General features: G+C 60.5%; 41 protein-coding genes (1 of these 41 only partly in view). 8 read left to right on the top strand and 33 right to left on the bottom strand.

Annotated features, from left to right (window positions below):
- The 7 genes from G1C94_RS01050 to dnaK form a co-directional block, all read right to left on the bottom strand.
- Positions 1-501 carry the 5' portion of a TatD family hydrolase gene (locus G1C94_RS01050; protein ID WP_172143845.1) on the bottom strand. Its footprint begins 453 nt before the window's first position, so the window shows 501 of its 954 coding nt (coding positions 1-501); the start codon lies at positions 499-501; the stop codon falls past the left edge of the window.
- Between the two features lie 108 nt (positions 502-609).
- Positions 610-1,284 carry a DedA family protein gene (locus G1C94_RS01055; protein WP_172143847.1) on the bottom strand — a complete coding sequence of 225 codons (675 nt, stop codon included), beginning with the start codon at positions 1,282-1,284 and terminating at the stop codon, positions 610-612.
- A 166-nt stretch (positions 1,285-1,450) separates the two neighbouring features.
- Entirely contained in the window at positions 1,451-2,125 is a 675-nt protein-coding gene (locus G1C94_RS01060) for an HAD family hydrolase (protein ID WP_172143849.1), read from the bottom strand.
- A 70-nt stretch (positions 2,126-2,195) separates the two neighbouring features.
- Positions 2,196-2,756 (bottom strand): heat shock protein transcriptional repressor HspR, encoded by a 561-nt coding sequence (locus tag G1C94_RS01065; protein WP_172143851.1) that lies wholly within the window; start codon positions 2,754-2,756, stop codon positions 2,196-2,198.
- A gap of 26 nt (positions 2,757-2,782) precedes the next feature.
- Entirely contained in the window at positions 2,783-3,784 is a 1,002-nt protein-coding gene (locus G1C94_RS01070; protein ID WP_172143853.1) for a DnaJ C-terminal domain-containing protein, read from the bottom strand.
- 94 nt (positions 3,785-3,878) lie between these two features.
- Positions 3,879-4,502: a nucleotide exchange factor GrpE gene (gene grpE / locus G1C94_RS01075; protein WP_172143855.1), complete on the bottom strand. Its 624-nt coding sequence runs from the start codon at positions 4,500-4,502 to the stop codon at positions 3,879-3,881.
- Between the two features lie 11 nt (positions 4,503-4,513).
- The gene (gene dnaK, locus G1C94_RS01080) at positions 4,514-6,391 is read right to left on the bottom strand and encodes a molecular chaperone DnaK (RefSeq protein WP_172143857.1); all 1,878 of its coding nucleotides are present in this window, start codon (positions 6,389-6,391) and stop codon (positions 4,514-4,516) included.
- A gap of 404 nt (positions 6,392-6,795) precedes the next feature.
- Between dnaK and G1C94_RS01085 the strand changes: the two genes are divergently transcribed.
- The 3 genes from G1C94_RS01085 (at position 6,796) to G1C94_RS01095 (ending at position 11,687) form a co-directional block, all read left to right on the top strand.
- Positions 6,796-8,169, top strand: coding sequence for an ATP-binding protein (locus G1C94_RS01085; protein WP_172143859.1), 1,374 nt, complete (start codon positions 6,796-6,798; stop codon positions 8,167-8,169).
- Between the two features lie 163 nt (positions 8,170-8,332).
- Positions 8,333-10,504 (top strand): 4-alpha-glucanotransferase, encoded by a 2,172-nt coding sequence (malQ, locus tag G1C94_RS01090; RefSeq protein WP_172143861.1) that lies wholly within the window; start codon positions 8,333-8,335, stop codon positions 10,502-10,504.
- 145 nt (positions 10,505-10,649) lie between these two features.
- A complete protein-coding gene (locus tag G1C94_RS01095; protein WP_172143862.1) occupies positions 10,650-11,687 on the top strand; it encodes a LacI family DNA-binding transcriptional regulator in 1,038 nt (345 codons plus the stop codon).
- A gap of 37 nt (positions 11,688-11,724) precedes the next feature.
- On the opposite strand, the gene G1C94_RS01100 is transcribed toward G1C94_RS01095, so the two are convergent.
- The 18 genes from G1C94_RS01100 to G1C94_RS01215 all read right to left on the bottom strand — a co-directional run bounded on the left by G1C94_RS01100 (position 11,725) and on the right by G1C94_RS01215 (position 39,886).
- Entirely contained in the window at positions 11,725-12,918 is a 1,194-nt protein-coding gene (locus tag G1C94_RS01100) for an ATP-binding protein (protein WP_172143864.1), read from the bottom strand.
- 357 nt (positions 12,919-13,275) lie between these two features.
- A complete protein-coding gene (locus tag G1C94_RS07865; RefSeq protein WP_216656741.1) occupies positions 13,276-19,233 on the bottom strand; it encodes an InlB B-repeat-containing protein in 5,958 nt (1,985 codons plus the stop codon).
- Positions 19,234-19,940: 707 nt separating this feature from the next.
- The gene (locus G1C94_RS01140) at positions 19,941-20,093 is read right to left on the bottom strand and encodes a BAG family molecular chaperone regulator 5 (protein ID WP_172143933.1); all 153 of its coding nucleotides are present in this window, start codon (positions 20,091-20,093) and stop codon (positions 19,941-19,943) included.
- A 146-nt stretch (positions 20,094-20,239) separates the two neighbouring features.
- Positions 20,240-23,851, bottom strand: coding sequence for a helicase (locus G1C94_RS01145; protein WP_172143866.1), 3,612 nt, complete (start codon positions 23,849-23,851; stop codon positions 20,240-20,242).
- Positions 23,848-25,023: a variant leucine-rich repeat-containing protein gene (locus G1C94_RS01150; protein ID WP_172143868.1), complete on the bottom strand. Its 1,176-nt coding sequence runs from the start codon at positions 25,021-25,023 to the stop codon at positions 23,848-23,850. Before G1C94_RS01150 ends, G1C94_RS01145 begins: the two co-directional genes overlap by 4 nt.
- Positions 25,024-25,196: 173 nt before the next feature.
- A complete protein-coding gene (gene rplL, locus G1C94_RS01155) occupies positions 25,197-25,583 on the bottom strand; it encodes a 50S ribosomal protein L7/L12 (RefSeq protein WP_172143870.1) in 387 nt (128 codons plus the stop codon).
- Between the two features lie 112 nt (positions 25,584-25,695).
- Complete coding sequence (gene rplJ / locus G1C94_RS01160; protein WP_172143872.1) at positions 25,696-26,217, bottom strand: 50S ribosomal protein L10; 522 nt, start codon at positions 26,215-26,217, stop codon at positions 25,696-25,698.
- Positions 26,218-26,505: 288 nt separating this feature from the next.
- On the bottom strand, positions 26,506-27,858 hold the full coding sequence (locus G1C94_RS01165; RefSeq protein ID WP_335341193.1) for an ATP-binding protein: 1,353 nt from the start codon (positions 27,856-27,858) through the stop codon (positions 26,506-26,508).
- Between the two features lie 295 nt (positions 27,859-28,153).
- A complete protein-coding gene (locus G1C94_RS01170; protein WP_253902246.1) occupies positions 28,154-29,818 on the bottom strand; it encodes an MFS transporter in 1,665 nt (554 codons plus the stop codon).
- 182 nt (positions 29,819-30,000) lie between these two features.
- A complete protein-coding gene (locus G1C94_RS01175; RefSeq protein WP_172143874.1) occupies positions 30,001-31,332 on the bottom strand; it encodes an ATP-binding protein in 1,332 nt (443 codons plus the stop codon).
- A gap of 173 nt (positions 31,333-31,505) precedes the next feature.
- On the bottom strand, positions 31,506-31,883 hold the full coding sequence (locus tag G1C94_RS01180) for a hypothetical protein (RefSeq protein WP_172143875.1): 378 nt from the start codon (positions 31,881-31,883) through the stop codon (positions 31,506-31,508).
- On the bottom strand, positions 31,883-32,245 hold the full coding sequence (locus G1C94_RS01185) for a hypothetical protein (RefSeq protein ID WP_172143876.1): 363 nt from the start codon (positions 32,243-32,245) through the stop codon (positions 31,883-31,885). The genes G1C94_RS01180 and G1C94_RS01185 overlap by 1 nt, the downstream gene beginning before the upstream one ends.
- A gap of 301 nt (positions 32,246-32,546) precedes the next feature.
- Positions 32,547-33,935, bottom strand: coding sequence for an NCS2 family permease (locus tag G1C94_RS01190; RefSeq protein WP_172143877.1), 1,389 nt, complete (start codon positions 33,933-33,935; stop codon positions 32,547-32,549).
- Between the two features lie 279 nt (positions 33,936-34,214).
- The gene (locus G1C94_RS01195; RefSeq protein ID WP_172143878.1) at positions 34,215-36,572 is read right to left on the bottom strand and encodes a S9 family peptidase; all 2,358 of its coding nucleotides are present in this window, start codon (positions 36,570-36,572) and stop codon (positions 34,215-34,217) included.
- A gap of 15 nt (positions 36,573-36,587) precedes the next feature.
- Positions 36,588-37,832, bottom strand: a complete 1,245-nt coding sequence (locus G1C94_RS01200) for an App1 family protein (protein WP_417852138.1) — start codon at positions 37,830-37,832, stop codon at positions 36,588-36,590.
- Positions 37,829-38,233, bottom strand: coding sequence for a glycine cleavage system protein GcvH (gcvH, locus tag G1C94_RS01205; RefSeq protein WP_172143879.1), 405 nt, complete (start codon positions 38,231-38,233; stop codon positions 37,829-37,831). Before gcvH ends, G1C94_RS01200 begins: the two co-directional genes overlap by 4 nt.
- Positions 38,234-38,345: 112 nt before the next feature.
- Entirely contained in the window at positions 38,346-39,185 is an 840-nt protein-coding gene (locus tag G1C94_RS01210; protein ID WP_172143939.1) for an alpha/beta fold hydrolase, read from the bottom strand.
- Positions 39,186-39,253: 68 nt separating this feature from the next.
- Positions 39,254-39,886, bottom strand: a complete 633-nt coding sequence (locus G1C94_RS01215; protein ID WP_253902247.1) for an NUDIX hydrolase family protein — start codon at positions 39,884-39,886, stop codon at positions 39,254-39,256.
- Between the two features lie 136 nt (positions 39,887-40,022).
- On the opposite strand from G1C94_RS01215, the gene trxA reads away from it, so the two are divergent.
- From trxA to G1C94_RS01235, 4 genes are all read left to right on the top strand, one after another.
- Complete coding sequence (trxA, locus tag G1C94_RS01220) at positions 40,023-40,379, top strand: thioredoxin (RefSeq protein ID WP_172143880.1); 357 nt, start codon at positions 40,023-40,025, stop codon at positions 40,377-40,379.
- 125 nt (positions 40,380-40,504) lie between these two features.
- On the top strand, positions 40,505-41,503 hold the full coding sequence (locus tag G1C94_RS01225; RefSeq protein ID WP_172143882.1) for an aggregation-promoting factor C-terminal-like domain-containing protein: 999 nt from the start codon (positions 40,505-40,507) through the stop codon (positions 41,501-41,503).
- Positions 41,504-41,697: 194 nt separating this feature from the next.
- Positions 41,698-43,242 carry an MDR family MFS transporter gene (locus G1C94_RS01230; protein WP_172143884.1) on the top strand — a complete coding sequence of 515 codons (1,545 nt, stop codon included), beginning with the start codon at positions 41,698-41,700 and terminating at the stop codon, positions 43,240-43,242.
- A 314-nt stretch (positions 43,243-43,556) separates the two neighbouring features.
- On the top strand, positions 43,557-43,856 hold the full coding sequence (locus G1C94_RS01235) for a hypothetical protein (RefSeq protein WP_172143886.1): 300 nt from the start codon (positions 43,557-43,559) through the stop codon (positions 43,854-43,856).
- Between the two features lie 12 nt (positions 43,857-43,868).
- On the opposite strand, the gene G1C94_RS01240 is transcribed toward G1C94_RS01235, so the two are convergent.
- Positions 43,869-44,999: a 3-deoxy-7-phosphoheptulonate synthase gene (locus G1C94_RS01240; RefSeq protein ID WP_253902248.1), complete on the bottom strand. Its 1,131-nt coding sequence runs from the start codon at positions 44,997-44,999 to the stop codon at positions 43,869-43,871.
- Between the two features lie 165 nt (positions 45,000-45,164).
- Between G1C94_RS01240 and fucO the strand changes: the two genes are divergently transcribed.
- The gene (gene fucO, locus G1C94_RS01245) at positions 45,165-46,316 is read left to right on the top strand and encodes a lactaldehyde reductase (protein ID WP_172143888.1); all 1,152 of its coding nucleotides are present in this window, start codon (positions 45,165-45,167) and stop codon (positions 46,314-46,316) included.
- Positions 46,317-46,687: 371 nt separating this feature from the next.
- On the opposite strand, the gene G1C94_RS01250 is transcribed toward fucO, so the two are convergent.
- The 7 genes from G1C94_RS01250 to G1C94_RS01280 form a co-directional block, all read right to left on the bottom strand.
- Entirely contained in the window at positions 46,688-48,022 is a 1,335-nt protein-coding gene (locus G1C94_RS01250; protein ID WP_172143890.1) for a C1 family peptidase, read from the bottom strand.
- Positions 48,023-48,180: 158 nt separating this feature from the next.
- Positions 48,181-49,512 (bottom strand): cell division protein, encoded by a 1,332-nt coding sequence (locus tag G1C94_RS01255; protein ID WP_253902249.1) that lies wholly within the window; start codon positions 49,510-49,512, stop codon positions 48,181-48,183.
- 174 nt (positions 49,513-49,686) lie between these two features.
- Positions 49,687-50,343: a pyroglutamyl-peptidase I gene (locus tag G1C94_RS01260; RefSeq protein WP_172143892.1), complete on the bottom strand. Its 657-nt coding sequence runs from the start codon at positions 50,341-50,343 to the stop codon at positions 49,687-49,689.
- 98 nt (positions 50,344-50,441) lie between these two features.
- Entirely contained in the window at positions 50,442-51,218 is a 777-nt protein-coding gene (locus G1C94_RS01265; protein WP_172143893.1) for an IspD/TarI family cytidylyltransferase, read from the bottom strand.
- Between the two features lie 106 nt (positions 51,219-51,324).
- A complete protein-coding gene (locus G1C94_RS01270) occupies positions 51,325-52,320 on the bottom strand; it encodes a purine nucleoside phosphorylase YfiH/LACC1 family protein (protein WP_172143894.1) in 996 nt (331 codons plus the stop codon).
- 2 nt (positions 52,321-52,322) lie between these two features.
- Entirely contained in the window at positions 52,323-53,849 is a 1,527-nt protein-coding gene (locus tag G1C94_RS01275) for a peptidase U32 family protein (protein WP_172143895.1), read from the bottom strand.
- Between the two features lie 176 nt (positions 53,850-54,025).
- The coding region (locus G1C94_RS01280) for an InlB B-repeat-containing protein (RefSeq protein ID WP_172143896.1) at positions 54,026-57,489 on the bottom strand (3,464 nt) is incomplete at its 5' end.

Raw genomic sequence — 57,489 nt, forward strand, 5'->3', positions numbered from 1 at the left:
TGCCTCCTCGCCGGTGCGGAACAGATCCATGCCGGTTTCGCCAATGGCCACCACTTGGCTTGGGTAGGTGACGGCGAGACGGCGCACTTCGGCGAGCGCGTCCTCGAAACCGGTGTCGTGCCAAGGCTGGTATTTGATGGGCAAGCCGTCGGGGCCGGGCACGGCGCGGTGCCCGTGACGCACGGCTTCGTTCGGATGGATGGCGAGCGCCGCATGCACGTTGTCGTGTTCGCGGGCCATATCGATGGCGGTCATCAGGTTCGGCAGTTCACAGCCGCAATCGATGACGCCGCTCACGCCCACGGCCAGCGCCTGTTGCAACAACTCATCAACGCTGTAGACGGGCACTTCGTCTTGGCCTTTCGCCACGGCCTCGTGGCTCATGGCGCGCGAAAATGGCACGACGGAGGCGACATGCGTGTGGTTGTCGACAACTTGCGCGTCTTCGGGCAACGGCTCGGGTGCCGGTGCCCAGCTGCGGTCGCGGTGTTTTTTGCTCATACGCCCACCATACCGCCGGCGAGCCACCAACGACATGGTTTATCTTAAGTGCCTTAAGTGCCGACGACTTCCTGTGGGCGCGCAGGGCAAGCAACTCACCGCTTGAGTTTACGCGGCCTCTTGCTTTTTCTTGCCGAACTTGGCTTTGCACAGGCCGACGATGGTGGGGGCGAGCGAGACCAGCAGGATGAGCACAATGACCAGCTCGAAATGCTGTTGCACAGCCGGAATGTTGCCGAAGAAATAGCCCAGCAGAGTGAACAGCGTCGACCAGACCAAACCGCCCAGCACCGAGAACGGGGTGAAGCGGCTCCAGCGCATGCCGGAAATGCCGGAGATGAACGGCATGAACGTGCGGATGAAGGGGAAGAAGCGGCCCAGAAACACGGCCAGCGGCCCCCACTTTTCGATCATGGCCTCGGTTTTCGCCACGCGCTCTGGGGTCATGGCCTTAACCTTGCCGGACTGGATGATGCGGCGGCCGAAGAAGTGGCCGATGAAATAATTGCATTGGTCGCCGATGATCGGCGCGCACCACACCACGGGCAGCAATGCCATCAGCGGCAGGGGTGCTTCGCCCGTGGCCGCGTCGGGGGCAGCGAACACGCCGGCCGCGAACAACAGCGAATCACCGGGAAGGAAGGGGAAGAACACCACGCCGGTCTCGATGAAGATAATCAGGAAGATGAAGCCCAGGGTGGGTGTCACCCCCATGGCGATCCAGCCGGCGATGGCGCCACGCGGGTCTTTCAGCAGGTTTACGATGAAATCAATAAAGCCCATGCGATTCTCAAATGTTTCTCATTCAACCGGCTTGACCGGTGCTCCAATTATTCGGTTGGTCGTTTGAAACCGTCAACCACCCTACCAGCGGGGGCACGACGGACTAGTCAAACTGGTTACTGTTGTCCAAATCTGCACAATTTGATGCCGCTGTGAGTTTGCGCGCTCAAGCCGTTTCAAGACGCTGGCGCACGAAGCCATCCAGCGCGGCGGCATCAATGCCTTCATATGAGTCGATGGAGGCGAATTGCGGGCCGACGGAAGTGTCGGAGCGAATCCAGCCGGTCTGCGCAATGGTGGTGGCACCGGAGGCGGCTCCCGCGCGCAAGCCGGACATGGAATCCTCCATCACCACGCAACGGGACATGTGCTCGGGGGCAATGCCCAGCTTCGCCGCGGCGGCCAGGTACGGCGCGGCATTCGGCTTGTGCTCGTAAGGGTCGTCGCCGCACACGTAGCCGGCGAACAGCCCTGACGCATGTTTCATAACGTTCTCGGCCATGCGGCGCTGCGATGTGGTGACCAACATGCATGGCACATCGGCATCCTTAAGCGAGTGCAACACGTCGCGCACACCGTCGATCCACGGCAAGTGCGCCACTTCGGCGCGATACACATAATCCTTGACCTGCACGTCGATCTGCTCGACGCTCAGCGTGCAGCCGCGCTCGATCATGCGGAGGGCGATGTCGGGCACCGGCGTGCCGGAGTACTGCCAGCCGAGATCCTCATCCCAATAGCCGCCGTTGGCGAGAGCCAGTTTGAGTTCGCCCTCATGCCACAGCGGTTCCGAATCGATCAGTGTGCCATCCAGATCCCAGAACACGGCTTCAAGCAGCATGATTCCTCCAACAGTAGCGGCTATAGATGCGTACCTCCATCACACCAAATCAACGTGACAAATCGGGCAGTCAGTAGCGCCAGACGATCACCGATTTGGAATCGGCACCATCGGTTGTCTCATAATCATCGGAGGACGAGGGCAGCTCGCGCATGCGGGTGCGGATGGTGCGTCGCCACATGCGGGCGCTGTTGGAGCGGCGCATCTCCACGATGTCGCCGTCGCGACCGGCCGCGAACACACTGCCGTCTGCCGAGGTTTGCAGCCGCCTGTTCTGGCGGCGCAACTGGCGGTTCTCTTCCTGCAACTGCAGGATTCGGGTGACGCCCGCAAGGTTGATGCCCTCGTCCTGGCTCAGATGCTGGGCCTGAATCAGGCGGTCGACGTCGCGCAGGCAATACCGCCTCGCGCCGCCTTCGGTGCGCTGCGGCACCACCAGCCCGAGACGGTCGTATTGGCGCAGGGTTTGGGGGTGGATACGCGCCAATTCGGCTGCTTGGCCGACTGTGAACACAGGCAGTTCGATGTCGAAACCGGCGTTGTCGGCACCGTCCAAGTCGGCGCGCCCCAGCACCAGTGCGGTTGCACACATCGCGTACAGTTGGCGCATCTGCGGTGTCACCCGTGCCATTGTTCACCTCCCCGGCCTAAAGTCACTTACGCTCGTTGCAGAAACGCGCCCGCCGCCTTGTCGAACTCCTTGGCGGCATGCTTGGTCGCCATATTTGGCTTGGCAGGCACCTGAATCTCAACGAGCCCGATGAGATCGCCCGACTGGCCGCCCGACTGCACGCCCTTGCCGCTCACCTTCACTTGCGTGCCGCTGGACGAACCGGCGGGCACCTTGAAGGTCACCGGCTTGCCGTCGAAATCAGTGACTTCGATCTTCGCACCGGCCACAGCCTCGCCCACGGTGACGGGCAACGGCATCACGATGTCAGACCCACGCAACGTGAATTTCGGGTCGGCGGCGACGCTGACCTGCAGATACAGATCGCCCGCCTTGCCGCCGTTGCGCCCCGGCTTGCCCTTGCCGGCGAGACGAATCTTCTGCCCGTCCTTGACTCCGGCGGGAATATGCGTCTTGAACTTCTTGCCACCCGCAGACAGCGACACCGTCGCGCCCTTGACAGCCTGGCGGAAGGTCAGGTTGATCTTCGAGGTGCGGTCCTCGCCGCGCTCGGGACGCGCCGGCTCCTCATAGCCCGCATGCCCGCCACCGTATGGCGCACCCGCCTGACCGGCACCAGCCGCGCCGCCGAACATCGAGAAGATGTCGCTGATATTCGGCTGCCCGCTGCCGGATGTCGAAAAACGAATGCGCGAGCCGCCCGGGCCGGCGCCGAACATCGAACCGAACATGTCGGAGAAGCTGGAGGCGTCGAAGCCGCCTTGACCGGAGCCTCCCGCGAATCGCGCGCCACCCATGCCGAACTGTCGGATGGCGTCGTATTTGCGGCGCTCTTCCTTGTTGCTCAGCACGTCGTAGGCTTCGGAGATGTCCTTGAACTTCTCCTCGGCTTCCTTGGTTTTGTTCACGTCGGGGTGATATTTGCGCGCCAGCTTGCGATAGGCCTTCTTGATGTCGTCGGCTGTGGCGTCCTTGGAGACACCGAGGACCTTGTAGAAATCCTTGTTCAGCCATTCATTCTCAGCCATCACTGCCTCCTTTCATGGTGATATGTGCTTATGGTTACGCGGGTTACGCGCCCGCCTCTGGTCAATGGACACTTGACTTCGGTCAGCACTTTGGTCAGCTCTTGGGCGAGGCGACCACCACGCGAGCGGCGCGAATCACACGATCGCCGATGCGATAGCCTGCCTCCACCACGGTGTCGACGGTTTCCTTTTCGGCCGTTTCGTCCGGCTTGTGCAGAATCGCGTCGTGCTTGGTGGGATCGAAGTCCTCCCCCGCCTCACCGAACTTCTCGACGCCGAACTTCTCGAAGGTCTTGTCGATTTTCGCGGCGACGGCCTTGAATGAGTCGTCCATCTCGGAGTTCGCGCGAATGCGGTCGATGTCGTCCAAGGCGGGCAGCAGCGCGGTCAGCACGTCGATGATGCCGTGCTGGCGGAATCGCTCCTGCTCCTTGGCCGTGCGGTTGCGGAAGTTGACAAACTCCGCACGCTCACGTTGCAACGCCTCCAAGTAGTCCGCGGCTTCCTTCTTCGCCTTGCCCAGCGGGGTCAGCGAATCGTCGGCTTGCGCCTCGTCGTTCTGAGCGGCCGTCTCTTCCAACGGCTCAGCCTGTTCACCGGCATCTGCATCACAAGTGGCATCCGGCGCGGCGGCGGCATCCTGATCACTCAGGCCAGCCGCCGCGTCGTCCGCGTCGGGCAAATCCTTCAGGTAATCGTCCTTATTGAACTCAGCCATGGGGTGCGCCCTTACTTGTCGCCCTTGTCGTCATCGTCCACGACTTCGGCATCCACCACGTCGTCGTCGGAGGCGGAACCGCCCTCGCCAGCCACACCGGCACCCGCCTCCCCGGCGGCAGCGCCCTCGGCACCCTGCTGTGCGTACAGCGCCTGGCCGACCTTCTGCGCGGAGGTCATCAGCTCGCTTTGCGCGGTCTTGATCTTCTCGATGTCCTCGCCCTTCAGCGCCTCCTTCAGCTCGTTGACCTTGTCGGTGACCTCCTTGGCCACGTCGTCGGAGAGCTTGTCCTTGTTGTCGTTGACGAGCTTCTCGGTGGAATAGGCGAATGCCTCGGCCTGGTTGCGGGTCTCGGCCTCCTCCTTGCGTTTCTTGTCTTCGGCCTCGTGCGCCTCGGCCTCCTTGACCATGCGGTCGATCTCGTCCTTGGGCAGGCCCGAACCGCCGGTGATGGTCATGGACTGCTCCTTGCCGGTGCCCTTGTCCTTGGCGGAAACGTGCACGATGCCGTTGGCGTCGATATCGAACGTGACCTCGATCTGCGGCACGCCACGCGGAGCCGGCGCGATGCCGGTCAGCTCGAAAGTGCCCAGCGGCTTGTTGTCGCGCGCGAACTCACGCTCGCCCTGATAGACCTGAATCAGCACGCTCGGCTGGTTGTCCTCAGCGGTGGAGAACACCTCGGAGCGCTTGGTCGGGATGGCGGTGTTGCGGTCGATGAGCTTGGTCATGATGCCGCCCTTGGTCTCGATGCCGAGCGACAGCGGCGTGACGTCGATCAACAGCACGTCCTTACGATCGCCCTTGATGACACCCGACTGCACGGCCGCACCCACGGCCACGACCTCATCCGGGTTGACGGACTGGTTCGCTTCCTTGCCGCCGGTGAGCTCCTTGACGAGCTCCTTGACGGCGGGCATACGGGTGGAACCGCCCACCAACACCACATGGTCGATGTCGGAAACGGAGATGCCCGCGTCCGAAAGCACGTTGTTGAACGGCGTGCGGCAACGGCCCAGCAAATCGGAGGTCATCTCCTCGAAGTGGGCGCGCGTGAGCGTTTCGTCCAGATGCACCGGCGTGCCGTCGGGCGTCATGGCCAGGTACTGCATGGAGATGGAGGTGCTGGTCGAGCTCGACAGCTCCTTCTTGGCCTGTTCGGAGGCTTCCTTCAGACGCTGCAGGGCGATCTTATCCTTGCTCAGGTCCACGCCGTACTTGTTCTTGACTTCGCCGACGAGCCAATCGATGATCTTCTGATCCCAGTCGTCGCCGCCCAAGCGGTTGTCGCCGTTGGTGGCCTGCACCTGGATGGTGGAGAAGCCGTCGTCGTCCTTGCCGATTTCCAGCAGGGAGACGTCGAAGGTGCCGCCGCCCAGGTCGAAGACCAGAATGCGCTCGTCTTCCTTGCCTTTCTCCAGGCCGTAGGCCAGCGCGGCCGCGGTCGGCTCGTTGATGATGCGCAGCACGTTCAGGCCCGCGATCTTGCCGGCGTCTTTGGTGGCCTGGCGCTGGGCGTCATTGAAGTAGGCCGGGCAGGTGATCACCGCGTCGGTGACCGGCTCGCCCAGATAGGCTTCAGCATCGCGCTTGAGCTTCATCAGGATCTGCGCGGAGATTTCCTGCGGCGTCCACTTCTTGTCGTCGATTTCCACTGTCCAGTCGGTGCCCATGTGGCGCTTGACGGAGCTGATGGTGCGGTCGACGTTGGTGACGGCCTGACGCTTGGCGACTTCGCCGACGAGGATTTCGCCGGACTTGGAGAAGGCGACCACGGACGGCGTGGTGCGCGCGCCTTCGGCGTTGACGATGACGGTGGGTTCGCCGCCTTCCAGCGTTGCGATGCAGGAATTCGTGGTGCCCAGATCGATACCAACTGCACGTGCCATAATTGATGACTCCTTTTTATCTGTGCGCCCCGCCTCGCTGGCGGCACGCGGTTCGTGTTTCACGGTGTTCCGCTCACGTCTTGCCCGAGCCTCACAACCCGTTTTCAAAACTTGAGCCTACACCACTCAACTTTCGTTCGTCAACTTTTATTCCCACATTTTTCACAACACAGCACCATCGAGCAACTGGCAAAGTAAAGTTGCCAGTTTTGTCGCAAATTGGCAAAGTAAAGTTGCCAGTTTTCATGCATATTGGCAAAGTAGAACTGCCAGTTCCGGCACATATTGGCAAAGTAAAGTTGCCAGTTCTGGCATATATTGGTAAAGTAAAGTTACCAGTTTTGGTACATAGTGGTAAAGTAAAGTTGCCAGTTCCAGCCGGCATGCCATAGGGAGAAACCGCCATGAATCCAATAATCGCAAGCATCCTGCAGGATTTCTCACTTGACGACTATCTGCCGATCACCCCCCGCGACCTTGATCTCGGCGAGCCGCTCCAGCCCAAAAAAGGCAATCTCGTCAAGGTCATTATCGGCATGCGCCGAAGCGGCAAAAGCTACCGTCTGTTTCAGGAGATGAATTCGCTGATGGCCAGTGGCGTCAGCCCCGAGCGCATCTGTTATTTCAATTTCGAAGACGACCGCCTCTCCCCCGTCACTGCCGAGACCGGAGACGAAGTTCTGGAAACGTTCCGCGCGCTCCATCCCGAAGCTGCGGAGCAGGGAATCTATCTGTTCTTTGACGAGTTGCAGGAAATGCAGAATTGGGGTTCATGGTTGCGGCGCATCGTAGATACGAACAAGGCGACCATTTATATAAGCGGGTCGTCTTCGAAGATGCTGTCAACACAGATTGCCACCGAATTTCGCGGCAGAGCCATCGATTTCGAGCTGTTGCCGTACTCGTTCCGCGAGATTGCGCGCAACCGAGGGCTGCTCGACGCCCGTAGCGGCGCGAGCACGGCCGTTTTTTCGACCGCCCAGCGAGCCAAGCTGCGCAACGCATTCGGCGAGTACCTGCAACGAGGCGGCTTTCCGGCAGCCCAGGAATTGCCGGAACAGCTGGCCATTCCACTGCTGCAATCGTATGCACAGCGTGTCGTTTCGCGTGATGTGGTGGAGCGCCACAACATCTCCCGCCCGCGCGTGGCGACGGCGTTCGCACGACGCGTTCTGAACTCGAACGGCAAGCAACTGTCAATTCGCAAAACGGAAAACACGCTGCGCTCTATGGGTCTGCCGACCAGCCGCGAACTGTTGTCCGACATGCTGTCGTATCTGGAAGAGGCTTATCTGATATTCCAGATCCGCGATTTTTCATTCGCCTTGAGCGAGAGCACGACCAGCACACCGAAGATTTACGCCATCGACCCGGGGCTGGCCGCCGCCAACGCGAACGCGAACATCAACGACGAAGGTCAGCGCTTGGAAGACGCGGTGTATCTGGAGCTGCGCAGACGAACCATCGGCACCCGGCGCGGCACGATTTCGTCGTATCACACAACAACACATGGTTACGAAATCGACTTTGTGGTCGGCGACGAGCTGGACGGACGCCCTTACGAGCTGTATCAAGTCACTGACTCGGTTAGCGATCCGCACACTCGCGAGCGCGAGTTGCGCGCGCTGTGGGAAGCAATGGACGATTCGGGCCTGACCTGCGGCACACTCATCGTGGGCGAAGGCGAAGACGCCACATACGAGAACCAGTCCGAGGGTGGCACGAAGCATACTGTTACGCAGATTCCCGCGTGGAAATGGATGTTGCAGAGCGACTGAGGCAACCAGATATAACGGGTTTGAAAGCGCATCAAACTCGTTTTGCAATCGTTGTCAGTATGAGGTATCTTGGATAGCAATTGAGAAAGCACAAACGCGTTGAAATTCAGTGTTGAGTTTCATAGAAGACGTTTGCAAAACATTCAGGAAGGGCAGGGGCATTATGACCGATAGCACACCATGCACGGAAAGCGCCGAACGTCTCGCGCGCCCGCTGATTCGTCTCGCCAAGGCGAACGGATTGTCCACTTCATACATCGACCAGCTTGGCACTTACACCGAAATCAGCGACGAGGCGCTGGTGGCCGTGCTCGCGGCGCTCGGGGTCGATGCTTCCAGCAGCGAAGCCATCACCGCTTCCACGGCCGCACTCGAAGAGCGTCAGCGTAAGCAGCTGATGCCTCCCACCATTGTCGTCACCACCAACGAAGCGGCGGCCATCGAGCTGAACTGCGCGCCGGACGTGGATATCACCGCCGCCATCACGCTTGAGGACGGCACCACGTTCGCCGGCGACATCACCACCCTGCCAAATCCGAACTCCAGCCATGCCACGCTCGCCATCAGCCCCGACCTGCCGATGGGATACCACACCCTGCACGTCAAGGCCGGCGGGCGTGAAGCCAGCGCCACCATCATCTGCGCTCCCGCGCGCATCGAGCTGCCGCAAGCCGTCGCCGAACACCAGCGCTGGGGTTGGATGACGCAGATGTACTCCGTCCGCTCGTACGAATCGTGGGGTGTGGGCGATTACGGTGATCTCAAGCGACTGCTGACGGACGCGGCCACCAAGTCCGGCGCCGATTTCATGCTCATCAACCCGATTCACGCCGGCGCGCCACAGCCCCCGCTGGAGCCGTCGCCTTATCTGCCCGAATCGCGACGATTCCTCAACGTCACGTACATCCGCCCGCAGGATATCCCCGAATACGCCGAACTGCCCGCCGCCGCGCTGAGCCAAGTGAGCGCATTGCACGCTTCGGTGGCGAGCCGCAACGAGGATGCGGATCCGATGGATATCAACGCGGCTTGGGAAGCCAAACGCCCCGCCCTGCGCATCATCTTCGACGCGGGCCGCTCGCCCGAGCGCCAAGCCGCGTTCGAGGCGTTCGCAACAGCCGCCGGCCCGGATCTGGACTCATTCGCGGCATGGTGCGTCTGCTTCGAGGTGTGGGGCGCGCCGTGGGCAGACAACCCGTGGTTCAGCGAAACGACCGTCACCGACGAATCGGTGCGGCGTCTGATCGCCGAGCACCGCGATCTGTTCGAGTTCAACCGTTGGCTGCAGTGGATCGCCGCCGAGCAGGTGACCGCCGCCCAGCGCGCCGCCCTCGATTCGGGCATGGCCGTCGGCCTCATGCAGGACATGGCCGTGGGTGTGCATGGCTTGGGCGCCGACGCCTGGGCCAACCCGGAGCGCTTCGCCGCCAGCGGGGTCACCGTGGGCTGCCCGCCTGATTTCTACAACCAGCAAGGCCAGGATTGGGGTCAACCGCCGTTCAACCCGCGCTATCTTGAAGCCACCGGCTATCAGGTGTACCGCGAGATGGTGCACTCGATGTACGAGCATGCGGGTGCGGTGCGCATCGACCATGTGCTCGGTTTGTTCCGCCTGTGGTGGATTCCGCAGGGTCTCGGCGCGCGCAACGGCGCCTATGTGAACTACGACCACGAGGCCATGCTGGGTGTGCTCGCCATCGAGGCGACGCGCGTGGGCGGCATGGTCATCGGCGAAGACCTGGGCACTGTGCCCGATTACGCGCGGCGCATTCTCGCCGATCACGGCGTGCTCGGCACCGAAGTCGAATGGTTCGCGCGCGTGGACAACTCGCCCAACGCGGGCGATCCGTACGCTCCGCCGTCCGATTATCGCCGTCAGGCGCTGGCTTCCGTGGTCACGCACGACCTGCCGCCCACCGCCGGCTATCTCAATTTCGAACACGTCGCATTGCGCGAGCAGCTGCATCTGGTGGACGACCCCGCGGCCTTCCGCAAGTCCGCCGAAGCCGAGCAGCACGCCATGATGGAGCGCTTGGTGGAAAGCAGCTACATCACGCCCGAGGTCGCCGCCGACGTGCCCGCGCACGAACAGCAGATCGTCGAGGCAATGCACACCATGCTGTGCGACACCCCCTCGCTGCTGTTGCAAGCCGCCCTGGTGGACGGCGTGGGCGAGCATCGTGCGCAGAACCAGCCGGGCACCTCCAGCGAATACTCGAACTGGCGCGTGCCGCTGGCCGACGCAAACGGCCACGTCGTGCTCACAGGCGATGTATTCGATTCGCCCCGCCTTAAGTCCCTATCCCAAGTCATGCGCGCCGGCGTCGGCCAATAACGGAGGCTTCTCCAAACCACCTACCACCTCCACAGGCACAAATAAGCTTGAGGGAGGCAAGGAAGAGGGCGTGGGCGGAGCTATGATACGGTCATAAGCGTTGTCAGCACCATTGTCATAGCACCGTCGCCACGAAGGAGGTCTCATGGCGCAGGCGAGCATTCAGGCGGTCGCCCGCGAGGCCGGCGTGTCCGTTTCCACAGTGTCGCGCGCTTTCGCCAAGCCTGATCTGGTGTTGCCGGAAACCCGCGAGCGCGTGCTGGCCGCGGCCGAGAAGTTGGATTATCGCATTTCACGTTCCGCCGCTGCGCTCAAATCCGGACAGTCGTTGCGCATCGCGGTGCTGATGAGTGCCTCCATTGCCACTTGGTTCAACGCGAACGTTTACGCCGGCCTCGATTCGGTATTCCACCCGGCGGGCTACGACCTGTCCGTGTTCCCCATGTCCACCGCCGCCGAGCGCAGCGAGTTTTTCGGCAACCTGCCCGTGCGGCGCAATGCCGACGCCGTGGTGGTGTGTTCGTTCGACATCGAACCGAGCGAAGTGAGCAAGCTCAAGGCCATGAATGTGCCGATTGTGGGCGTCAATATCCCCTCCAACGACGGCTTCGACGCAGGTGTGAGTATTGACGACAGCACCGCCGAGCGCATTGCCGTGGATCATCTGGTGGCGTTGGGGCATCGTGACATTGCGTTTGTGGGTTATGGCGACGATATACATTCCACGTTGCGTTTCTCCGCAAGCGCGCGTTTGGAAGGGTTCTTGGATGCCTGCGCCAGATACGCCGACGTGACACCGATTCCGCTGTTGCTGGGCTCCTCCGACGATCCGGCGAACGAGGCGTTGCAGCTCATCATCGCCGCACCTCACGCGCCTTCCGCCGTGTGCTTGGCCGACGACGAGCTGGCCATTCCCGTGCTGTTCCGTTTGCGTCAGTACGGCACGCATGTCCCGCAGGATATATCGCTTATCGGTTTCGACGACAATCGCTATGCCGCCGGCCTAGGGCTGACCACCGTGCATCAGGATCCTTTTGCCATGGGTGCGCAGGCCGCCCGCAAGACCTTGGAGCTGATGTCCCCCGCCTCCAACCAGGAAGGCGAGCTCTCGTCACGGTTCATCACCCCGCAAGCCCAGCTCATCCTGCGCGAAACCACCGCCCCGAAGCTCCCTCTTTCGTGAGCCATCGCGATTCGGCCCGCCGCGCCGTTCGCCAGCATCATTCGCTCAACCAATCGAGGGCATACACCTGCCGGATGCCCTCATGATTGGCTTCACGCACGTCGTCAAGGGTAATCAGCGTCTTGGGATAGGAATCACGAACCGAGCGGAACGAAGACAGCTCCCGTTCCAGCGTTTCGGAGCGTTCCGCCGACTCGCACACCTGCCAATACTTACGCCCCTCAACCCCGTTGGTCACGAAGTCGATTTCGCCGGACGAGCCACTGCCCACATACACCTGACCCTCCCGCCGCAACAGCTCAAGATACACCACGTTCTCCAGAATCCGCCCGGTATCGCGCACGTCGTTGGAGCACAGCACGCGCCTCAAGCCCATGTCCACGGCGTAATACTTCTTCTCCTGCTTGAGGATGCGCTTGCCTCTGATGTCATAACGGCTCACCGGGTACAGCACGAACGCCGCGCACAGCGCATCCAGATACGCGGCGACCGTCGGCTGGGAGGTCTTCGTCCCCAGTGAAGTCAAGGCGTTCGCGATCTTCGCCGAAGTGGAGAGATTGCCGATGTTGTCGTACATATATGTGGCGAGTGTGCGCAGCAAATCGACGTTGGCATTGGCGCGGCTGGCCACATCCTTGACGAGAATGGTGTTCAGTATTCCGTCCAGATAATCATGGATGAGCATGTCGTTGCCTCCGAGCCCGCCCACTGCGGGAAAGCCGCCGTCATGCAGATATTGGGACCACAGGCGCCGTTTGGAAGAGGACTGGTCGGCCGCGCGGGCGTATTCCGCGAACGACAGCGGCAACATGGGGATTTCCACATATCTGCCGGAAAGCAGCGTGGCCAACGTGCCGCTAAGCAGGTTCGCGTTCGATCCGGTGATATACAGGTCGATGTTGGGACGAACGTACAGACTGTCCACGGCCTTTTGGAAGTCGGGAACGTTCTGGATCTCGTCTATGAGCACGTAATGTTTGTCTTCATCTGCGCAACGATGCAACACTTCATCATGCAACGCGCGATATTCCAGCAGATGCTCGTTTTCCAACAGCTCGAGGTTGAGATGAATGATATGATCCGCGGGAACGCCCTGCCGGCGCAGTCGCTGCTTGAACATGTCCATAAGCGTGGACTTGCCGCAACGGCGCACACCGGTGATGACCTTGATGACATCCTTGTCTTTCCATGCAGCCAAGGTGTTCAGGCAGTCGGGACGCTCAATCATCATTCACCCCCAAATCAAAATCAATTTTAATCTTACGACAAAAACCCATGAAATCAAAATAGATTTTGAATTCACGATGAACAGTCCAGTGGACTGTGCGTACCGATATCAAAGGGCAACGCCATATAACGAAAACAGAACATCCGTGGCTTCCGCAGCATTCCGCCAACCAAGACAACGGGAAAGCACGTTTGCTAGGCAAAGCCCGTGTCTTGGGGGCGAATGTTGCCGTGTTCGACACCCTCCGGGCCGGTAGGCCAAGTCTTACGTCTCACACAGCAACATTCGCCCCAAAACCGGGGGCCAAAAAGAAGGAGCCGGGCAATCAGCGCCCGACTCCTTCAATCAATGGGAACGCAATCAGCGGGAGCGCTTGCGGCGCAGAACGCCGACTGTCACGCCGGCTGCGGCCAAGGCCAAGGCGGTCAGGCCAGCGGCCAAGCCGGTGGCGCCGGTGGAGGCCAGAGTGTTCAGCTTGGTCCACCTGGCATGCAGCGTCTTGCCCGCGGCATCCTTCAAACTGGTGACCAGATTGCCCTCGTCGTCATACCAGCCATCGAACTTGTAACCCTCACGAGTCGGAGTGGGCAGCTTGCCATCCGCACCGGTCCAACCCTCCGGCAAGGCGCCGCCATTCGGATCATACTTGGTGCCGTTGTCGGTGTCGGCGTTCTTAGTCCACTTCGCGGTGATCTTCATATCCGTCGCATCGGCGGGGATGGTGTCGATCTTATTACCGTCCTCGTCGTACCAGCCGTCGAAGGTGTAACCGTCACGAGTCGGAGTGGGCAACTTCGTCTCCTGGCCATACGTGTGGGTCTTCGGAGCGTCAGCCGGCAACGTGCCACCGTCCAGATCGTACGTGATGTCGTACTCGTCCGCGGTCCACTTCGCGGTGATCTTCATATCCGTCGCATCGGCGGGGATGGTATCGACCTTGTTGCCGTTCTCGTCGTACCAGCCGTCGAAGGTGTAACCGTCACGAGTCGGAACCGGCAACTTCGTCTCCTCACCGTACGTGTGGGTCTTCGGAGCGTCAGCCGGCAAAGTGCCACCGTTCAGGTCGTACGTGATGTCGTACTCGTTGCCCTTCCACTTGGCCGTGATCTTTATATCCTTGGTATCGGTGGGAATGGTGTCGAGCTTGTTGCCGTTCTCGTCATACCAGCCGTCGAAGGTGTAACCGTCCTTCGTCGGGGCAGGTAGCTTCGTCTCCTCACCATACGTATGCGTCTTCGGAGCGTCCTCGGGCAGCGTGCCGTCATTCGGATCGTATGTGATGTTGTACTCGTTGCCCGTCCACTTGGCGGTAATCTTCATATCCTTGACATCAGTGGGAATGGTGTCGACCTTATTGCCGTTCTCGTCGTACCAGCCGTCGAAGGTGTAACCGTCACGGGTCGGGGTGGGCAGCTCCGTCTCCGCATCGTACGTGTGGGTCTTCGGAGCGTCGGCCGGCAGCGTGCCGTCATTCAGGTCGTAGGTGATCTCGTACTCGTTGACGGTCCACTTGGCATACAGGGTCACATCATTCGCCGGCATCGTATCCGCGGTGAAATCCCACACCTGGGTGCACGCCTCATCCGCATACCAGCCACCGAACGTGTACCCTTCAGCCGACAGGCCGCCCGGGTTGTCCAGCGTCGCGCCGTACTTCACACCCGACCGAGCCGCCGGGGCGGTGCCGTGGCCCTTCGCGTTGAACGAGACCGTGTACGCGTTGCGCGCATAACGGATAGTCACCACGGTCGAACCGTCAGCGGCGATCTTCTGCTGAGAGAACGGCTCCGCGGTGAAACCCTCGTACGAGCGCGCCACAGCCACGGTATCCGCATTGGTCTCGCCGGTCAGGACCTGCACCACGTCAGGCTCACTGCCATACGAGCCATCCAACGCCTGCCTGAAAAGCTTCACCGTGTACTTCGTATCCGAAGCCGGACCCCACTTCGCAAACAACGTCAAATTCCCGGCCGGCATCACGTCCACAGCGAAATCCCACACCTGAGTACACGCCTCATCCGCATACCAGCCACCAAACACATAGCCTTCCGCCGACAGGTCACCCGGGTTCGCGACCTTCGCACCGTACTTGACACCCGTCAACCCAGTAGGCGCAGTGCCGTGACCCTTCGCATCGAAAGTCACATCGTGCTTGGCGCGCGTGTAATAGATCTTCACCACCGTCGAACCATCACCGGCGATATTCCCCTGCGTCACGTCACCCGCGGTGAAACCCGTATAGGACTTCGCCTCCGCAACAGTCTCGGTATCCGTCGTACCCGTCTTCGAATCAGTGGCATCAAGAGTATACGAATCATCATCCACATTCTGCAGGTAATGCTCCACCTTGTACGCGGTATCCGTGTTCGCCGTCCACTTGGCAAACAGGGTCAGATTCTCAGCCGGCATCGTGTTCTTGGCGAAATCCCACTTCTTCTCGTCGGCAAACGACCCATCCGTATACCAGCCACCAAACGCGTAACCCGCCTGAGACAAATCACCCGGGTTCGCGACCTTCGCACCGTACTTGACACCCGTCAACTTGTCGGGCGTGACACCGTGACCCTTCGCGTCAAAGGTCACGCCATGCTTGACACGCTCGTAATAGATCTTCACCACCGTCGAACCATCACCGGCAATATTCTCCTGGGCGAAGTCAACGGGAGTGAAACCCTCGTACTCATTCACCTCAGCAACGGTCTCAGTGTCCGTCGTACCCGTCATCGGATCAACATCCTTAGGCATATCAGGATACGAATCATCATCCACATTCTGCAGGTAATGCTCAACCGTATACTTCGTATCCGTGTTCGCCGTCCACTTGGCAAACAGGGTCAGATCATTAGCCGGCATCGTGTTCGTGGAGAAATCCCACTTCTTATCGTCGGCAAACGACCCATCCGTATACCAGCCACCAAACGCGTAACCCGCCTGGGACAGGTCACCCGGGTTCGCGACCTTCGCACCGTACTTGACACCCGTCAACTTGTCAGGCGTGGTCCCGTGGCCCTTCGCGTCAAACGTCACGTCATGCTTGACGCGCGTGTAATAGATCTTCACCACCGTCGAACCGTCACCGGCGATATTCTCCTGGGCGAAGTCAACGGGAGCGAAACCCTCGTACCCATTCACCTCAGCAACGGTCTTAGTGTCCGTCGTACCCGTCATCGGAACAACGTCCCTAGGCGTGTCCGGATACGAATCATCGTCCACATTCTGCAAATAATGCTCCACCTTATACGCAGTATCCGTATTCGCCGTCCACTTGGCAAACAGCGTCAGGTTCTCGGCCGGCATCGTGCCCGTGCCGAAATCCCACTTCTTCTCGTCGGCAAACGACTCATCCGTATACCAGCCACCGAACGTGTAACCGTCCTGAGACAGGTCACCAGGGTTCGCGACCTTCGCACCGTACTTCACACCCGTCAACTTGTCAGGCGTGACACCGTGGCCCTTCGCGTCAAAGGTCACGCCATGCTTGACACGCTCGTAATAGATCTTCACCACCGTCGAGCCGTCACCGGCAATATTCTCCTGGGCGAAATCAACGGGAGTGAAACCCTCGTACTCATTCACCTCAGCAACGGTCTCAGTGTCCGTCGTACCCGTCATCGGAACAACATCCTTAGGCATATCAGGATACGAATCATCATCCACATTCTGCAGGTAATGCTCAACCGTGTACTTCGTATCCGTGTTCGCGGTCCACTTCGCATACAGCGTCAGGTTCTCGGCAGGCATCGTGCCCGTGGCGAAATCCCACTTCGTGTCGTCGTCGAACGAATCATCCGTATACCAGCCACCGAACGAGTAACCGTCAACCAACAGGTCACCCGGGTTCTTGACCTTCGCACCATACTTGACAGACTCCTGCTTGTCGGGCGTGGTGCCGTGACCCTTCGCATCGAACGTCACGTCATACTTGTCGCGCTCGTAATAGATCTTCACGACCGTCTTGCCGTTACCAGCGATATTCTCCTGGGAGAAGTCCTTGGCGGTGAAACCCGTATAGGTCGTCTTCGCCTCAGCGGCGGTCTTGGTGTCCGTCGTACCCGTCTTCGAATCAGTGGCATCGGGCGTGGCGGGATACAAATCGTCGTCCACGTTCTGCAAATAATGCTCAACCTTGTAGGCAGTGTCCGTGTTCGGGTCCCACTGGGCCTGCAGGGTCACAACCCCCTCGTCCACGGCGGTCAGGTTCTGCACGGACTGCCCATCCGTATACGTCTTGGTGGAATCATCCTTGTCCTTCCAACCCGTGAACGTGTAGCCGTCACGGGTGAACAGGTTCTCGGACAACGCCTTCTTGTCCTCGTCGTACTTGAACGACTGGTCGGCCATGTCACCCGTGCCGCCGTTCGCCTCGAACTTCACCGTGTACTCGTTGCGCGTGTACTTGACCACCACCTCCGCGGAACCATCGGCCTTGACCTCCACCTGCGCGATGGACTCGGGAGCGGTGAACCCCGTATACGTCGTCTTCGCCACCGCAGCCGTATTCTGGCCGATCGTGCCCGTCAACGTATCCGTCGCAGCCGGATCCGAAGGATACGAACCATCCACATTCTGCAGATAATGCTTCACCGTATACGACGCCTCCGTGGTCCACTTCGCATACAAAGTCAGATTCTCACCCGGCATCGTGGACGTATCGAAATCCCACTTCTTGTCATCGGCAAGCGACGCATCCGAATACCAACCCACCAACGCATGACCCACCCACGTCGGCGCCTCCGGCTCCGAAACCTTACTGCCCTTCAACACCGTCTCCGAATCCACGGCACTGCCACCATTCGAATTAAACGTCACCACAAACCGCTCATTCGGATTCGCACCAGTCGCCGCAACATTACGAGACTCAACAGTCGCGTTCAACAAATTCTTCGCAAACTGAGTAGTATAGCCAGTGTTTTTGCCACCGCTCTTACCGGCCCACTGAGCACTCCAGATGTTTCCGTCGCTGATGACCGTGACATTACCCCACGGAGTCTTGTCAGTATCGGAACCAGCCTGCAAATCCACACAAATCGGCTGCTCGCTGTTGTCGCTAGCTGTGGCGGTGAAAATGACATTAACCTTATCGGTGGTATACGAAATTGGACTCGCATTGTACACTTTCCAATTCTCCGGCAGCCCCTCCGTCAGCTGCTTCGCCGTCGCCGAGCCATTCTTGTTGCTGGTTACAGGAGCATTCTCAGTAATCTTGGGGGCGCTCTTCACTTGGAAGCCTGTGTTCAAAGCCTTCGCCAATGCCGTTCCCGACTCGTTTATCCGGGTGAATCCCGTGTCCTCGCATTGGATGAAGATACGCCCGCCCTTGTCCAGATACTTCCGCAGAGCCTCAGTCTCGGCATCTGTGTAATACGAATCGCCTTCCGGCTTCGTCCAGCTCGGCTCGATGTAAATGAGATCGAACTGGTCAATCGACTTACCGTTCAACGCGGCATTATCAACAAAGCTCACCCTCGCGGCCTCGGCACCGTGAATCACGGTAAGGTCACCAAGACTATTAAAATAGTTCTTGGACACATCCCAATTCGAAACCTGCCGAGCCGTCAGGGTCGGATCGGCATTCGCGCTGTTTGTTCCCCAACTGAACACGCCAGTCGGTGACCAGTACAGGATCTTCGGCGTCGCGCTGCGCACAAGGACGCAACCGTTGGCCGTCACCGTCGCCTGGCCAGTGTCGTCCGCCGCGATCTTGCCGGCGGCCACGTCGGTGGACTGAATCGTGTGACGGCCGCTCATGACCAGCGAGACTGGCTCCTCGACCGTGCCGGAGTATGACAGGCCGATCGGCTTATCGGGACTGGCGTTCAAATACACCTTCGCGTCCTTCTCGACCACCAGATTACAGGCCGAGCCGGCGTTGGTATTGCCGGTGATCGACGGGGCGGCGGCGGTTGCGCTGTCGGAACCCAACTCCAAGGTGCCGCCCTTGGCGACGTACACCGCGCCCTTGTCGCCAACCGTGTTGCCGGTGAGCGTAACCCCGTCCAACACCAAATGGCCACCGTCAGCGACCTCAAACAACGATTCACCCGACGTGCCACCAGTCAGCGAAGCCGAACCCTTGACCACAAGGGTCTTGCCCGCCGGAACCGTCAACGTCGCACCCGGCGCCGTATCCGCGGAAACCGTGTACGTGACCGTATCGGCATCCCCCGCAAGCGCGGCCAGCGCCCCATCCCACGAGGAAACCTCGGTCTCTGCGGCCCGGGCCGCCGGTGCCACCATCACCGCCAACATCGTCGCGATTACCGCAACCACCGCGCACACACGCCGCCATACGGGACGGCCAGCAACACGATCCATCATCGCAAAACTCCTTCACAACACTCCCCGCGCAACCACGCAACAGCCGAACCGTCCAGCCAGGCGCGCGAAACTTATTCAGCATCAAAGATTCCCCCCCCCACGACTGCTGAACAACGCTCGAGTTCCAGCGGTCGCAACACCGGAACAACCCAACCGCACCATTCCGGGACAAACACCGGCAAACCCCACAAGAGGGAAGCAAAATCCCCCGGCGTGTCACAAGAGAACAAACCGGGGGCGGAACAGACCGGCTCCGTCAAAATAACCGAGGCGGATGTTGCCGTGTGGGACGCACAGCCCAGTGGGCTGTGCGTATCGACCATCAGCGACAACGCCATATAACGAAACCAGGCAACCCCGTGGCTTCCGCACCATTGCGCCGGCGTAACAACGTCGCGCCTGGCACACTCTGAATTACAGTGCCACCAATCCCGTTCCCAGTACGCATACCGCCAACCAACAGCAAACCACGTCGAACACGGCAACATCCGCCGCAAACACCGGACTAGTCAAACAACACGAGAACCTGACGAAACGCACACTGAGAACGAGAAAACGAGCACCGCAACCCAAGATAAATCAAGAACAATAGCAATAGCACTGCAACCCAAAATAAACCAAGAACGATAGCAACGTCACTGCAACCCGCAGACAAGCTGAGAATGACGGCAATGGGCACGTCGACTGGGGAGGGGGCGTGAGAGGGATTAGCGACCGCGTTCGGAGAATTGGGCCCAGTGTGGGGGAAGTTCGGCCAAGATGCGCTTGTCGTCGTCTGCGGCGCGCTGGCGCTCGGTCATCATGTCGGAGGGTTCGAGTTTGACGCCGTCCGCGTCGAACAGCTCCGTGCCCTGACGCACGACGCGCTTGTGCTTGCGCGGGGTGCGACGAGCGGGCGAATAGCCGCCCGCCGCTTGAGCCCCGGAAGTCTCGGAAGTCTCAGCAGTTTCAGAAGCCTCAGAATTATCGCAAGCCCCGGCATCACGCCGCGATACAGCGTCGCCGCTCACTTGACTTCCTTATAGATGTCACCGAGCAACGCAACCAGTCGATCCACTTCCTTCTCGGGATTGACGAACGCGCCCACGCTCCACACCGTGGCGACCGACCATCCAAGAGACTTCAGATCCTCGGCCAGCGTGCGGTGACGCTCGCGGGTGGACTGGATGGACATATAGTCGGCATCGTCGGTGAGCACGGCCAGCGCGAACGGCTTGTCTTTCAGACCTACCACCATCGGAATGGTGAGCCCCTTGTCGAAGCCATAACCGAGGGCGACATCGAGGCCGCGACTACGAATGCGATCGGCCAAGTCGTTGAGCAGTGTGTTGCTCCCCCGCTTGTTTTCGGTGGGGCGCACCGCCTCGCCGCCGAGCTGTTCGGCCCACACGAGCATGGCCTTGAGCAATTTTACGCCCGGCTGATGAATGCGCTCGTCCTGCATGTCCTCGGACGAGAACGCGCTGACGATATCGAGATGGCGATTGGTCAGAGCCAGCGCGTCAAGCAGCATGCCGCGCCCGCCGGCTTCCTCTAGCGCACCGAACTGCTGCAACAGGCGGCCATGCGAGGTCTTCGCATAGCACAGCGAAAGAATGACGTCCGTGGTTTCGATGCCCGCGACCTCGCGAATGCCGATCAGCCTGACGTGGCGCAGGAAGCTGCCCATGGTCTTGTTTTTGGAAGCCAGAGCCTTCAGTTCGGCACCGAGGCGTGTGCGGAACACGTCAGTGAGCGTGACGACGGTGAGCACGTAATCGGCCGGCACGATGGTGAAACTGGAGGCGCGCTCGGTGATGAGCCGCACCACTTCCTCGATTTCCTGCGCGCTGGACTCCACCAGCCCGGTGCTGAACACCGGGGTTCCGCTGGCGTCGAGGTGATGGTATGCCACATGGCCGCGCGCCGCCTCGCTGGCCACATCGTAGCTCACCGAGCCGTAGCCTTGAGATTCAAGGAACGCGGCCAGCCTCGGGGCGCTGCACACCGGGCGCGTTTTCGTTTCGACCTGCGGCAACACGTCGATCAGCTGCTTCAGGCCGGGGCAGGTGACGGTGTTGCGGTGGGCGATCACCACAATCTGCTTGACGCGGGAGAGAATGCTCAGCATCTGGACGGCGGGCATGTGCGCGCACGCGTCGACGATGGCGACATCGGCCAGAGCTTTCGGCTCGGTCAGCGAGGCGAGCGTGTCGGGCATGGCCACGAGAATCGGCTTGGCCGCGGCGAGGATCTCGGGATGGTCGTGGCGCACGGCGTCCAGGATCGCCCGCGAGTGCCCGGCGAGCTGGGTGTGCAACAGGTTGGCTTCCTGGGTGCGCGTGAACAGCATGTCGCACAGGCGGCGCATGCACTCCTGCGCCACCATCGGGCCGATGGAGCGCACATGCTCCACATCGACCTGCTCGAACCGCTCGGTGGCGGCGCTGAGCGCGGAACCGTCCTGATTGGAGATGATCGGCGAGGAGCGCACGATGTCTTCGAACACGGTGGTCCACCACGCCAGTTGCAGCTCGGCGCCCACGGCTTCGTTGCCGATCTGACGGTTGGTCAGGTCGATCACCAGCTCGTTCAGCCCGGCCTCCTGCAACTCGTGCTCAAGGCGGCAGCGTTCAGGCAACGCATCCAACGACATGTGATCGTCGAACAGCGCTTTGAGGCGACGCTCCACTGCGTTGAAATCCTGGGTCTCCAGCTCGCCGCCCTGGGGGGTGGTGCTTAGCACGGTGTCGAGTGAGGTGATATCGCTCGCCATGGTTTCCTGAGTGGCGATCATCTGGTCGAGATGGGCGGGCAGCACCGGCCAACCGCCGTGCGGGACGAGCGCACGCCACTGTTCGCCTTGCTTTTTGACGACCACGAGCGCGTCATGCAGGCTGGAAACCTGCGCACCGACGCGCAATAGGGACTTCGCCTCGCGCACATGGCGACGGCGCTCCCAGAACCCGAGAGTGGTTCCTTCGGCCTTGCGTGCGGACTTCGACTTGCTGGCTTCGATCATGGAATCGATGTCACGCTCGAAAATCTCGGGTTGGAACACATCGAGCACGCGGCGCAGGTTCTTCAGCACCGTGACCTGACGGCTCCATTCGCGGGCGTTGACAGGCACGGGGAAGCCGCAGGTTTGCACGGTGGTCGCCACATGCTCGCGCACCACGGGCAATACCTTCTGCAACAGGTCCACCACGCGGTGATAGGCGTTTACCGCGTCCTGCTCATTGGTGAGCGAGGCTTTGTACCAAGCGGTGTCATCGGGGCCGATGATGTATTCACCAAGTTCCCCCGCACGTTCGAGTTTGGCCGCCCAGTCGTCCAGATGGCCGGCGAGCTGGCGCGCGGCGGCTTCGCTCAGACGCACGCGCGTGGCCGGATGGGTGGGCGAAACGGAGATGGCCGCGAGGTTCTGAATGGTCTGATAGGCGGAAACGCCCCATTTCTTGTTCACGCCGTGCAGGTCGCCCAGATAGCGGGTCAGGCGGGATCGCACACCGACCAGTTCGTCGGCGAGCTGGTCGAAATGCTCGGTGGCGGCACCGGCCTGGAAGCTGACGGCGGCGATGAGCTGGCGGTCGATGGCGGTATTGGCTTTCTCGTCGGCGATGTCGAGCACCATGGAAGCCATCTCGCTGGCATGAGCCGCCTGCATGAACCGGCGCTTCTGCTCGCCCACGCCGGGCACATACAGCACGGAACGCCCGTTCATCACGCAGCGCGAAGCGATGGCCGCGGCTTGCCGAGCCGTGTCGTTGCTCAATGCGCTATCGACGGCGATGCTGCGCCCGCTCGCCGCAAGCTGGGCGGCGTAACGCACGGTGTTGTCGATATCGCCCACCTCGTATTCGCTATGGGGGTCGACATCAAACGGGGAATATTCGGCGATCGCTGCCTCGCTCAAGGAGGCGCGCGACGATTCGTCCCCGGCCAGCGCGTCAAGCAGGACGTTGCCGGTGGTGCCTTTGCCTAGCAGGTCGATGATCCGTTGCGTTTCGGCCAGAATCAACGCGGCAGGTTCCATGAAACAACCCAGGATGATGCGCCGCTCAATGGTGAAATCGGCAATGGAGTCCTTCACCTGATCGCTGATCGAGCCGAACACGGCGGAGGTTTCGGGAGTGCCGGAATCGTAATTGCTTGTATCGAACAGCCGCTCCTCGTCGCAATCGACACCGGCCGCGTGCAAGCGCGCCATGAGTGCGGCGTTGAGCGTGACATGCCCGGTGAACCGCAACGAGGAACGCCCCAACTGCTCGTTGTGCGTCACCTCCACCGGATAGAGCAACACCGGCAAGGCGTTGCCTTTCCAAGTGGCCACGCCGACCGCCAACGACAGTTCGGCCACACCGCTGAACCGCCTTCTGGCGGTCTGATCGTCCAGCACGCGGCCCAAACGTCTCTCGGCGGCGCGCAATATGCCGTTGTCTCGAAACAGCGAATCCATCGTCACGCGACCGGCGGCGAACAGCCGGGCGATGCCGGAGGGGTGGGCGTGCGTCATATCCAGCTCGGCGGTGAGCCGGTTGATGTCTTCCAGAGGCGAGGGGGTCAGCGAAGCGCGATAGTCGTCATGCCACTGCTGAAGTTGGTCAAGCGTGGATTGTGCATTCAATTGTTCGCTCACTTCCCCACCGCTTCGCGGTAGCTTTGGTATCCCGCATTATTGGCGAGCGCTTCGTCGATGTCCCGGTTGCCTTGGGCGTCGAGCCAAGCGTACAAATCGTCGTACAGCGAGGGATTCATGGCCAGGAACGGCAGCAGTTCGGCGTGGCGGGCCATTTCAAATTGCAACGACATATCGGTGGTGGTGCGTGCCTCGTCCGAGGTCATGCCGTCGACCTCGACCGCCGGTTCGTTCGGCTTGTCGAATTCGCCTCGGGACACTCTGTCGAATACGGAGCCGGCTTCAAAAGCGGGGGTGTATGCCGTGGTCTCGGCGGCCGGTGCGGCCTGCTGGCTGGTGTCGGCAGGCTGGGCGGCTGTGGGCTGCGGTTCCTGGTTGTCTACTGCTGGATTGTCCGCGACTGGCTTTTCCGCTGTTGGATTGTCCGCAACGGGATTATCCGCAACGGGCTGCGGGGAAGGCTCGGAAGGTTCGGAAGGCTCGCTGACGGAACTTTCCATATCCGGCGCTTCGCGGCCCTGAACCGTTTGCTGCTGGTCGACCATCGCATCGGCAAACAGATCCCGCGGCGTATCCGTCTGCTGGGGTTGCGACACATGGATCGGCATCGAATCAGCCGACGCTTCGGGATGCTCCCCCGCTGCCTGAGCTACGGGCGCGTCCGAGGAGGCGTGGAATATCGTGGTGGGTTCCCCGGCTCGCAAATCAAGGATCTCGTCAACGGACATGTCGGCCGCGTCCGGTTCCTGACGGGTTTGCGCCGCGGAATGCAAGAACAAATCCGGCACCTGGAACTCACCAGCAGGTCGCTCCTCTTCGACCAGAGGCGCAAAATCAACCGGAACGTCACCGAACTGCATGCGCACGGCGGCGGCCGGCAACACGAAATCCTCGCCCAACGGCAGACGTGTCAGCTCGCCGTCCGGGCTCACCATATAGGAGCCGTTGGTGGACTGCAAGTCGCGCAACGTGGCCTGCCCGTTCTTGTCGACGCTGAAGCGCGCATGACGCTTCGACATGGACTTCGTGGAATCCGCGACTTCGAGACGGGTCATGCCGTCGTCGGGCAACGGACGCAACGGCTTTCGCCCTATCTCCAAGCTCTCCCCCGGACGAACAGTGGCCTGCTGGCCGCTCCCCACCTGCACACGCCACCGATATGTTACGCTCATCGCGGGCACTCCTTCTAAGACTTCGCACACTATTTCCTATTGTGTCATGCGGCGGCGGTTTTCGCGGGATTACGCGGCATGAATTAACAACTTCCGCCCATAAGCGAAACCCCGCCGCCTGACGTGCAGGTGCGGGGTTCCGAGTGAAAAGTTTGCGGCTTAAGCCGCGCGAATCACTTGAGCTCGACGGTCGCGCCGGCCGCTTCCAAATCGGCCTTGGCCTTCTCGGCGTCTTCCTTCTTGGCACCTTCCAGAACGGGCTTCGGAGCGCCGTCCACCAGAGCCTTGGCCTCGGCCAGACCCAGGGAGGTGATGCCGCGCACGGCCTTGATGACCTGGATCTTCTTGTCGCCGACGGCGGAGAGGATGACGTCGAACTCGTCCTTCTCCTCAGCGGCGGCACCGGCGGCGGCGCCCGGGGCGGCGGCGACGGCAACGGCGGCCGGAGCGGCGGCCTCGACGTCGAACTTCTCCTCGAAGGCCTTGACGAACTCGGAGAGCTCGACCAGGGTCATCTCACCGAAAGCTTCGAGCAGCTCATCATTGGTGTACTTAGCCATTATTGGCTTCCTTTCCATCTTGGTGACGGTTAAAGCGAAGAGGTGTCCGTCACCTGACAATTTCTTGGTTTCTATTCAGTTATATCGATTCATGCGGCTGACGCCAGACGAATCAAGCGGCCTTTTCCTGCTTGTCGCGCAGCGCATCGATGGTACGCACGGCCTTGGTGGGCAGAGCGTTGAACAGATACGCGGCCTTGGACATGGTGGCCTTGATATCGCCGGCGAATTCGGCGAGGAGCTGCGGGCGGGACTTGAGATCCGCCAGCTGCTTGGTGCCTTCGGCGTCGTAGACGGTGCCATCGGCATAGCCGCCCTTGATGACGAGGGTTTTGTTTTCATTGGCAAAGTCACGGATGACCTTCGCAGCCTCGATGATGTCGCCCTTCACGAACGTGATGGCGGTGGGGCCGGCGAGAGCCTCATCAAGACCCTCGATGCCCGCTTCCTTGGCGGCGATGCGTGCCAGCGTGTTCTTAGCCACTGTGTAGGAAGTATCGCGGCCTAGCTTTTCGCGCAGATCGGAAATCTGCGGAACGGTAAGCCCGCGGTACTCGGTCAGGTAGACAGCGTCAGCGTCACGGAACTGTTCCGTCAGCTGGGCGACCACCGCTTCCTTTTCGGGCCTCTTCATGGCGTTCCTTCCTAAGTCGGCCGTTGATTTTGGCTGTCTTAGGCGAGGCAATAAAAAAGCCCCGCGCACAGGCGGAGCAACATACGCGCAAGCGAACTCGCGCACCCTTATGACGGGCTATATTTCTCAACCTGCGCTGGCTTGGCGAACCAAACTTCGGCTTGCGTTCTCACGCAAACAACCAACGGTCTGTGGTTTACAGGTGGAAAGCATAAGTGGGCGCGTGGACATATCGCTCCGCTCGCCCGCCACCGGCCTTGACCATCAGCTCTTCAATCAGCTCTTCGATCAACTCTGCAGCGGCGGCAGATCATCCCCAAGCAATGCATCATCCAGCGCCTGTGACGCTTCCCTGAAGAACGCCCCAACCGCCCATAGCGGCACATTCGTCAGCCAATCCTGCTCACGGTACCCACGCATGGATGCTCGATACCCGCGCAGATCGAACTTGCTGCACAGCCACCGCAAACTCTTGGCCTGCCGCTCAACACCGGCTTTGGCCTCCAGCGGCACCACCGAACCGGCGTGGCGAAACAGGAAGTCCACTTCGCCGGAACTGTTGTCAGTCGACCAATAATACGGCTCGATGCCTTCCGAAACCAACTGCTGGCAGACATACTGTTCCGTCAATGCGCCACGGAATTCAGTGAGCGCGGTGTCCTTGAGAATAAGATCCGCAGGCTCGACCGACATGGCCGCCGATAGCAACCCTACGTCGTGCATGTACAGCTTGAAAGCGGAAAGATCTTGATATGCCCGCAACGGCAGCGCTGGTTTCGACACCTTGGACACGCGAACGGCCAAGCCCGAATCCACAATCTTCTGTATCGCCGATTCATATTGGGCGCTCCTCGCCCCCTTGGCGATGTGGCCGAAGACGAATTTGTGGTTCTCGCGCGCCAGATGGGCCGGAATCGAAGCGAACGCGAGCCGAACCCGTTCAACGTCGCCGCCCGCTTGCGGATGCTTGGAAAAATCCATGTCATAGTCGGACAGCAATCCAAGCTGCACTTCACGCGCGGCCTGATACCCACCATCAAGGAAGGCCTGAACCGCGGATGGCATACCTCCGACATAGCAATACTGCCGCACACGACGTTCAAGCCGCGGGGCGAAACCTTCGAGGAAATCGAAATCAAGCTCTTCGATATGCCGCACCAGTTCGCCGTCCCCAGCCGCGTCCAGAAATTCCAGAAACGACATCGGCTGCATTACCACCGTTTCGACGGCACCGACTGGAAAGGACAAGCCTTCATGCTGGGCGAGGCCAAGATACGACCCAGCCGCCGCGACATGGACCGAACGAGCCTGCTCTTTGAACGATTTGAGCATCGTCAGCAGCATCGGCAATTCTTGAATCTCATCAATGATCAGCAGCGTTTCCTCTTCGCGGATCCGCACACCTGTATATGCCTCCACCGAATCCAGCAGCATGTGGGGCGAACCGGCGCTCGCCAAGGCGGCTTTCGCGTCGGCATCGAAAAGATTCACATAGGCGCATGAGCGATATTCTTGCTCCCCCAAGATTTTGAGCGCGTGCGTCTTGCCCACCTGCCGCGCGCCACGGAGGACCAACGGACGTCGCTGGGGGTTGCGTTTCCAGTCCAATAGCAGGGATTGTATGTTTCTGCGAAACTCCACCAATACCAACTCCCGTCACTTCGACCACCATGCGATAAACACTTTTCAGGCGTTCAATAATGATGGATTATACACTTTTCAGGTGCTAAGAACGGGCTGAAATTACACTTTTCAGGTGCTAAGAACGGGCTGAGATGACACTTTTCAGGCGTTAGAAGTGGTTCAGTTTGACACTTTTCAGGCGTTCTGGCTCTTGTGTGCCGAGCACTGGCAAAGGTGCGATGCCTCGATTGGTCCGGCTGCTTTCTGCCGCTGAGTGTGTATCGACCAGCGCGATAAGGCGATATTGGTGTTTTTATTGCCAGCAATCGTCGTAGGAGAGGCCGGTGAGGCGTTCCACGGTGCGGCGGGTGGACTCGTCCACGTCCGCCTTGCTGCCGCCGGCGCGCAGACGTTCGACCTCATGCAACAACTCAAGATCGGTGCGGCGGTCGACGACGAGGCGGGACGACACGGCCCAGCACACCAGCATCGCGACGGCGAAAAAGCCCAGCATGACGGCGGCGATACCGATTGAGGCGCCAAGTGTCTGCGTGGGAAGGGAGGAGTCGAAGCCCACGGCGCTTAAGATCAGGCCGACCGCAATGGTGATGACGCCCGAGCCGAATTGACGGAAGCATGCCTGTGCGCTGGAAAACGTGGCCGAACGGTATTGGCGTGTCACAATCTGGTCGATATCCGCGATAAACGGGAACACCGCCCACGGCAGATAGCCGACCAGCGACTTGAATGCGAAGAACCACAGGGAAGCCATAACCGCGCCCGCCGTCCACAATGCGGAAGGAAGAATGCCGACCAACAGCCAAGCCAATGCCAGCCAAGCCAAGCCAGCCAACATTCCCGCAAAGGCGACCCGGTACAGCCGACGCGGCCCAATCGCCACCACCGCCCGGCCGAACAGCGGCATCAGCGGCAGGGAGATGGCCGCGCATCCCAGCAGCAGGGAGGCGAATGCGGCGGTGCGGTTCCAGTCATACAGCACGAAGAACACGAAGGTTTGCCCGAACACGTCAGAAGACATCTGCACCAGTAGATAGATCGTCAGATGCTTGCGGAACTCGCGGATGCGCAACGTCGTGACGTATTCGCGCAGCACGCGCCTAGCCCGGCGAACCCAACCGTGCAGCCCGAGCCGGTGTTCGCGCAACGCGCCGCTGGCATACGCGCCGAAACCAGCCTGTTCGGGCGTCATTTCCCAAGTGATTTTCCATGAGATGGCCACCGCGCAGGAGAACAGCACCGTGGAGCCGATGGAGACCAGCATGTAGGCGGTCGGGCTGGCTTCTCCGAATGCCGACAGCGCCCAGCTGCCGACCAGCGGGATCAGTGTGGCCGCGGCTGTGGAAATGAACAGCCTGGTGGTCGAGAGCTTGGTGCGCTGGCTGAAATCCTGCGTCATTTCGCCGGCCAGCGGGTTGTAACAGGCCTGGAACGCCTGAGCCAACATCACCCAGAACACATAGACGAGCGCATACAGCGGCATGGGCAAGCCCGGAATCCACAGCAGCACGCCCACCAGCAGCGCCGGCGCGATGAGCATGAGCATGAGCCGGCGGCGGCCGAAGCGGCGGCCGACATGGAAACGATAGAGATTGTCGTCAAGCACGCCGAACACCAGCGCGGACAGGGCGCTGATCATGGCGCTGGCGCCGATGACCCCCTGCGCCGTGGCGATGCTCATGCCGCAGAAGCGCGTCCAGAAGAGAGTGAGGTAGGTGGAGACCAGTGCCAGTTGGCCGCCGCCGAAGAAGTCGCCGACGCCGAAGCCGATGGCCTCGCGCATTGAGATTGTGCGCGGCTTGGCGGATGGGCGGGGGCGATTGGGTTGACTGGGTTGACTGGGTTGACTCGGCTGACTGGGCTGATTGAGGTGATTGGAGTGACGGGACGACTGGGATGGCTGGGACGACTGGGATGGCTGGGACTGACCGGACTGTCGTTTCGCCTGGTCGCAAGCCATCGTCACCCTCCTGTCATTGGCTACACAGCACATGCCATTGCAGCGATAAGGCGAGACTATGCCAGTGCGCCAATGGCATCAACCGACCAGACCGCTTGGTTGGCCAGCCGCAACGTCACCGTATGCCTACCGCCTGACAGCCCCAAGCACTGACCAGCCATTATCCCCTGCTTTCCTGTGTGTCAGACGCGGACAGTTGCGGCATCCGACACACAGGAAAGCATGTAGATGGGCAGGTATTCGAACTTGCCGTCAACGCGCACATTGCCGTCGTGGAACACATAGGCGTGGGCGAAATCGTAATTGCGCGTGGCAAGCAGATTGTTCATGGCGTTGTGGCGTGTGTAATCCTTGCCGGACTTGATTTCACACAACGACACTTCGCCCAGCGCATCCTGCAGCAGAAAATCCACTTCGCCGATGTTGCCCTGATTGTAATAGAACAACTCGAAGCCCGAAGCCAGCAGTTCCTGCGCGGCCGCATTTTCGAAAATCGAGCCGTAGTTCATGCTTGAACGCCGGTTGAGAATCTGCACATCAACATCACGCATCAGCAGGGAAGTCAGCAAACCGACATCGTTCATATACAGCTTGAAGGAGCTGCTGTCGGCGTGCTCGGCAAGCGGATATCGAGGTTCCGTCACTTTCAACGTCGGCAGGGCGATGCCCGCGTACCCCAGCCAATCGAATGCCGTCTGCATATGGGCGAACCGCGCGTTGGGCCCCAGTTTGGTGAATTTGAAACGCTTGTTTTGCGCGTTCAGCTGGTTGACGATCATCTCATAAATGGTTTTGATGTGACGGCGCTCAACGGGGTTGTCCACATATTTGGTGATGTCGTACTCATACGTCGTGTAGATGTCGCGTTGAACGTTGCGCACCGCGTGGATATCCGAAGTGCCCACGAATGTCTGCACCGCGTCGGGCATGCCGCCGACCAGCAGGTATTTGTACCACAAATCAAGCAGCCTGTCGTGCAGATAATCCGGCACCGGCGTGCGCTCGGCGAAGCACTCCCCCATTTGCCGCATTGCGGACTCGGGCAAGCCGTTCGCCTCACAGAACTCAAGGAAATCCAGTGGATACATGGTCATCGATTGCATGAAACCCACGGGAATGGAACGCACGTTGAACAAGTCCACACCCAGCATGGAGCCGGACAAGATTACGTCAAGCCCCTGATCGCCGGAGAGGAATTTCAGCCAGGTCAGCATATCCTGACATGCCTGAATCTCGTCAAGGAACAACAGGGTTTTGCCGGGCACTATCTCCACGCCGGCCAACACCGATAGGCGCAGACGCAGATCCGCGGCGCCGCTCGCTCTGGACACCGTTTCGACGGCATTGGGCGTCTCGATGAAATTCACTTCGGCGAGCGTTTCGTATTGTTCCTGCGCGAACTGGCGCACCAGCGTGGTCTTGCCCACTTGGCGCGCCCCCATGATGAGCAGGCCTTGTTTGGTTTTCAGCCGTTTCCACTCTAGCAGCTGTTGATATGCGCGACGACGAAGCATAGCACCACCAATCCTATATATACCAAGGGTTGCACTCAAAATATAGCACAATTATGGGTGGTTCATTCACAAAATATATGGTGAAAATGGGTGATTTATTCACAAAATATAAGAGAAATTAGGCTTCTGATTCACAAAATATATATCGAAAACAGGGGTTCGATTCACAAAACCTACAGTTCGGACAGACGACGATAGATGTCGGACGGCAAATGACGGTGACCGAAACCTTTGACGCGGATGCCGCTGCCTGTGCGCTGATAGACGATTCGCATATCGGCCCTCGCCTTGCGCAACCGGCGATGCTGAAAATGGAATGAACACCACTCGGCAAACTGGTATTTCAGCGCCGCCCCCTCGACCGCCCCATCGGCCAGCAGTTGCAACGCATCATGCACGCTGACGACCGCGCAACGAAATTCAATCTCCTCCGGCAGGGCGTATGCCAGCAGAACCACGTCGTCCGCCAATCCTTCGGCATCCATTTCAACGCCATCGACATCAGCGAGTATGTCTATGGCCTCTTCAAGCAAATCATCCGAAATGGCCATCACTCACCGCCGTCGAGGAACGCACGCACCTTGGCCGAGCGTTTGCGCAAACTACTCTTAGCCCCCTGCGCAAGCTCGTCCCCCGACTGCCAACGCTCCTTGTCCCCACGGGCAATGAACAGCTGCTGCACGGTGAAGCGTTCCAACTGAGATTCCAGCTCGTTAATCGAATCGAGCAGCTCGTTCATCGCCTCCACCGACACCAAGTAACCAGTGGTGTCGGTGCGATCCACAATCTCCAAAAGCCCCCGCTCTTCAAGCGACTTGCGCCACGCACTTGAACGAGCCAACTCGGTCAGCCCCACTCTGGACCCCGACGCCGCAGCCTCGCGCACCGCCTGAGCTCGCTCCATAATGTCCATTGCCACTCACCTACCAGCACCGTAATGCGTAATTATTTATGTACTAAAATACATACTATTATACATAGTACATTACATATTGTATACGAGATTGCAACGAGGACACGATGACGACGCGTCTCGTCCACGAGGCGACTTCCGGCGCAATTTCGACAGTCCGTCAGGGGTATTTCGACAGTTTGTCAGGGATTTTAGGCAAGGTTATCTTCCAAATATCTTGCTGAAAATCAGACGATACGAAACAAGGCAGCCGGCTCGAGAGTGAACCGGCTGCCTTGCGTTTGACTTGACGTCAGGCCGCTTACAGGATGGCGGTGACGACGAAGTCGAGGATGAACAGGATGGCCACGACCCAGATCACCGGGTGGACCTCCTTGGCCTTCTTCTTGGCGCTCATCACGATGCAGTAGGTGATGAAGCCGCCGGCGATGCCGTAGGAAATGGAGTAGCTGAACGCCATGAACACCGAGGCGAAGAACGCCGGAATGGCCTCGGTGATGTCGCCCCACTCGACTTCCTTGAGGGAAGCGGCCATCATGCAGCCGACAATCACCAGCACACCTGCGGTGGCGGCGGAAGGCACGGCGGAGATCAGCGGGGACAGGAAGATCGACAGCGCGAAGCAGATGGACACGACCACGGAGGTCAGGCCGGTGCGGCCGCCCGCCGCGATGCCCGCGGAGGACTCCACGTAGGTGGTGGTGTTCGACGTGCCGCAAATGGCGCCGATGGAGGTGGCGACGGAATCGGCGAACAGAGCGCGATCCATCTTGGAGGAGAAGCCGGAGCCGTTCTCCAGGGCCTTCTCGTCTTCATCGGAGAAGATGCCGGTACGACGGCCGGTGCCGATGAAGGTGCCGATGGTGTCGAAGGTGTCGGACATGGAGAACGCGAAGATGGTCAGCAGGATCATCGGCAGCTTGGACACGTCGGAGAACAGCGCCGGGAAGCCATCGGCGGTGAAAATCACGCCGAACGTCTGCGGGAACTGAGCGAAGGTGTCGGCGATGGACACGGAGTTGGCCATGGTGGTCTGGCCCATCGGGATGCCGATGACGGCAGTGATGACGATGGACAGCAGCATGCCGCCGCGCACCTTGAGCACGGTGAACAGCACGGCCAGCAGCAGGCCAATGAGGAACAGCCAGATGGTGGAGTTGTTCATCACCGCAAGGCCCGGGGTGGCCTGCACGGCGTCGCCGTTCTTGGCGTCCGCCTTGGTGGTGAAGGTGAAGAAGCCGACGTTGAGGAAGCCAACGTAAGCCACGAACAGGCCGATGCCGCCGCCGATGGCGTGCTGCAGCATTTCGGGAATGGCCTGGATGATCATCTTACGAATCTTGGTGACGGTGATGAGAATGTTGATCAAACCGCACAGGAACACCATGCACAGGGTCTGCTGCCAGCTAAAGCCCAAGCCGAAGCAGACGGTGTAGGTGAAGAAGGCGTTCAAACCCATGCCGGCGGCCTGCGCATACGGCACGTTGGCGAACAGACCCATGACGAGCGTGCCGGCGATGGCCGCGATGATGGTGGCCAGGAACACGCCGCCCCAGGGCATCCCGGTTTGCGAGAGAATCTGCGGGTTGACGATGATGATGTAGGACATGGCGAAGAACGTCGTCAGACCGGCCACGATTTCGGTGGACACGGTGGTGCCGTTCTCCTTCAGATGGAAGAACTTCTCCATACTCTTCTTTCCTTGGTTCGTGGGTTGTTAGGAGCTGCGGGGCTTTCGTCCCCGCGCGATGGGCTCGCCTTGTTCATGCGAACTGTTGCGTGGGCTTCGATTGCGATCACTGCTCCGGCGAGAATTGCGACTCGCCAGCCGGGGCCATGCAGCCCCAACGCCGTTCACCATAGCACTGGCACAAGTCATGTAAATGAATGGCGATAACACCAACGCGCTCACCGCCCCTACGGGGCAGGATTCCTCGACTACGCTCCGCTCCGCTCGGAATGACAAGGATTAGTGGGTGAGGCCGAGGATGGAGAGGCACCAGGCGTTTTCGTAGGAGATTTGCTCCCATTGCCGGTAGCGACCCGAGGTGCCGCCGTGGCCGGCCTCGACTTCGATTTTGGCGATGGCGTCCACGCCGGCGGCCTGCAAGCGGGCCAGCCATTTGAGCGGTTCCACGTAGAGCACGCGCGTGTCGTTCATCGACGTGGTGATCAGGATTTTCGGGAACACCGCCACGCGCTTGTCTTCGGCGGATTCAGGCGCGTTTTCGTATGGCGTGTACGACTTGATGTAGCGGTACGCTTCGGCGTCGTGCAGCGGGTCGCCCCACTCGTCCCATTCGGTGACGGTCAGCGGCAGGGACGGGTCGAGAATCGAGGTGAGCGCGTCCACGAACGGCACATCCGCCTCGATGCCGGCGTAGCGCTCGGGCGCGAGATTCGCCACCGCACCCATCAGCAAACCGCCCGCCGAACCGCCGTTGGCCACCGTGCGGGCCGGGCTGGCAAGGCCGGCATCCTGCAAGGCAATGGTCGCATCGACGAAATCCTCGAAGGAATGTCTCTTGGATAAACGCCGCCCCTGCTCATACCATGCGCGGCCCATTTCGCCACCGCCACGAATATGCGGCACGGCATAGAGCACGCCGCGGTCGAGCAGACTCAGGCGCGCAGACGAGAAGCCGGGGTCGGAACTGATTTCATACGCGCCATAGCCGGTGATGAACATAGGCGCGTTCTTCAGGCTCGTGCCACGCCGCCACACCAAAGACACCGGAATCTGCTCGCCGTCGCGCGCTTCGACCCACACGCGGCGTTCCATGTATTCGCGCGCATCGAAACCGCCGAGCACTTTGGCGCGTTTGAGCAGTCGGTCGGCACCGGTGGCCGGGTCGAACTCGCGCAGTTCGCCGGGGCGTGTGTAGCTCGTGAACGAATAGCGCATGCGGGGCGAGTCATACGACGGGTTGCCGCCGGTTGAGATGGAATACAACCGTCGCGTTTCCCCAAGCAAAGCGGCTTCGATGCCATCTGATTCCCCCGAAGCCTCCTGTGTATCCCAATCGCCCTGAAGCGCAGGTGGTTCAAGCTCCTCGAAGCGCCACGGACGGACGGCCAGGAAATCCTCGGCCGCGGCGCGTTTGGTCATCACCGCCACATGCGGCAGTCCATCCGCCCTGTAGCTCAACGACACGAAATGCCGGTGCATCGCGATACCCTCGATGCCAAGACCGCGCAAGCCTTGCAAAATGGCCGGATTGTTGCAGTTCGAGTAGGGGGTGGAAATCGGTTTGCTCGGCTGACCTTGCTCACAGCCATAGGGCGATCCCTCGGCCACACGCACGCCCTCGCCCAAACGATACGGCGGCTTGTGCGAACGCATGTCGATGACGTCTATTTCAAAATTCGGGTTGTTCGCGTTGTGATAGACCACCGCGATCCCAATGTCCTCGCCTTGGCTCCCCGCCCCCTCGAAACAGGCGAAACTCACGTCGTATTCCACGTCCGGCGAGCGGGCAATGAACGGCTGGAACTGACCTTCGGGGGTGTCGACCGGCAGCATCAGCACTTCGGTGGTGGTTTTCGACCCGGTGCCGATCACGACATTGCGTTCGTCAAAGCTTAAGCCCACACCCAGCCAGAAGCGCTCGTCATGCTCGCGGAACACCTCGACGTCCCGCTCGACCGGCGTGCCCACGCGATGCCGCCACACCGCGCACGGGCGCCAGGCATCGTCAAGTTCAGCCCAGAACACATAGCGCCCGTCCGGCGTGAAACATGCCCCGCCGATGCCGGCAAACTGTTCGGGCAATTCGCTTCCGGTGTCGAGATCGCGAATGTGGAAGTCATAGCGCTCATCGCCGGTGGTGTCCACACCATAGAGCAGCCAGCGGCCGTCGCGGGTCAGGTCCATGCCGCCCACGCGGAAGAAATCATGACCGTCGGCCTCGCGGTTCGCGTCGAATACAATCTGCTCGCCCTCGATGGAGCCGGGCGCGCCCAGCGGGTCGATTTCGGGCGGATCCCAATCATCCTCGCCGCGCACGGGAATGCGGCATTGCGTGGCGTACTGCCGCCCCTCCTGCGTGCGGGTGAAATACCAATAGCCGTCCATGCGCACCGGCACCGACATGTCGGTTTCCTGTACGCGCGACTTCAGCTCATCGAACAGCGTGCGGCGCAGGTTGGCAAGCGGGGCGTTGCGTGCCTCGCACAGGCGGTTCTGCGCGGCCACATAGTCTTGAACTTCCTTTGATTCCTTGTTTCGCAACCATTCGTATGGGTCGATGAACACATCGCCATGGTGTTCGCGCCGCGTCGGCACGCGCTTGGCTTGCGGCACGATGGTTCCTTTATCGTCGGTCATAAGGTCTATTTAAGCCTAACCGAGATGGGATTTCAGGTAGGGCAGCATCGTCTTCATCAGATTCGAGCCGGTGGTGCCGGTGAACACGGGCACATCCGTCACCGGCACGGGCTGCGTTGTGGCCACGGAGGCGGGCAGATTGAACGGCACCGTCTCTTTGGGGCTCAACTGACGAATCGCAATGGCGATGATGCGGCCCGGATATCGCTTGGCGATTGTGGCGTATGTGGTGGGGTCGCGCTGGCCGTCGTCACCGACGAGAATGAACTTCATATCGGGAAAATCGGCCATCAACTGCTCGACGAACTCCAGCTTGTGCTGCGGCCCGGTGGGCACGAAAGTCTTGGGACGCGGGTCGAGATCGCGCAACAACAGCGGCCCCTCGGGGTATCCATGATTGGAGATGAGGTGGCGAATCGAGCCCTCCACATTCCATGGCGAAGTGGACAGATAGAAGAACGGCGCGTCCGGGAACAAATCGGCGATCTTGCTGAACAGCACGCTCATGCCGGGCACCGGCGCACGCTTGGAGGGGTTCAAAAACAGCAGATTCCACGCGGCTTTCCACAGCACGGGCGCCTGGGTGACCATGATGGTGTCGTCCACATCGGAAATGACCCCCACCTTGGCCGACTTGGGGATGGTGAACAGGTTCGATTCCACCGGCTTACGCCCGTTGACGCGATATGACACCCGATGCACGCCCGGTTCGAGGCGATGCTCGGCGACGAGATCCAAATAGCCGGATTGGTCGGAAATGGCATATTCGCTGTCGACGTCCGGGGTGGCCCCGCGGGCGTCAAAGGTCTCCCTGTCGCCCACTTGCACGGTTTCCAGCGGCATGTCGTCGATACGAATCTTCACTTGGGTGTGCGGCGCGGGAATGGTGAGCATGCCGCGAATGCCACGCCTGGCTCGCCCGTATTGGCTGTGTTCGGCGGCGAGCACGGTGCGGCAGATCAGACGCGAATAATCCTCGGTGCCGTAACCCACATACGGATCGACCCTGGCGAACCAGTCGAGCTGATGGGCCACATGCGTGGCGGCGAGCACCCAAGTGTTGAACCCGCGGGTCACGGCGCGGCGGAACAGCTGCACCAGCGGCGGCTTGACCTCGATGCGTTCGCGCGTGGAAGCTGTATCGAATGTGGTGACGGTGTGTCTCGCCGGAATCGGCACGGTGGGCATGTCGGCACTGGTTTCGGCACCAGTCTCGGTCTCAACGCCGGTTTCAATGTCCAGTTCGTCGCGCTCGTTCATCGGATGACCTTTACATATTGTTCGGCGTTCAACAGCTCCGGTTCGTCATCATCCAGCTCGATTTTGAAAATCCAGCCTTCGCCATACGGATCCGCATTGATCACACTCGGATCGTCGAATACGGCCTGATTCACATAGCGGATGGTGCCCGCGACAGGAGCGATCAATGGTTCGACTGCCTTGGAGGACTCCAATTCGAGCACCTCGTCGCCGGCCTCGACGCGCATGCCGGGATCAGGCAGATCGACATACACGAGTTCTCCCAAACGCTCGGCGGCGTAATTGGTGACGCCAACCATCGCGGGCTGAACGGAATCATCAACCCACACATGATCGCCGGAATACATCAGGTGTTCCGGCACGTCAAGATTCAGCGGGCGCATATCTTGCTCATCACTCATACATCACACCCTAGCAGGGTTCGGTGAACTGTCGCTTAACCGAACTGTCATGTATCGCGCGGATTCCAACGCGAGCCAACGGCTTGCTGTGCGCCGGACACCCGTGTGCCATTCATCCCACCCTTTTGACCAAATCCACCAGTGCGGCGGCCACAGTGCGGGGATGCTCGACGGCGCTGAAGTGGCCGCAATCCGCAATCGACGTGAACACGGCATTCACTCCGATGCGCTCGGCGAGCGGTTTCATCACGCCTGGGTTGCTGGTCGGGTCAAGTTCACCGGACACCACGACCACCGGCACATCGAAGGTCTCGGGCACACCCGTCAAGTCCGGGCGGCCATATGTCATGCGCTGGCGCCATGCCGCCCCCTGCGGATGCTGCTCGCCAATCCACGCGCGCATGCGATCGATGAAAACTTGCGAGCGCTTGACCGTCGAGTCTTCCGGCGAGGGTTCGGCGAAACGCATCACCGGTTGCGTCGAGTTCGCCTCCTCGCAGGCGTTGGCGGTTGCGAGCCGCCCTTCGCCGCCCACGCCGTCCGAAGCGGCCATGGTGTCGCACAACGCGATGCCCGCCACCGCTTCGGGGTGCAGACGATACAGGTCGGTGACCAAGTAGCCGCCCATCGACAGCCCCGCCCAGACCGCGCGCTTATAACCAGCCTCGTTCATCAACGCAACATAGGCTTCGGCCATGCGGTCGAGCGCGTCGGGATAGGAGCCGTTGGCGGCGCGACGGCCGGACTGCTCATCGCTCGGCGTGGGCGAAAGGCCGGAGCCCGGCATGTCCGGCGCCCAGATGGGGAAAGTGGACAGGCCGGCTTCGTCGGCGAGCGCGGCGATATGGCCGGCGCATTCCTCCCACATGCGCCCGTCCACCGGATAGGCGTTGACAAGAATCAGCGGCGTTCCGCTTCCTTCGCGCAACACGCGGTTGTGAATCTGCATCATCTGCATCATCGTATTTCCTTCATGTCTCTATGTTTCTTAGTTCTTTAAGATTCTTTAGTTTCTCTGCGCTAGATCGACGCCCACTGCAGCGCGGCACGCACGATGCGATCGTGTCCGCCGCTCATCTGCCCCAGAAACACGTCAAGCTGGTCGCTGTGCGGGTCGACCCACTCGACGTCAAGCGTTTCGTCGCGCGGGTGGCAATCGCCGGCGATCGGCACCACATAGCACAGGGAGATGGCGTGTTGGCGCGGGTCGTAATATTCGCTCAATCCCGGGGTGGGGAAGAACTCGGCCACGGTGAAGGGCTGCAGGTTGACCGGCAGCACGGGCAGGGCGATATCGCCCAGATCCTTGGCGATATTGCGGGCGATGGCCTCGCGCAACGTCTCATGGAACAGCACGCGCCCGGAAATCAGCGCGCGTTCCACGGAGCCGTCGTCGGCAATGCACAGCAACGAGCCGACTTGCGTGATGCGCCCGAACTCGTCGGTGCGCACGGGCACGATTTGCACATAGGTGATCGGCATTCGGCGGCGCATTGCGTCGATTTCATCCGGACCGAGCCAGCCGGGAGGATTGCCGCCGGAAGAGCCGGAACCGCGAATGAAATCCTCCGGGGTCACATGGTCGAATTGCCCACGCGCCCGGGAGGAATCGAAATCATCGTCTTCCGGCACTTCGTCATTCATTACTGGCATATCCTCCATTATGCTCGCGGCTGTGTCGTTTATGTGTTCGCCAGGCGCGCAAATGTTGGGCGGTGATGCCACACTTGGGGGCAATATCGCTTATATGCACGCAACTTCCATGCGGCACTGCAAGAAAAGAGTGATTATGGCCACTACAGCAATCAACGCAGCCGAGTTCGAGAAAACCGTCACCGACAACGAGTTGGTGTTCGTCGATTTCTGGGCCACTTGGTGCGGCCCATGCCGCGCATTCGGCCCCATCTATGAGGCGGCCAGCGAGAAGGCCGAGAATGCGGGGGTGGTGTTCGCCAAGGTCGATATCGACGCCAATCAGGAACTTGCGGGTGCCGCGGGCATCCAAGCGGTGCCCACGCTCATGGTTTTCAAGCAGGGGCAGGCCATCTTCAAGCAGGCGGGGGCGTTGCAGGCCGGTGATCTCGACGAGCTGATCGCCCAGGCCAAAACGGTTGATTTGAGCAGCGCTGAAGGCAATAACGAGTAGCCGCCGAGCCGAAGCACCCCGACTGGGAGGTGCGCGCCACACCCATTGCATTTTGTGTGACGCAATGGTGAAGGTATGATGGCGGTTAGTGCGTGTCACATGGGTGCGCGCCGGTAAGGAGAATGATGGCGAGACACCGCAAGAACACGATTACTCTTGCTTCCCTGAGCAGACGTCAGTGGGTTCGCATCGTCGCAGTGCTTACGTCGGTGTCCATGATCGCCGGGGTCGGCATCATGTCGCGCAATTTCTATCAAGCCTCCTCCGCAACCGATTTGCTGACGGAATTTTCCGCCACCGACAGCCAGCCGTTGCAGGTTTCCCGTGATGGCACACGTGGTGCCGTAGAAGGCACTTCGTACGTCACCGTTAAAATCAACGGCACGTCACGCACCGTGCTGGGCACCGATTTCACCGATGTCAAGTCCGTGCTTGAGGCCGGCGACATCGTGCTCGAGCCGGAGGATGCCGTCACCCCGTCCCTGACCACCGAGGTCACCGAGGCCACCGTCATCACCATCGAGCGTGCGGGGGCCGAGCTGGAAACCAAGGACGAGGAAATCCCATTCAACACAGTTAAGAAAGAGACGGACGCACTTGCCAAAGGCACCGAGAAGGTGCAGCAGGAAGGCAAGAACGGCGTGACGGAAAGCACCAACCTCGTCACCCGCGCGGGGGGCAAGGTCGTCTCCTCCAGTACCATCGCCTCGTATGTCAAAGAGGCTCCGACCGACAAGATCATACTCGTCGGCACCGGTTCCAGCTCATCGAGCTCCACGAGTTCCAGCAGCTCCAGCAGTAATCTCGGCACCACGGTTCCCGCATCCGAGATGCAGCAGTGGGCGCATGACTACTTGATTTCCAACGGATATTCCGAAGCGGACTTCTCCGCCGCGGTCTACATCATCAACCATGAATCCGGCTGGAACCCCAGCGCCACGAACGCCTCCTCCGGCGCATACGGTTTGCCGCAGGCCCTGCCCGGCTCCAAGATGGCTTCCGCCGGTTCGGACTGGGCCACCAACTACCAGACCCAGTTCAAGTGGTTCGTCGGCTACTGTAACCAGCGTTACGGCAGCATCAATGGCGCATATCAGTACTGGCTGGCGCATCACAACTACTGATTGTTTATTTCTTTATTGAACGCTCCGCTTCACCGGCGGGGCGTTTTCATATCTTCTTATACGGCTTCTTTTATACGGACTGACGTAAGGCACGCGATACGCGTCATGGCAGGCCCCAGCGGCTCGTACCGGGGCGAGCGTAGGGTATATGGGTCGCCTGAAGCAATACGGATCGGCAACAAGGAGCGAAGAATATGGCGGATATGTCGCGGGCACTGACTCGGGAACAGTCATACGCCAACGGCAAGCTCAGCCGCCCCGCGTTCATTTCCATTGCGATTCTGACTTTCATCACCTTCGTCGGCAACTTCACCCAGCTGCAACTGAGTTCGGCTCTGCCCACCATCGTCGACGATTTCCATATCTCCGTCACCACCGGCCAATGGCTCACCTCCGTCTTCCAGCTCGTTATGGGCGTGATGGTGCCGCTGACGGCCTTCCTGACCCGCCGTTTTTCCACCCGGCAGATCGTCATCTGCTCGATGGCGGTGTTCACGCTCGGCTCCGCCTTGGCATGGCTCGGGCCGAACTTCGCGCTGGTGCTGACGGGGCGGCTGCTTGAGGCGATTGGCACCGGCGTGATGTGGCCGGTGCTGCAAATCACCGTGTTCTCCATTTATCCGCTGTCACGCCGGGGCGTCGCCATGGGCACGGTCGGCATGGCAATGAGCGTGGCACCGGCCATCGGCCCCACTATCGGCGGCTGGCAAACCGACGCGAACGGCTGGCGCTCCATCTTTTTCACACTCACCGTTATCGGCGCACTGTCGCTGCTGGTCGCCATATTCTTCCTGCGTAATTTCAGCGAAGGCGAAGCCGCGCACGCGGATTTCTTCTCCGTGGCGCTTTCGATTCTGGGCTTCGGCGGTCTGATGTTCGGGCTGACGAACATCGAGGCATATCCTTTCGCCCATCCAATGGTGTGGGCGCCCATGCTCATCGGCGCGATTGGCGTCGTCTGGTTCGTGTTGAGGCAAGTGATGCAACCGGGCGCGGGGCTTCTTCGGCGCGTTATCGCGCGGGGGCGCAATGTGGGAGAGCCGCTGTTGAATTTGCATGTGCTCAAAAACCGCAGCTTTACGGTGGGCACGATTGTGGCGGCGATGTCGTTCTTCGCGTTCAGCTCGATTGTGGTGATCATTCCGCTTTATATTCAGCAAGACCGGGGGTATTCGGCCATGATGAGTGGTCTGGTCATGTTGCCGGGTGCCGTCGGCCAATGCATTGCGCAGTTCTTTGGAGGCCGGGCGCTTGACCGCTTCGGTGTGAGGCCTGTGGCTCTGACCGGCACGATGGTGCTGTTCATCGGCACGGTGGGCATGAGCATGATCGGGCCGAACACGTGGATTTGGTGGGTGTCCATCTGCCAGTTCACCCGTCAGATCGGCATGGGGTTCGTATTGATGCCCGTCACCACTTGGTCGCTCAATTGCCTGGATACCCACGAGGTATCCGCGGGGTCGGCGGTAACGAACACGGCTCGTCAAATCGCGGGAGCCATGGGCGCGCCGATATTGGTGACCACGATGGAAACACTCGCATCCGCACGCGCGGCCTCGCTTGGCGGCGGGCATGCGGCCCAAGTGGCGGGCAGCATTTTCGGCGTACGGTCGGCGTTGCAGATCAGCTCTGTTATCGTGGCGCTGATGGTGCTGCTGGTCTTCGTCGGCGTCAAAGGCGAAGGCGCCGGGTCCTCACGCAGCCTTGCCCGTCGCGCCATCGCCCACCTACACCACTGAGAGCCGCTCTCCCCTTGGCGAAACCCACGGTTTCCTATCCCGCTTGTTGATGCTCGCCACCGCACGTCAAATCTCCATACGGCGAAGTTATCCACAATGGCATTCATACAATAGAATGGCCATTTTCCAATGATTCAAGGGCTTCGACCACATAGGTGGTTTTCCCGCGGGAACAATGCCGATTTCAGATACACTCAATCAGCACAGCCGATATGCGACACGCAAATAGCAAACACAATTGCCAAATGAATTTGACAAAAGGAGTTGCGATATGGGAATATCGTCACAAGACGGAGAATAGCGCAGGAGTGGACATGAGCACAGCATCACGCAAGCAACTCGATACGCAATATTACGAAGCCTTGGGAGAACAAATCGCCGACGACCTTGAGCACGAAGGCCTCGACGCACTGCCCCCACTCAAGAGCGACCCCAATCCGGCGGCACGCCTGAGGGCACTTGCCTATCGCAAAAAGATGCTCAACCAGCTCACCGACGACGAAATCGCCAAAACGGTGAATGGGTTGCGCGAACAAGGCATGTCATGGAACAGAATCGGCCATCTGCTTGACCTCACCGGGGAAGCGGCGCGCAAACGCTATCAGCAGTCCTGACGGCACCGCGCTTTAGCGGCGCGCGCGGCGGGCGGCGACGGAGGCGGCCAAAGTGTGCAGAAGTTGTTCGGTGCGTTCCCATGGCACGCAGGAATCGGTGACGGACTGGCCGTAGGTCAGCTGGTCGAGCGGTGCCGGCTTCTGGTTGCCGGCCACCAAGAAGCTCTCCATCATCACGCCAAGAATGCCCTGCTCCCCCGCAGCCAAGCGTTCGGCGATCTCCTCAACGACCTCGGCCTCGCGCACCTCGTCCTTGCCGCAGTTGCCGTGCGCGGCATCAATGACAAGGCCGTTCGACGCGGTGCCGGGCGCATGCGAAGCCCGCAACGCGGCCAGCGCCTCGCTCACCGACTTGGCGTCGTAATTCGGCCCATGCGACGATCCGCGCAACACCAAATGACAATCCGGATTGCCCTTCGTCTCGGCGGAAATCACGCGGCCATCGAGATTGATGGACAGGAAATGATGCTCGAACGCGGCCGCATAGCATGAATCGGCCGCCGCCTTGATCGACCCGTCGGTGGAGTTTTTGAAGCCCACCGGCATCGACAGGCCACTCGCCAGCTCGCGGTGCACCTGGCTTTCGGTGTTGCGCGCGCCGATTGCACCCCAGCTCACCGCGTCACAGATATATTGCGGGGTGATCGGGTCAAGCCACTCGGTGGCGACGGGCAGTCCGAGCGAAAGCACGTCGGTGAGCACTTTACGGGCCATCCACATGCCTTTGCGAATATTGAAGCGGCCGTCGAGATCGGGATCGTTGATCAAGCCCTTCCAGCCGATGGTGGTGCGCGGCTTCTCGAAATACACGCGCATGACAATCAGCAGACGATCGGACAGTTCGCGCTGCACGGCGGCGAGCTTTTCGGCGTATTCGTGCGCGGCCTTCGGGTCGTGAATCGAGCAGGGGCCGACGATGACGAGCAGCCGGTCGTCGCGCCCGTGCAACACGTCGCGGATTTCCCGACGAGAGGAGAGCACCAGATCGCTCATCGCTTCACTCAGCGGCAGTTCCCTCAGGAACGCGCGGGGCGCAGGGATAGGGTCGAGCTGGCGGATATTGACGTCCACCGTCTCGGGGAACACGGCCTGCTCCCCCAAAAGACGCGCATCCTCGGAACTATCAGGGCCACGCAGTTCCATGCTCGACCTCTCCTTATAACTTCTCGTGCTGCTGTATGGCGCGAAGGGGCGCCGCGACCACCACAATAACCGATAACCCCCACAACACGCGTCATCCTCCCGCCTGGCGAAATACCCATCGATATAATGTTGTATGTTCCACTCACCATTCAAAGGAGAATAAGCATGGTGTATCGCATGATTTTCAATCAGACCGCCTATTTCGGGCGCGGCGCGATCAAGGAGATTCCCGGTGTGGCCAAGTCGCACGGGTTTGCCAAGGCGTTTATCGTCACCGACCCGGTGTTGTTGGAGACGGGCACCGTGGCGAAGGTGACGGACGTGCTGGACGCGGCCGGTATGCCATATGAGGTGTTCAGCAACGTCAAGCCGAACCCGCCCGTCGAGTGCATTCAGGACGGCGTGACCAAGTTCGCCGCCTCGGGCGCGGATTTCCTGATTGGCTTGGGCGGCGGCTCGCCGCAGGATACCTGCAAGGGCATCGGCATCGTGACGGCCAACCCGGAGTTCGCCGACGTGCTGTCCCTGGAGGGCGTGGCCGACACGAAGCATCCGTCCGTGCCGATTTTCGGCGTGCCCACAACCGCGGGCACCGCCTCGGAGACGACGATCAACTACGTGGTCACCGACACGGCCAACAAGCGCAAGTTCGTGGCCGTCGACCCGCACGACATCCCCATCGTCGCGTTCGTCGACCCGGATTTGACCGATTCCATGCCGCGCGGCCTGAAGGTCGCCACCGGCCTGGACGCGCTCACCCACGCCATCGAGGGGTATGTCACGCCGGGCGCGTGGAGCCTGTCGGACTGCCTGAGCATGCAGACCATCCGCATGATCGCGGCCAACCTGGCCAAAAGCGCCGACGGCGACGTGCCGGCCGGCGAGCAGATGGCCTACGCCTCCTACATCACCGGCATGGCCTACTCGAACGTGGGCCTGGGCCTGGTTCACGGCATGGCACACCCGCTGGGCGGCCGGCTCGGCGTGGCGCACGGCGTGGCCAACGGCATCCTGCTCGCTCCGGTGATGGAATACAACAAGGACTACACCGGCGAGAAATACCGCGACATCGCCGCCGCGTTTAATGTGGCCGACGCCTACACCGGCGATTTGGAAACGGTGCGGGAGGAAGCCGTGCAGGCCGTGCACAAGCTCACCGTGGACCTGAAGAACCCCACCACCATCAGCGAAGTCGGCGCCACCCAAGCCGACCTGCCCCTGCTGGCCCACGACGCCTACAACGACGTGTGCACGCCGGGCAACCCGCGCAAAGCCACCGAAGAAGACATTCTGAAAATCTACACCAGCCTGATGTGATCTGGCGCTGGATGTGAATGAGGCTTCGCAACCTGCTGGGTTGCGAAGCCTTTTGCTATCCGTAACTTGTCATTTCGAGCGGGACTGCCCGTTCGTTGTCATTTCGAGCGAAGGCGTAGCCGCAGTCGAGAAATCTTATTGTCAACGACATAACTTGGACGAAAAGATTTCTCCACTCGCTTCGCTCGGTCGAAATGACAAAGGATGGAAAGCTCGGCGCGTATTGGCCGACGCGAGCTTTCGCTCGCTACTTGGCCAAAGCTCTCCGAGCCCTGCAATTACGGACTGCCCTACGGGCAGACCCAATCCGACCCTCGTTCGGCTATCGCCTCACTCGGGCGCACTCGCGAGACAGCCCACTGGGCTGTCTCCTATGCGAGTGCGCCCATCGGGTCCCAAGCCGGTAGGGAGATGGGGGGTTCGGTTAGGGCGGCTTGGTATTCGGCGGGCAGGAGAGCCTTGGGCACGGCGACTTCGTAGACGTATTCGGTGAACCAATCGTCGCTCATCGTGAAATAACCCTTGTCGGCGATCTTCGTGCCCCACGAATTCTCGACGCGCCAGCGGCGGGTGGAACCGTCTTCGGCCACGTCCACGCCGGCGAACGCCATCGCATGGTTCATGGCGGAGTCGGCGAAACGCACGCGCGCCTCCTTGTCCAGGTCGAAATCGAAGTCATACAAATCGCCGTATTCAAACAGATCCGTGGCCCACGCGCCGCTCTCACGATCCATGAACGGATGGCAATCGGCACCAAACCACACCGGAACGCCCTGCTCGACAAGAATCTGCTTGACGCAATCCTTCATGAATTGGTTGGGCACGTTCAAATATTCGGTCGGGTCCCCTCCGGCCACATTGCCCAAATGCTCGATGGCGATCTTCTTGCCCTTGGGGTGCTCGGCGCGCGGATCGTCGACGAGGCACACATAATCCTCCAAATCGGCGGAACCGACATACTTCTTCCAGAACTCCTGCGGCGTGATCTCGCCGTCGCGGTGGAACTTGCCATCCTTGTCCGTCCACTCCCAATCGAAAGACACGGGCGGCTCGCCCAAGTGGATGGTGAGGATGCGATGCCCGGCTGCGGTGGCCTCCGCAATGATCTCATCGGTGCGAACCGGTTCGGCGAACAGATGCGCAACGGCGGTGTGCAGCATGCGGCGCAGCTGCGTGTTCATCGGGCCGGTATTCTTGGAGGACTCGGTCTCCGGGAAGAGATCCTTGGGAACCGCGCCGTACTTCTTGTAGATGTTCATGGCCATCGTCCACTGGCCGCCGTCGCCCATCACATCGGCCAGCAAATGCTGCACCAGCCGCGAATCGGCGGGTTCGCCCGCGGCGACCAACGCGGCCATGTCCTTCAGGAAATAGTTGATGCGCTCCAGCTTGTCGTAATACATCGCGTAGTTCTGCGAGAACTCGAACTCCGTGAGGTTCAGGTTCCGCTTGGCCACGAAACGCGCCACGTTCAGCGAGCTGAACAGCCAGCAGCGCCCGGAGTGATCCTGATGGGTGGCCTCGCCATTGTCCACGATGGTGGAGAAACGACGCTGCAGCAAGCGGGCGCGGTCGTAGTTTAAAGCCACCTTGTCAACGCCGGCGGCGGTGACGGCGTTCATTGCCATGCGGTTGGTGCCATCCGCGCGGAATTCATCACGCAATGCGGCGAGCGCGTTGGTGTCCAGAGGCGTGATTTCGGTCATATTGCCATATACTCCTTCATTCCCAAATACCGCTATTCAAGCGGCAAAAAGCGCGGCACCCGGCCATATTGGCCAAGTGCCGCCATACATTCATAGGTTCCGCCCAACAGTCTAGTACATCACCGCCCTACGCAGGCCAGCGGACTGTCGGCGAAACGTCACTGCACTTCGGCAGTCTCGTCCTGCGGCTGTTCGACGGGCGCTTCGGCCTCCGAATCAACGGTGTTGTTCACCGGCACGTCGGGCGCTTCGCCTCCGAGGAAGCCGGAGAAGGCACTGGAGAACATGGAGCGCAGCTCGCCCACACGCTGGGTGATCTGGGCCTCACGTTGTTGCAGTTCGGCGATATGCCCCTTCAACCCGTCAAGCTCCTCCTTGGCGGCGGCACGGCGCTGCTCAATCTGCTCGGTGGCCTTCTCTTCGGCGGCCTTGAGAATATCGGCAGCCTGCCCATCGGCTTCCTTGCGCTTGGAAGCCGCGTAATCGTCGGCCTCCTGGCGGACATCCTTGGCCTGGCCGATTAGCTTGTCGGCCTCTTCCTTGGCTGCGGTGCGACGCTCTTCAAGCCCGTCGAGCAAGTCGTTGACCTTCTTGGTGGCCTCGTCCTGCTGGTTGGCGATGTCGGCGCGAATCTGCTCCACTTCGGCGTTCACCTTGCTGATGGTCGTGGTGCGATGCACTTCGGCCTCGTCTGCGATCTGCTGCGCCTTGGCTTGGGCGGCATCGGTGATTTCGCCGGCCTTGCGCTGCGCGTCGGTGGTCATCTTGGCCACTTGCTCACGCACGTCGGCAAGGCGCTTGTTCGCCTCGGCAAGCGCGGATTCAATCTGATCGTTGGCCTCGGCCTTCACGCGAGCCAGTTCCTCGTTGGTATTCTTGCGCTGTTCGGCAATCTGCTGCGTGGCCTCGGCCTTCATATCGGCAATCTCACGTTCCTGGGTGGAGCGTTCGGCAGCGAGCTTCTTGTCGTGTTCCTCGCGGGCATTGCTCAGCTCCAGCTCGGTGGTCTGGCGTTGCTCGGTGACGTTCTTTGCGGTTTCCGCACGCAACTGGGCGGCATCGTCCTGCGCGGCGGTGGTAATGGTCGTCGCCTCGGTGTTGGCTCGTTCGAGAATCGAAGCGGATTTCGCGTTCGCATCGTCGATGATGCGCTGGGCATCGAGCTTGGCGTTATTGAGCAACGTCTGCGCCTGGGCTTCGGCGGCGGAGCGTGTGGAAGCAGCGTCGGCCTTGGCGCGGTCGAGCAGCTCCGCACTGGTCTGCTCCGCGCTGGAGAGCATCTGCTGGGCGTTGGCGCCCAACGAGGCGAAACTATTGGATTCGGGCTTGGCGGCTTTTGCCTGTTCGAGCTGCGACTGCAACTGCAAAATAAGATCATCATTGGAGGCGATCTGTTCACGCATGTCGGCAAGCGTCTGCTGCGCGGCAGCGAACGCCTCGTCGACCGTGTCCTTGTCGTAGCCTCTCAACACAATCGGGAACTGATCCATGTCCCTGTTTCCTTTCACCTGCACAAATCCTATTTCGAGCGCACCAAATAGCCACCCGAGACAGAACTGTAGCGCAAAACCGGGGCATACTCACCGTGGTATGGCAACATTTCCATAGCCTTATCCCGATAACGGACCCATGGGCACGCAATATGAAAAAGCCGTCACTCCATTTCAGGCAATCAGGATGTCCTGGCTGGAGGGCTTCAAGTAATACCGCACGCTTTCGCGCACCACGTCGCCACCCGCCTGAATCAAATCAGGCAATGGCAACCCGTGTTGCGAATGGCGCGTCTCGCTGACCAGCGGGAAACTGACGAATCCGACCAGCACCTTCTCTTGCGTCGATGCCCAGTTGAGCAGATTGTAGAACAGCGAATTGCACACGAACGTGCCCGCATCGGAGCTCAAAGTGGAGGGGATGTCATCGCGGGTGAAATCCTTCAAAATCGAGCGCAACGGCAGGCGAGTCCAATAGGCGGCCGGACCTTGCGGGTCGATGGGGGCGCGCCGGGGGGTGACATTGTCGACGTCGGGTTTGGCGGTGTCCATCAGATTCGTGGCGCAACGTTCCAGCATGACGCCGCGCGCGGCATGTTTCAGGCCGGTGGCGATGACGATGTTCGGCTGCGCAGCCTCGATGGTTTCCAACAGGGTGGGCCACGCCTTGGTGAAGCTGACGGGCAGGCTCACGGCGTTGATGGTCAGTTCCACATCGTCCAGCCCGTCCACGCCCCGTTCGGCCAGGGCTTTCGGCACCTCGTATGAGGGGTTGATGCTCACGTCGTCGTAATGGTCAAATCCGCAAATCACAACGCTAAACTGCTTCATATCGCCCCAGTCTACTGAACACATCGCACATCGACGCACCCGACACGTGCCGCCCGTCGGCACGCTCTGCGCTGTATGTTACTCCCCGAGTCGTGAAATCACCGGGAAGCGTTCAGCCCGGCGGCGATGAGTTCGGCGGTGGGGATATCTCCTAGGGTGGTGATTTTGAGGTTGGTCTCACTGCCAGCCACGATGGCGACCGGCTCGTCGGGCAGATAATCGACCACCACGCGCGTGTCGTCGGTGGGATGGAAATCCGGGTCGGCGGCGGCCAGCTCGTAGGCGCGGGTGATGGTGGAAAAACGGAAGGATTGCGGGGTTTGCGCGCGGAACGTGTCGGCGCGGTCGGGCACGGCACTGACGACCTTGCGATCGCCCGCGTCGCGCGTCAGCAGCACCGTGTCGGTGGAGGCGCAGGCGACGGTGGCGGCGCTGAATTGGTCGAGCGCGTCGATGGAATCGTCGACGGCCTGTTGCGACACGAACGGGCGCACCGCGTCATGGATGAGAATCTTCGCGTCTGAAGGGATTGCCGCTTCGCTGAGCACATTCAGTGCGGCGGCGGTGCTGTCCGCACGTTCGGCACCACCGTCGACGACGATGCGCACCTTGCCGTACCCCTGCTCGTCGATCAGCGATTCCACGGCGGGGCGCACCTTGGGGTTGACCACCAGCACGATGTCGCTGACGCGCTCGTTGCCCTCGAACGCTTCGATGCTCCAGCACACGATCGGCTTGTCCGCGATGCATACCAGTTGCTTGGGATTGCTGGGGTCGAAGCGCGTGCCGAAGCCGGCGGCCAGCACCACCGCCACGACGGGGACGGTTTGCCGGGCACGTTCGGGCATGGAAAGCTCTGGTTCTCTCTGGCTCATAATGTCTCCACCGTAGGCCGCAGCGCGCACGGCCCGGGCTTGCGCCCACCTATTCTGCACGGAATCTTCGTGCCGGGTCAGCTTATCGGCCAATCTATCGGCCAATTTACCGGCGCTGGATGATGGCAAGCATGCGCCCTTCATGCGCCTTGCCCGCGAGCGCGGCGCGACGATGCGAATACCACAGCGGGTTTTCCAGCGTGCACATGCTGTGGCGCACGGCGGCGATGCGCTCGGACAGATCAGCCGCGCCCTCGCCGTCGTGCGCGCACAGACCGCCAAGTTCCGCGTCTTCGGACAGATATTGCGTGGCCGCCGAGACGCGCGGGCGCGATTCGATGATATTGTCCCGCGCGACGCCCGCTTGGGCCAGTTCGCTCAGCGCGGCCGCCGCGATGTCAATGCCCGTGCCGCCGAAGCGCGTGAGGGCGAAGCTGCCGGGGAATTGGGCGTCGAACTCGTCGGCTATCTCGTCGCCGGTTTCGTAGCAGTCGCCACAGATGCACGGACCCAGCGTGGCCACGATGCGCTCGGGCCGGGCACCCTTGCTTTCCATCAGCTCGACAGTGGCCCCAATGACGCCCTGTTGCAAGCCCTTACGGCCGCAATGTGCCGCGCCGATAATGCCGGCCTCGGGGTCGGCGAGCAGCACCGGCAAACAGTCGGCGGCGAACATGCCCAACGCAACGCCGGCGCGCGACGTCACCTGCGCGTCCGCCTCAATCGCACCAGAGGCTTGCGCGCTGTCCAAACCAAAATCAGCGCCGGACAAATCACACCCATACGGCGCATTCCGCACGAACGCCTCGTCCATATCCACGGCAATGCCGGAATGCACTTGACCGATCAGGCTCAACGGCGCATCAAGCGCTTCAGCGAGCGCCACGCGATTGGACATCACCGCCTCGGGGCTGTCGCCCGACTTGCCGCCGAGATTGCAATTGCCCCATTCCCCCGCGCTCAAACCGCCAAGCCGCGTGGTGTAGGTGACGGTGATGCCGGGCGCGAGGGCGATGGGAATGGTCACCGGAATCGGCCGGCCAGCTTTGTCGGTGGAGCTGATGGCGGTGGAATCGAGAATCGCGTCGTCGTATTGGGTCATGGCTATTCCGCTTTCAATGTGGGGTGTGTGGTGCGCGAGCGCATCGCAGTGTTGGCGGGCACTTCGTGCGGGCAAGGCAGCGAGAACACGTGCGCCGGGTTGTTGATGGCTTCGACGGGGTTGCCGTCGCCGTCGCGCAGGCCGGTGCCGGGAACCGTGTAGTCGAGCGGCGGTTGGCCGGCCAGCAGGAACTCGATGTGTTGGCCGGGTTCGATTTTATTGCGGCTCATGATGGTGAGGCGACCACCCTCGTCGGCGCTCCAGGAGAGCGTTTCACCCACCACCAGCCATGAGCGGAAATACCCCGCGCGGTCGGTGCGCTGCGTGACCTTCTGTTCGGGATAGTAGAAGCCGGTGGAATAGTCGCGGTGGGCCACCTTGTAAGGTTCCTCGGTGAGCCAGTCGGGCAGCTCGACGTGTGGGGCGGGGCGCACGGCGGCGTGGTGCCAGCCGTCCGGCAAAATCTCTGCGGCGGTGTTCGATTTGCGGCGCGTGCTGCGCGCGTGATAGCTCAAGTCGTCCGGCTCGACGGTGCCATCCGGCACACCGCAAAAGGCTTGGTCGGCATGGGCCGTGACGACATCAGGGCTGGCGGCGAACTCATCGAAATCAGGGTCGCCAAGGCGAACCACACGGTCATGGAACTCGGCAAGCGCATTGCCACGCCCGTCCTCGAAGCCACGTTGCACCATATAGGCGTTCACCGCGGTTTTGTAGGCATTGGACATGGCCGCGATGTAATACGCGCTTTTGGAACGCCCCTCGATTTTCAGGCTCGTCGCGCCCGAATCGATCAAATCGTCAAGATGCTCAAGCATGTTCATATCCTGCGAATTGAACAGATAAGCCCCCTCTTCGGTCTGTTCGATGGGATAATACCGCCCGGGTCGCTTCTCTTCGACAATCGAATATTTCCAGCGGCACGGCTGCGCGCATTCGCCGTGGTTGCCGTCGCGCCCGGTCAGGTAATTGGAGAACAGGCAGCGCCCGGAGAAGGCCATGCACATCGAGCCGTGCACGAAGCATTCGATGTCCATGTCGTCGGGGATGCGAGCGCGGATGTCGCGCACGGCCTGAAGGTCCATCTCGCGCGCCAGCACGACGCGGCGGGCACCCAAATCATAGAGCGCCCTCGCGGCACCATAATTCGTGACGCCCGCCTGGGTGCTCACGTGCAGTTCGAGTTCGGGGGCGACTTCGCGCGCGGTCATCATCACGCCGATGTCGGAGACGATCAGCGCGTCGACACCGGTGTCTTTCAGTTGGCCCAAGTATTCGCGGATCGCCTCGACTTCGCTGTTGCGCGGCAGCACATTGCAGGTCACGTACACGCGCGCCCCGCGCTCGTGGGCATAGCGCGCGCCTTCCTCGAAATCGGCCAGCGAGAGGTTTTTCGGCGCGCTTCTCATGCCGAAGGCCTTGCCGCCGCAATATACGGCATCCGCTCCGTAATCGACGGCGGTTTTCAGTCCTCTGAGGTTGCCTGCGGGGGCCAGTACCTCGGGTCTTGTTCTTCGCTGCACGTACATTCCTATCCTCACGCGGGGTTACGCCCGCCCAACCATCAATATTGTACGGATTGGTGCGCCCCGTTTTCGCTACGTTTCTGTACCGGGCGATACAAAAACGCACTCAAATATGAACTGCCTCCCATTTCTTAGATAACGAGAAATGGGAGGCAGTTCAGATGAGCCCGGGCTTTTAATCAGCGGGAGCGCTTGCGGCGCAGGACGCCGACTGTCGCGCCGGCTGCGGCCAAGGCCAGAGCGGTCAGGCCAGCGGCCAAGCCGGTGGCACCGGTGGAGGCCAGAGTGTTCAGCTTGGTCCACCTGGCATGCAGCGTCTTGCCCGCGGCGTCCTTCAGGCTGGTGACCAAGTTGCCCTCGTCGTCATACCAGCCGTCGAACTTGTAACCCTCACGAGTCGGAGTGGGCAGCTTGCCGTCCGCGCTGGTCCAGCCGTCCGGCATGGCACCGCCATTCGGATCATACTTTGTGCCGTTGTCGGCGTCAGCGTTCTTAGTCCACTTCGCAGTGATCTTCATGTCCTGCGCGTCGGCGGGGATAGTGTCGAGCTTATTACCAGCCTCGTCGTACCAGCCGTCGAAGGTGTAACCGTCACGGGTCGGGGTCGGCAGCTTCGTCTCCTCACCGTACGTGTGGGTCTTCGGAGCGTCAGCCGGCAAGGTGCCACCGTCCAGGTCGTACGTGATGTCGTACTCGTCCGCGGTCCACTTCGCGGTGATCTTCATATCCTGCGCATTGGCGGGAATGGTGTCGACCTTGGTACCGTTCTCGTCGTACCAGCCATCGAAGGTGTAACCGTCACGAGTCGGTGTGGGCAACTTCGTCTCCTCACCGTACGTGTGGGTCTTCGGAGCGTCAGCCGGCAAGGTGCCGCCGTTCAGGTCGTACGTGATGTCGTACTCGTCGCCCTTCCACTTGGCCGTGATCTTCATATCCTTGGCATCGGTGGGAATGGTGTCGACCTTGTTGCCGTCTTCGTCGTACCAGCCGTCGAAGGTGTAACCGTCCTTCGTCGGGGTGGGCAGCTTCGTCTCCTCACCATACGTGTGGGTCTTCGGAGCGTCCTCGGGCAGCGTGCCGTCATTCGGGTCGTATGTGATGTTGTACTCGTTGCCCGTCCACTTCGCGGTAATCTTCATGTCCGTCGCATTGGCGGGAATGGTATCGACCTTATTGCCGTTCTCGTCGTACCAGCCGTCGAAGGTGTAGCCGTCACGAGTCGGAACCGGCAGCTTCGTCTCCTCGTCATACGTGTGGGTCTTCGGAGCGTCGGCCGGCAGAGTGCCGTCATTCAGGTCGTAGGTGATCTCGTACTCGTTGACGGTCCACTTCGCATACAAGGTCACATCATTCGCGGGCATCGTATCCGCGGTGAAATCCCACGCCTGGGTGCACGCCTCATCCGCATACCAGCCACCGAACGTGTACCCATCGGCAGACAGGCCGCCCGGGTTGTCCAACAGCGCGCCATACTTCACACCCGACCGATTGGCCGGGGCGGTGCCGTGGCCCTTTGCATCGAACGACACCGTGTACGCGTTGCGCGCATAACGGATAGTCACCACGGTCGAACCGTCAGCGGCGATCTTCTGCTGAGAGAACGGCTCAACCGTGAAACCCTCGTACGAACGCGCCACAGCAGCCGTGTCCGCATTGGTCTCGCCGGTCAGGACCTGCACCACATCAGGCTCCGAACCATACGAGCCATCCAACGCCTGCCTGAAAAGCTTCACCGTATACTTCGTATCCGAAGCCGGACCCCACTTCGCAAACAACGTCAGATTCCCGGCCGGCATCGTATCCGCCGTGAAATCCCACACCTGGGTACACGCCTCATCCGCATACCAGCCACCAAACACATAGCCCTCAGCCGACAGGTCACCAGGATTCGCGACCTTCGCACCGTACTTGACACCCGTCAGACCAGCGGGCGCGGTGCCGTGACCCTTCGCGTCAAACGTCACGTCATGCTTGGCGCGCGTGTAGTAGATCTTCACGACAGTCTTGCCGTCACCGGAGATATTCTGCTGCGTCACGTCGCCCGCGGTGAAACCCGTATAGGACTTCGCCTCGGCAACAGTCTCGGTGTCCGTCGTGCCCGTCTTCGAATCAGTGGCATCGAGAGTATACGAATCATCATCCACATTCTGCAAATAATGCTCGACCGTGTACTTCGTATCCGTATTCGCGGTCCACTTCGCGTACAGGGTCAAATCCGTGTCCGGCATCGTGTTCGTGGCGAAATCCCACTTCTTCTCGTCGGCAAACGACCCATCCGTATACCAGCCACCGAACGAGTAACCCGCCTGAGACAGCTCACCAGGGTTCGCGACCTTCGCACCGTACTTGACATCCGTCAGCCCAGCGGGCGTGACACCGTGACCCTTCGCATTGAAGGTCACGCCATGCTTGACGCGCTCGTAATAGATCTTCACCACGGTCTTGCCGTCACCGGAGATATTCTCCTGGGAGAAGTCGACGGGGGTGAAACCCTCGTACTCATTCACCTCAGCAACGGTCTTGGTGTCCGTCGTGCCCGTCATCGGATCAACATCCTTAGGCATATCAGGATACGAATCATCATCCACGTTCTGCAGGTAATGCTCAACGGTGTACTTCGTATCCGTATTCGCGGTCCACTTGGCGTACAGCGTCAGATCATTGTCCGGCATCGTGCTCTTCGTGAAATCCCACTTCTTCTCGTCGGCAAACGACTCATCCGTGTACCAGCCACCGAACGTGTAACCGTCCTGAGACAGGTCGCCAGGGTTCTTGACCTTCGCACCGTACTTGACACCCGTCAGCTTGTCGGGCGTGGTGCCGTGACCCTTCGCGTCGAACGTCACGCCGTGCTTATTACGCTCGTAATAGATCTTCACGACAGTCTTGCCGTCACCGGAGATATTCTCCTGGGAGAAGTCCTTGGCGGTGAAACCCGTATAGGTCGTCTTCGCCTCAGCCTTCGTCTCGGTGTCCGTCGTGCCCTGCTTCGTCTCCGTGTCACCGGACTGGAGCGTGTACTCGTCGTTATCCACGTTCTGCAAATAATGCTCCACCGTGTACGCAGTGTCCGTATTCGCGGTCCACTTGGCGTACAGCGTCAGATCATTGTTCGGCATCGTGGACGTATCAAAATTCCACTTTGTGCCGTCGGCAAACGAAGCGTCCGTGTACCAGCCACCGAACGTGTAACCGTCCTGAGACAGGTCGCCAGGGTTCTTGACCTTCGCACCATACTTGACAGACTCCTGCTTGTCGGGCGTGGTACCGTGGCCCTTCGCGTCAAAGGTCACGTCATGCTTGTCACGCGTGTAATAGATCTTCACCACAGTCTTGCCGTCACCGGAGATATTCTCCTGGGAGAAGTCCTTGGCGGTGAAACCCGTATAGGTCGTCTTCGCCTCAGCCTTCGTCTCGGTATCCGTCGTACCCTGCTTCGTCTCCGTATCCTCGGACTGGAGCGTGTACTCGTCGTTATCCACGTTCTGCAAATAATGCTCGACGGTGTACTTCGTATCCGTATTCGCGGTCCACTTGGCGTACAGCGTCAGATCATTGTTCGGCATCGTGGACGTATCAAAATTCCACTTTGTGCCGTCGGCAAACGAAGCGTCCGTGTACCAGCCACCGAACGTGTAACCGT

The organism is Bifidobacterium panos (genome assembly GCF_012932445.1).
GTDB lineage: Bacteria > Actinomycetota > Actinomycetes > Actinomycetales > Bifidobacteriaceae > Bifidobacterium > Bifidobacterium panos.

Bases quoted from the DNA above. Each gene is read 5' to 3' on its own strand.
- G1C94_RS01180 (WP_172143875.1), bottom strand. From the start codon at position 31,883: ATGGCCATTTCGGATGATTTGCTTGAAGAGGCCATAGACATACTCGCT.
- G1C94_RS01095 (WP_172143862.1), top strand. From the start codon at position 10,650: ATGGCGCAGGCGAGCATTCAGGCGGTCGCCCGCGAGGCCGGCGTGTCC.
- G1C94_RS01070 (WP_172143853.1), bottom strand. From the start codon at position 3,784: ATGGCTGAGAATGAATGGCTGAACAAGGATTTCTACAAGGTCCTCGGT.
- G1C94_RS01250 (WP_172143890.1), bottom strand. From the start codon at position 48,022: ATGACCGAAATCACGCCTCTGGACACCAACGCGCTCGCCGCATTGCGT.
- G1C94_RS01185 (WP_172143876.1), bottom strand. From the start codon at position 32,245: ATGGACATTATGGAGCGAGCTCAGGCGGTGCGCGAGGCTGCGGCGTCG.
- G1C94_RS01225 (WP_172143882.1), top strand. From the start codon at position 40,505: ATGGCGAGACACCGCAAGAACACGATTACTCTTGCTTCCCTGAGCAGA.
- G1C94_RS01195 (WP_172143878.1), bottom strand. From the start codon at position 36,572: ATGACCGACGATAAAGGAACCATCGTGCCGCAAGCCAAGCGCGTGCCG.
- G1C94_RS01055 (WP_172143847.1), bottom strand. From the start codon at position 1,284: ATGGGCTTTATTGATTTCATCGTAAACCTGCTGAAAGACCCGCGTGGC.
- G1C94_RS07865 (WP_216656741.1), bottom strand. From the start codon at position 19,233: ATGATGGATCGTGTTGCTGGCCGTCCCGTATGGCGGCGTGTGTGCGCG.
- G1C94_RS01065 (WP_172143851.1), bottom strand. From the start codon at position 2,756: ATGGCACGGGTGACACCGCAGATGCGCCAACTGTACGCGATGTGTGCA.
- rplL (WP_172143870.1), bottom strand. From the start codon at position 25,583: ATGGCTAAGTACACCAATGATGAGCTGCTCGAAGCTTTCGGTGAGATG.
- gcvH (WP_172143879.1), bottom strand. From the start codon at position 38,233: ATGAGTGATGAGCAAGATATGCGCCCGCTGAATCTTGACGTGCCGGAA.
- G1C94_RS01100 (WP_172143864.1), bottom strand. From the start codon at position 12,918: ATGATGATTGAGCGTCCCGACTGCCTGAACACCTTGGCTGCATGGAAA.
- G1C94_RS01230 (WP_172143884.1), top strand. From the start codon at position 41,698: ATGGCGGATATGTCGCGGGCACTGACTCGGGAACAGTCATACGCCAAC.
- rplJ (WP_172143872.1), bottom strand. From the start codon at position 26,217: ATGAAGAGGCCCGAAAAGGAAGCGGTGGTCGCCCAGCTGACGGAACAG.
- grpE (WP_172143855.1), bottom strand. From the start codon at position 4,502: ATGGCTGAGTTCAATAAGGACGATTACCTGAAGGATTTGCCCGACGCG.
- G1C94_RS01175 (WP_172143874.1), bottom strand. From the start codon at position 31,332: ATGCTTCGTCGTCGCGCATATCAACAGCTGCTAGAGTGGAAACGGCTG.
- G1C94_RS01150 (WP_172143868.1), bottom strand. From the start codon at position 25,023: ATGAGCGTAACATATCGGTGGCGTGTGCAGGTGGGGAGCGGCCAGCAG.
- G1C94_RS01255 (WP_253902249.1), bottom strand. From the start codon at position 49,512: ATGGATCAGTTCCCGATTGTGTTGAGAGGCTACGACAAGGACACGGTC.
- G1C94_RS01190 (WP_172143877.1), bottom strand. From the start codon at position 33,935: ATGGAGAAGTTCTTCCATCTGAAGGAGAACGGCACCACCGTGTCCACC.
- dnaK (WP_172143857.1), bottom strand. From the start codon at position 6,391: ATGGCACGTGCAGTTGGTATCGATCTGGGCACCACGAATTCCTGCATC.
- G1C94_RS01265 (WP_172143893.1), bottom strand. From the start codon at position 51,218: ATGAGCCAGAGAGAACCAGAGCTTTCCATGCCCGAACGTGCCCGGCAA.
- G1C94_RS01215 (WP_253902247.1), bottom strand. From the start codon at position 39,886: ATGCCAGTAATGAATGACGAAGTGCCGGAAGACGATGATTTCGATTCC.
- G1C94_RS01240 (WP_253902248.1), bottom strand. From the start codon at position 44,999: ATGGAACTGCGTGGCCCTGATAGTTCCGAGGATGCGCGTCTTTTGGGG.
- G1C94_RS01170 (WP_253902246.1), bottom strand. From the start codon at position 29,818: ATGGCTTGCGACCAGGCGAAACGACAGTCCGGTCAGTCCCAGCCATCC.
- malQ (WP_172143861.1), top strand. From the start codon at position 8,333: ATGACCGATAGCACACCATGCACGGAAAGCGCCGAACGTCTCGCGCGC.
- G1C94_RS01085 (WP_172143859.1), top strand. From the start codon at position 6,796: ATGAATCCAATAATCGCAAGCATCCTGCAGGATTTCTCACTTGACGAC.
- G1C94_RS01060 (WP_172143849.1), bottom strand. From the start codon at position 2,125: ATGCTGCTTGAAGCCGTGTTCTGGGATCTGGATGGCACACTGATCGAT.
- G1C94_RS01235 (WP_172143886.1), top strand. From the start codon at position 43,557: ATGAGCACAGCATCACGCAAGCAACTCGATACGCAATATTACGAAGCC.
- G1C94_RS01200 (WP_417852138.1), bottom strand. From the start codon at position 37,832: ATGAACGAGCGCGACGAACTGGACATTGAAACCGGCGTTGAGACCGAG.
- fucO (WP_172143888.1), top strand. From the start codon at position 45,165: ATGGTGTATCGCATGATTTTCAATCAGACCGCCTATTTCGGGCGCGGC.
- trxA (WP_172143880.1), top strand. From the start codon at position 40,023: ATGGCCACTACAGCAATCAACGCAGCCGAGTTCGAGAAAACCGTCACC.
- G1C94_RS01260 (WP_172143892.1), bottom strand. From the start codon at position 50,343: ATGAAGCAGTTTAGCGTTGTGATTTGCGGATTTGACCATTACGACGAC.
- G1C94_RS01270 (WP_172143894.1), bottom strand. From the start codon at position 52,320: ATGACCCAATACGACGACGCGATTCTCGATTCCACCGCCATCAGCTCC.
- G1C94_RS01210 (WP_172143939.1), bottom strand. From the start codon at position 39,185: ATGATGCAGATTCACAACCGCGTGTTGCGCGAAGGAAGCGGAACGCCG.
- G1C94_RS01275 (WP_172143895.1), bottom strand. From the start codon at position 53,849: ATGTACGTGCAGCGAAGAACAAGACCCGAGGTACTGGCCCCCGCAGGC.